A 56882-nucleotide genomic window follows, 5' to 3' on the forward strand; every position below is an offset into this window, starting at 1 on the left:
CGCATGCTGGTGGGCAGCGGCATCCATGTGATCAAGTTCTGGTTCAGCGTCAGCCGCAAGGAGCAGCGCCGCCGTTTCAAGGAACGCGAGGCCCACCCGCTCAAGCAGTGGAAGCTGTCGCCCATCGACACCGCGTCGCTGGACAAATGGGACGACTACACCCGCGCCAAGGAAGCCATGTTCTTTGAGACGGACACGGCCGATGCCCCGTGGACCGTGGTCAAGAGCGACTGCAAGAAGCGCGCACGCCTGAATGCATTGCGCTATGTGCTCACCCGCCTGCCCTACACCCAGCGCGATGTCGCCCGCATCGGCCGTGTGGACCCGCTGATTGTGGGCCGTGCGCACGCCATCTACGAACGCGGCGAGCCGCACAGCCGCAACGACAACGAAAACGACTCCTGACGGCCGGTGAGGGACAGGCCGCGGCCACCGGCGGTGGCTGGGGCCTGTCCCCTGTACATGCCGGCGTTGCTGGCGGCCCGGGCCTGCTCTTTGGCGGACGGGTCACCGCAGCGCCTCAGACGGTGCGGACCACCCCTTCCAGCTGGCCAAAGTAGGCGCGCAGCACTTCCACGGCCTGGCGCACCTTGGCGGGCAGGGCGTCACGCTGCGGGGTGACGGCCCACAGGTCCAGCAGGCCCATCTCCCAGTCGGGCAGCAGGCGCAGCAGCCGGCCTTCGCGCAGCGGCCGCACCACGTCCAGCAGCGTGAGCTGGGCCACGCCCAGGCCGGCTTCGCACAGGTACTGCACCGTGCCGCGGTGGTTGCTGGTCATGCGTGGCTGGGCCTGCAGTGCGGCCACATCACCGGTGGCGCTGTGGCGCCATTCCTGGGCTAGCTGCGGGGGCTCGGTGCGGGACTGCTCCAGCCAGGTGGCGGTGGCCAGATCGGCCGGATGGGCGGGCAGGGCGCCGCGTGCGCGGCCGGCCTGCAGGTTCCAGGTTTTCAGCCACTGTGGCGCGGCGCACAGCACCGTGGGCGAGGCTCCCAGATGGCGGGCCACCCAGCTGGAGTCCTGCTGGGGGCCAAAGCGCAGCGCCAGGTCCACCCGGGCCTGGATCAGGTCAATCGGGGCATCGTCCACCAGCAGGCGCAGGCGCAGCTGTGGATGCTGGCCGAGCCAGGCACCCAGTGCGGGCGCGGCATGGCGGGCAAAGCCCACGGGGGCGGACAGACGCAGCTCGCCACTGGGCTGCTGGCGCTCGGCCGCCAGCTCGGCCCGGGCGCGGGTGGCGGCCTCGCTCAGGGCCGCGCACTGGGTGTAGAAGCGCTGACCGGCATCGGTCAGACCCAGCTGGCGCGTGGAGCGGTGCAGCAGGCTGACGCCGGCTTCGCGCTCCAGCTGGCGGATGTGCTGGCTGACAGCCGAGGGACTCATGTCCAACAGGCGTGCAGCCGCGCTCATGCTGCCTTGCTGCACCACGGTGGCAAAGATGGCCATGCGTTTGAGGTCTTCCATGGCGCTTGATTATGAAGCTGTGCTTCAAAGTAATGGTGGTCCAGGGGGCTGTTTCAGGCGCAGGCCGCGGCGTAATCTTGCATCCTGTTGAAACAAACCACTCTCAAGGAGTTCTCTCATGCAAGTCGCTCTGATCGGTGCCACGGGTTTTGTCGGCGCCGCCGTGTTGAAGGAATTGCTGCAGCGCGGCCACGAGGTCGTGGCCTTGGTGCGCGACCCGGCCAAGCTGGCTGCCCAGCCCCGGCTGAAGGTGGTGCAGGCCGATGTGTTGGACGCCCAGCAGGTGCAGCAGGGCGTGGCCGGCAGCGATGCGGTGCTCAGCGCCTACAACGCCGGCTGGACCAACCCGAACATCTATGAGGACTTCCTGCGCGGCTCGCGCGCCATCGTGGAAGGGGTGAAGGCCGCTGGCGTGGCCCGTTACCTGGTGGTGGGCGGTGCTGGCAGCCTGTACGTGGCCCCCGGCGTGCAATTGGTGGACACCCCGGAATTCCCGGCTTTCATCAAGCCTGGCGCCAGTGCCGCCCGCGATATGTACACCGAGCTGCAGAAGGAAGACCTGTTGGACTGGACGCTGCTGAGCCCGGCTGTGGGTTTTCACGGCGGTTCCGCCGCGCAATCCCGGGGCCGCACCGGCCAGTACCGTACCGGCCAGGATGCCCCGCTGATGCAGGCCGATGGCCAGCCCGGCGATATCTCGGCACAGGACCTGGCCGTGGCACTGGTCGATGCGCTGGAGCAGCACCTGCACAGCAAGCAGCGCTTCACGGTGGCGTACTGAGGCATGGACATGGGGCGGTGAGCGGCGTGGCCGGCCACCGCCTGCCCCTGGCCCTGTGCCGGGATGCAAGGGCATGGGGAGCACACCAATCCCCTGCAACCGGCCACAGCGTTGGCCCGGGAGCATAGCCCGCATCGATGGCCAGAATGACTAGGTCTTGGCCGCGTGCGCAATGGCGCCGGTGTTGGGGCGCGGGCGCGTGAATTGCTGCTCGGTCACGGCATGGCCCCACTGGCTGCCGGGTGCCTCGTGCACCAGGGCAAAGCCATGGGCTTCATACAGGGCGCGGGCGGCGTCCAGCCCTTGGAATGTCCACAGCTGCGTAGCCGCAAAGTCCTGCTGGTCGCAAAAGGCCAGTGCCTGCTGCAGCAAGCGGCGACCCACGCCGCTGCCCCGGCAGCCGTCATCCAGGATGAACCAGCGCAGATGGGCCTGGCCCTGGCCCAGATCCTGCCCGTCAATGGCAATGGCACCCACGATCCGGTCCTGCTGGATGGCACACCAGATCTGGTTGCCGGGCTGCTCCAGTCGGCCGACGAATTCCGCCAGACCGCCGGCCACCTTGCTTTCAAAGAACGCCCCGAAGCCGGCATGCCGGGTATAGAAGCGGGCGTGCATTTCGGCCACGCGGCCAATCACCCCCGGCCGGTAGCCGGCGTGGAGGGTGATGGCCGGCGGCATTGCCTGCCCCTGGCGGCAGCTTTGCAGCGCTCCGGCGTAGGCGTTCAGGCCCTGGGCCACGGTTTGCTGCACGGCGGGGCTGAGCTGCTGCAGCGCCGCCTCCACCCGCTGCCGGCCGTAGCGGTGGATGGCGGCCGCCGTGCGCCGGCCTTGCGCGGTCAGCTGCAAAGGCTTGGTACGGGCATCCGCCACCATGCCAGCCGGTGGCGGGCACTCGGCCACTTCGCCCGCCGCGGCCAGTTTGGCCAGCATGCGGCTGACGCTGGACTTCTCCAGCCCCAGCAGCTGTACCAGCTGTGCGGCGGTGAGTGCGCCTTGCATGTCCAGTTCCAGCAAGGTGTGCACGGCCGAAGGGGAGTAGTCCGTGGCGGCCAGGGTGGTCTGCATGAAGCCCAGCTCGCGCACCATGGTGCGCGAGGCAGAACGGACGAGGGCAACCAGGGCGGTGTCGGTGGACATAGGGGGAGTCGAAAGATTTTATGGTTGTACTGTACAACCATTTGCGTGTGCTGTGTAACTGGATGGCCAGGGCCTGGCCCAGCATGGAGATGGCACAGGCAGGGCCATGGGACCTAGACGTCCGGCAGACGTCCGGCAGGCGCCATGGCATATTGGAGCCTGTCCGTCACCTGCCTTGCCTGCGCCGCAGCGGGTGGGCCATGCACCAGCCTGTCACCGTGGAGGATCTCCCATGTCAGCCCGTATCGGCCAGATCGATTTCATCGAATTCCCCGGCTCCGATGCCGCCACCTTGCAGCGGGTGAAAACCTTTTACGGCAAGGCCTTTGACTGGGATTTCCAGGACTGGGGTGGCAACTATGTGGACACCGCCTCCAGCGGCCTGGGCGCTGGCTTCAACGCCGATGCGGCCCAGGCGCCCCGCCAGCCGCTGGCGGTGATTTTTGCGGTGGATCTGGAAAAAGCCCTGGCGGCGGTGCAGGCCGCTGGCGGCACCATCAGCAAAGCGATTTTTCCCTTCCCCGGCGGGCGGCGTTTTCACTTTCACGATCCGGCAGGCAATGAACTGGCGGTGTGGTCGCCGGAGTGAGGGAGGCCGCCGCGCCAGCGGTGCATCGACAAGGCCCGTGAAGCGCGGCTCCGCAGGAGCGCCTGCCCTGGGCCACGCGGCGGACTGGCACAGCACGGCGTCCGCTGTGAATGCGTCCATTCCGGTCAATCCGGCCCGTAATGCCACGCAGCGCAGGGCATTGCTGCGGCCTGCGCTGCGCGTGCGGACCGAACGCCGTACCATCCCAAGTTGCGCGGCATGTGCTGCAGCGGTGGGCAACAGGCTGCAAAGGCCTGTCTGAGGGGGCTCCATCGCATGTGTGCCGATTGCCGCAAGGCGCAGCAGGGACGCGGGGTCTGCCTGCCGTCCTTCTTCTGTGGGCTGTGCGCCGGCCTGTGTAAATCTCTATGTCCGAATCTCTCTCTTCCGCTGCCACCGCATCTGCGCCGGCACCCGTGTCCGACGTCCGTGCCTGGGTGGGCGTGATCGCGCTGGCGCTGGCCGCTTTTGTCTTCAACACCACCGAATTCGTCCCTGTCGGCCTGCTCAGCGACATGGGCGCCAGCTTTGGCATGCGCACCGAACAGATCGGTCTGATGCTGACCATCTACGCCTGGGTGGTGGCGCTGGCTTCATTGCCCGGCATGCTGCTGACCCGCCACTGGGAGCGCCGCCGCCTGCTGATGGGCGTGTTCGCGCTGTTCATTGCCAGCCATGCGCTGTCGGCAGTGGCCTGGAGCTATCCGGTGCTGCTGGTCAGCCGCATCGGCATTGCGCTGGCGCATGCGGTGTTCTGGTCCATCACTGCGGCCCTGGCGGTGCGCGTGGCACCGGCCGGACGCAAAGCCCAGGCACTGGGTCTGCTGGCCACCGGCACCACGCTGGCCATGGTGCTGGGCATTCCCTTGGGGCGTGTGGTGGGCGAGGCCCTGGGCTGGCGCACCACCTTCGGCGCCATCGGGGTGGCGGCGCTGGCCGTGATGCTGGTGCTGTGGCGCCTGCTGCCGCTGCTGCCCAGCGAGAACGCAGGGTCCGCCCGCTCCATCCCGGTGCTGCTGCGCCGCCCGGCGCTGGTGGCCACCTATGCGTTGTTGATTCTGATGGTGACGGCGCAGTTCACCGTCTACAGCTACATCGAGCCGCTGGTGCAACAGGTGGGCGGGCTGAGCAACCATGTGACGACCATCGTGCTGCTGCTGTTTGGCGGCATGGGCATCGTGGGCAGCATGTGCTTCAGCGCCTTTGGTCTGCGCTTTCCGCGCAGCTTTCTGCTGCTGGCGCTGGCGGTACTGACCGCCAGCCTGTGGCTGCTGCTGCCCAGCACGGCCTGGCTGCCGGGTCTGTACCTGGTGTGCGCTGTCTGGGGTGTGGCCATGCTGTGCATGGCGCTGGCATTGCAGGCCAAGGTGCTGCGGCTGGCATCGGATGCCACGGATGTGGGCATGTCGCTGTTTTCGGGTCTGTTCAACGTGGGGATCGGTGCCGGTGCGCTGCTGGGCAGCCAGGTGGGCACGCATGCCGGCTTGCAGCATCTGGGTGCCGTGGGCGGTAGCCTGGCCGTGGTGGGCCTGCTGTGGTGCGCATTCGCCACGTGGAAATGGGCGGGCAGCTTTCACCCCGCACCACAGCGCTGAACGCCCCTCCAGTTTGTTGCCTGGTTGTAATCAAGGTGATGGACGGTAAACACGACGCACCCGTGATGTAACAGCCCGCCTGCCCGCACCCCGGGAAGGCGGGCTGCTCTTTTTGAGGGAGTGCGTGCTTGCAACACCGGCCTGCGCAATGACCGCTGGTGCGCTGCAACACCCTGTGGAGCGCGTCACCGGGTCAGACACCACCGCACCCGGGCGGGCGGTGCTGGCCGGGCGGAGGCCATGGTGTCAAGATGAAATCCAGTCCATCCGGAGCGGCGGTTGAAGTTGTTTTCCCGGACCGGAGACTGGTTTTCAGGCGTGAACTTCGTCACCACGTGGAGGCGCACCATGGACCGCGAAACCAAATGGACAAGTTTCTTTCTGCTGACTCTGGGGCTGCTGGGCATTCTGGTGGGCGGCATGTCGCTGCTGGCGCTGCAGCAGGTGGCCGAGGGCAGCAACTGCCTGGCGCTGTGTGCGGTGGAACAGGTGTTTGCCGACATGGTGGGACCGCGCGTGAGCCAGTTGCTGGTGGGGGTGCTGTGGCTGCTGGTGGGACTGACGTTCAGCAGTGCGGGGGTGAGCGTGTGGCGCAACCGTTGAAAGTGGCGGCCAGTGGACGGGGTGGCACGGGCAGAAAAACTGTGGGCCAGGGTCTGCCAACCTGCTGCCTCCGGACAGGTCCGTATGCAAAGGACTGCTTCGGCAGTCTTTTTTTATAGGAGCCATGGCCGGTGTACCGCAATCGCCATGCACGCACGGATCCCGCATATTGCAGGAGATACATGGCGGCCGATGCGATTATCTATTTTCTATATAAGGCAAGCCTGAATGGGTATTTTGATAACCATACTTGCCATGGACTTGGAAAATAAAAAACCCCGCACTGCGGGGTTTTTTGATGCCGATCAGGAAATATTTATTCCATTGTCAGCTTTTGCTTGTCGACCACGGCCTTGTACGCGGTGTATTCGGCCTTGATTTCCTGGGCAAACTTCTCGGGCGTGCCAGCCACGATCAGCGAGCCGGTGTCTTCAATGCGCTTGCGCACGGCCGGGTCTTGCAGCACCTTGTGCACGGCGGCATTCACCTTGTTGACGATGTCCTTGGGCAGGTTCTTGGGGCCGACGATGCCGTAGTAGGCCATGCGGTTCACGCCAGGCGCGCCAACTTCGGCCAGCGTGGGCACATCGGGCAGCACCGCCAGACGCTGGGGCGCAGCCACCACCAGGGCGGTCAGGCGCTTTTCCTTCACGAAGGGTAGCGTGGAGGGGAAGTTGTCAAACAGCAGCGGAATCTGGCCTGCCACCGCGTCGTTGATGGCGGGGCCCGAACCACGGTAGGGCACGTGCAGCATCTTGGTGTCGGTGGCCAGCATGAACATTTCCATCATCAGGTGACCGATGGAGCCGGTGCCGGGCGTGCCGTAGGAGTACTTGTCGGGGTTCTTCTTGATTTCTTCCAGGAAGCTCTTGTAGTCCTTGCCCACGAACTTGGGGTTGGCCGCAATCACGTTGGGCGTGGCGGCGATGTTCACGATGGGTGTGAAATCCGTGAACACGTTGTACGGGATCTTGGGATTGATGGCCGGGTTGGTGGCCGTGGTGGACACGGTGGCAATACCCAGGTTGTAGCCATCGGCCGGGGCGCGGGCGGTTTCGGCGGCACCGATGGCGCCACCGCCACCACCGCGGTTTTCCACGATCACGGGCTGGCCCAGTTCACGGCTCAGGGGGTCTGCCACGACGCGGGCCACCAGGTCGGTGGTGCCTCCAGCGGCAAAGGGCACCAGCAGCTTGATGGGCTTGGTGGGGTAGCTCTGGGCGTGGGCGGCGGTGCCGAACGCGGCCAGGATGCCCAGGGCGAGCAGGCTGCGACGAATCATGTTGTCATCTCCGAATTGTTTTGTTGAAACTGCCGTTTGGGTAAAACGTGGGAAGAATCCTACGGCCCGGCTTCTGAAAGCGCTATATGCGAAATGCATTTTTGATTCGGTAGTTACCCTGGGGTGAAGGGATTATGTAGATAATCCGGAAATACGATTATCCCTCGCGCATATATATGCTGCGAAGGATATAAAAGGCAGAGGAGAAAATCCTGCAGCGCCGGGCGCGTGTGGCGCCGGTGGCGCTGCAGGGAAGGTGCCTCTGAAAGCAGCTGCGCCAGGGCAGCGGGGGACTGCGTGTCAGATCACCTGCTGGGCTTGGAGCTGGGCCAACTGGGCGGCGTCCAGGCCCATTGCGGTCAGGACCTCGGTGGTGTGCTGGCCCAGGGACGGGGGCGCACTGCGGTAGACCACCGGGGTGCCCGACAGGCGCATCGGGCTGGCCACCGTGCCCACCGTGCCCAGACCTCCTGCGGCCGGCAGCTCCTTGCGGATGCCGCGCGCCCGGACCTGCGGGTCGTCGAAGGCCTGGGCCACGGTGTTGATGGGGCCGCAGGGCACGGCCTTGTCTTCCAGCAGCGTGATCCAGTCCTGGGTACCGCGCGTCTGCATCAGCGGGGTCATCAGCATCAGCAGATCGGAGCGGTTCTGCACCCGGGCGGTGTTGGTGGCAAAGCGTGCGTCCTGGGCCCAGCCCGGGTGGCCGACAGCGTTGCAGAAACGGGCGAACTGGCCGTCGTTGCCAATGGCCAGCAGCACATTGCCGTCGCGGGTCTTGAAGTCCTGGTAGGGCGCCAGACTGGGGTGGATGTTGCCAGCCCTGCCCGGGGCCTTGTCTGTGGCCAGGTAGCCTGCGGCCTGGTTGGCCAGAACGGCCATGCCCACGTCCAGCAGCGCCATGTCGATGTACTGGCCTTCCCCGGTGCCATGGCCCGCGTTGTCGCGGGCATGGAGTGCGGCCAGGATGGCATTGCTGGCGTACAGGCCGGTGAACACGTCGATCACAGCCACCCCCACCTTCAGCGGGCCACCGCCGGGTTCGTGGTCGGCATGGCCGGTGATGCTCATCAGCCCGCACATGGCCTGCACCATCAGGTCGTAGCCTGCGCGCTCGGCATATGGGCCGTCCTGGCCGAAACCGGTGATGGAGCAATAGACCAGCCTGGGGTTCAGCGCCTTCAGGCTGTCGTAGTCCAGTCCGTATTGCTGCAGGCCGCCCACCTTGAAGTTTTCCACCACCACGTCCGCCTCGGCCGCCATGCGGCGCAGCAGGGCCTGGCCTTCGGGGTGGGCCATGTCCACGGTGATGGAGCGCTTGTTGCGGTTGCAGGCCGTGAAGTAGCTGGCCTCGCGCGTGTCGTTGCCGGCCGCGTCCTTCAGGAACGGAGGGCCCCAGTGGCGGGTATCGTCGCCGGCCACCGGGCGCTCCACCTTGACCACATCGGCGCCCAGATCGGCCAGCAGCTGCGTGGCCCAGGGGCCGGCCAGCACACGGGACAGGTCCAGCACCTTGATGCCGGCCAGCGCGGAAGGACGGGAGGCTGCGGGTGTGGAAGCAGGGGAGGAGGCGGTCATGAAGGATCCGATCCGGCGGGATGTGAGGGGGGGAGAAAGCCAGAGAGCCCGGGGGCTCTCCCAACCAAGGCGGCTGGTGCACTATGTGATTGGGCTCTGGAGGCAAAACACAGCCAGAACCCAATCAGCTAGCGCTGGGGCGGCGATGCTCGGTGCAGTGCACGGCGCCCCAGCGGTGCCGACAGACGCTGAGATGAGGGCGGGGAGCCGCAGGCCGTCGCAGCGCTGCGACCCGGCTCCACCACCCCGCATCCGAGCGTGCGGGCGCAGCGACCTCAGTTCGCGAAGGCGGCGATGCCGGTCTGTGCGCGGCCCAGAATCAGGGCGTGCACATCGTGCGTGCCTTCGTAGGTGTTCACCACTTCCAGGTTCACCAGGTGGCGGGCCACGCCGAACTCGTCGGAAATGCCGTTGCCGCCCATCATGTCGCGTGCCAGACGGGCAATGTCCAGGGCCTTGCCGCAGTTGTTGCGCTTGATCAGGGAGGTGATTTCCACCACGTTCTGGTGCTCGTCCTTCATGCGGCCCACGCGCAGGGCGGCTTGCAGGCCCAGCGTGATTTCGGTCTGCATGTCGGCCAGCTTCTTCTGGATCAGCTGGTTGGCAGCCAGGGGGCGGCCGAACTGCTTGCGGTCCAGCGTGTACTGGCGGGAGGTGTGCCAGCAGAACTCGGCGGCACCCATGGCACCCCAGGCGATGCCGAAGCGTGCGCTGTTCAGGCAGGTGAAGGGGCCCTTGAGGCCACGGACTTCGGGGAAGGCGTTTTCTTCGGGCACGAACACATCGTCCATCACGATTTCACCGGTGATGGAGGCGCGCAGGCCCACCTTGCCGTGGATGGCGGGGGCGGACAGGCCCTTCATGCCCTTTTCCAGCACAAAGCCGCGGATCTGGCCGACGTTGCCACCTTCGGACACTTCCTTGGCCCAGACCACGAACACATCGGCCACGGGCGAGTTGGTGATCCACATCTTGCTGCCCTTGAGCTTGTAGCCTCCGTCCACCTTGTAGGCGCGGGTGGCCATGGAGCCGGGGTCGGAGCCGTGGTCGGGTTCGGTCAGACCAAAGCAGCCGATGAATTCACCGGAAGCCAGCTTGGGCAGGTACTTCTGCTTCTGGGCTTCGGTGCCGAATTCGTTGATGGGCACCATCACCAGGGAGGACTGCACCGACGCCATGGAGCGGTAGCCGCTGTCCACGCGTTCGATCTCGCGGGCCACCAGGCCGTAGCTCACATAGTTCAGGCCGGCGCCGCCGTATTCGGTCGGGATGGTGGGGCCCAGCAGGCCCAGTTCGCCCATCTCGCGGAAGATGGAGGTGTCCACGGATTCATTGCGGAACATGGACTGCACGCGGGGCATCAGCTTGTCCTGGCAGTAGCTGCGCGACGCGTCGCGGATCATGCGCTCGTCTTCGGTCAGTTGCTCGTCCAGGTGGAAGGGATCGTCCCATTGGAAGTTGGCCATGTTGTGTCTCCTTGAATCCGAGAAGGTGGGGGAAAGTTGCTGTGGTCGGTGCTTGTCGCCGGCAGACATTGCCGACGACAACGGGATGGGAACGCATGGTAGGTGGCACCGACTGGTGCCGCAAACGATTTGATTGCATCCATGTATGCGTAAATTGCATCTATGGAATCAATTTCTACCGGTTTTCGGTATGCTGGGGGCTGTAATCCACTTTTTACATGAAGGTTTTGCATGCGTCGTGCCATTCCCTCCACCCAGGCCCTGGCCTGTTTCGAATCCGCCGCCCGCCACGAAAGCTATACCAAGGCGGCGCAGGAGCTGGCGCTGACGCAAAGCGCGGTCTCGCGCCAGATCATTGCGCTGGAAGAGTTTGTCGGTCTGCCCCTGTTCAAGCGCACCCGCCACGGTGTGCTGCTGACCGAAGCCGGTCGCCAGTACGCCCAGCAGGTGGCCCGCTGGCTGCAGGGGCTGGAGCGTGACACGCTCGATCTGATGGCTCACCAGGGCGAGGGCGGCACCATCAACCTGGCGGCGGTGCCCACGTTTGCCACGCGCTGGCTGCTGCCGCGCCTGCCGCAGCTGATGAAGGCCCACCCTGACATCCGTGTGCACATCGATGTGCAGACCCGCCCCTTTCTGTTTGCCGACACCGGCTTCGACGCCGCCTTGTACGCTGGTACTCCGGAGCAGGTGGCCCACTGGCCGGGCGTGCAGGCCCAGTGGCTGATGGACGAGGAAACCCTGCCGGTGTGCAGCCCCCAGTTGCTGGCCACCGCCCAGGAGCGCGACCTGGGCCGCGCCTGGCAGCCCGTCAGCCCTGCCGTGATCGCCGGCATGCCGCTGCTGCAGCAAAGCACGCGGCCCTACGGCTGGCAACAATGGTTCGATGCCATGGACGTCAGCGCCCCACGCGCGCTGGATGGCGCGCGGCTGGAACTGTTCTCCATGCTGGCCGTGGCCGCTAGCCAGGGCCTGGGCGTGGCGCTGATTCCGCCCATGCTGATCGAGCAGGAACTGGCACGGGGCGACCTGGTTATCGCCTGCGATCGCCCGCTGCGCGGCAACCGTGCCTACTACCTGGTCACCCCCGCACTGGCCGAAGGCGCACCCCAGGGGCCTGCGCTGCGCGTGTTCAGCCAGTGGCTGCTGCAGCGGGCCGAAGCCGTACGCCCGCCCGCAGTGGTGGTGCTTAAAAAATAAGCGTAAACCATATTATTCAATGCTGACAAATGGTTAGTTGGCTTATCCCATGTGGAAAATGAACTTGTCCACAAGCTTGGTCAGGTCGGATGGGGACAACCGGTGTGGATGCTGGGGCACGGGGCCAGACCTGTCCCTGAACATGCCGGTGGCAGGCCGTGGGCTGCTTCCAAGCCATGGTTTCTGCCCCCGATCGCTATGAAAAGGTAGGTTTGCATAAAAAATAAGCAGCAACCGGGAATCCCTGTGCTGGCAGGCACTTAAGCCACTTATCCCGCAGGCGGGGGGCATTTGTCCACAAGCTTGGGCAGCCCAACTGGGGAAAACAGCCTGGTGCACGGGGTGAGCGGGGTGGAGAAGGCTGTTTCTGTCCCTGATTGTCTCTGTAGGATAGGTTCTGCTTAAAAATTAAGCTTTTGCAAGAAACTCATTGTGAATCAAGTGTTTAACTCACTTATCCATGTGCCGGAGCAGACTTTTCCACAAGTTTGATGGGGTGTGGCGGGGACAAGTGGCGGTAGGTATGGAGGCCTGCCTTTTATCGGGGACATATCATGTGCGGCGACATGCTGCCAGTGCACGCATGGAGACCGCTGCTTTCTCTTTCGATGTAACTTCGAGATGCGTCCTTCCACAAGCCCGGAAGGCGCCGCTCTGACCGGTGCAGTTACATTGCCTATCGATCCGTTCGGCGGCACAGCGAGCAGCTGGAGGCCGCAGACAGTCGCCTATTTCGGGCCCAGAGGGCCGAACCATTCCTCCCAAGCTCCTGGGCGCCCAGGGCTGTGGGGCTGGGGTTGTTACCGTGGGTCTGACATCCATCGAAGCCATGAAATTCAAGCGGGTGCTGCGTGAAACGCTGCGGTTCTGGCCGCCGCAGATACCGATTGGCGACGGGAAGCCCGTGGCCGGCGGTGGCGGCGTATTTCCGCAGTTGTCGGAGCAGTGGGATCTGACAGAAGCCCATGCACAGGTATGGAGCGAGGCGCACCAGCTGATGGTGTGGGCGGTCTTCTGTGCCTGGCATCAGGCCGCGGTCCTGCGTCGGCAGGCGGGTCTGGATTGGGTGACCAAAGCGGACCTGGACGGCAAGTACCTCCGCCGGAAGTACGAAGAGAGCCTGTTTGCGCCCGGCAGCGCTTACCCACGCCAGATGCTGCGGGCATACCGCTGCGAGGTGAAGGCCAGTCAAGGCCAGCGCCGTCGCAGCAGTTCCCGTTGAGCCGTGCCGGCAGGCCAGCGCCTGAGGTTCCGCATCTGCAGGAAGATCTGCTTGTGGGGATAGCACGCTGTGGTCCATGGCCGGGAGCTGCGGGCGCCATTGGCGCGGCGGCCCTTACGCCGCGGCCTGTACCAGATGGTCGATCAGCGCCCGCACTTTCAGCGGCAGATGGCGTGTGGGTGGATACAGGGCGTAGGCCGTGCGTTCCGTATAGCTGCCGCCCAGTTGCCAGTCGGGAAGCAGCTGCACCAGACGGCCTTCTGCAAGAGCCTGTTCTGCCGCAAAGTCGGCAGCAATGCCCACTCCCTGGTGCTGCAGCGCCAGGGTGACGATGCCGGTGCTGCTGGCTACGGTGATGGGGGTGTGCACGGCCAGCTCCAGCAGTGTGCGGTCGGTGGCAGGGGCTGCGGTCGGTGAGGTGCCCGCAGCCGATGGCGGGGCAGGTGCTGTGGACGGGGCTTCGGCCTGCGACAGTGGCTCCCAGCGCAATTGGTTCTGAAAATCCCCGTAACCCAGGGTGATGCAGGGCAGGCCGGCCAGCGCACGCGGGTGGGTGATGGGCGCGGGCAACTGCCGCAGCCAGGCCGGTGACGCCACGGGGATATAGCGCACCGTGCGCAGCGCGCGTGCCACCAGGCCTGCAGGCAGCTGGGCGGGCGTGGTGATGCGGATGGCCAGGTCCAGCCCTTCTTCGGTCAGGTCCACCATGCGGTCGCTCAGTTGCATGGCGATTTCCACGGCCGGCCAGCGCTGGCGCAGGGCCGGCAGCCGCGGGGCCAGCCAGATGTCGCCAAACACCACCGGCGCGCTGATGCGCACCGTGCCGCGCGGGATGTCACCGTAATGGCCGGCGGTGGCGTGCACTTCGCGCGCCAGGCGGGCCATCTGCGCGCAGCCGGCATAGACCTCGGCCCCCAGCTCGGTCAGCGAGACCGAACGCGTGGTCCGGTGCAGCAGCCTGGCGCCCCAGTGCGCTTCCAGCCGGCCCACGCTGCGGCTGATGGCCGAGGTGGTCAGCCCCAGCTGGCGTGCGGCGGCGGCAAAGCCGCGCAGCTCCACCACTTTGGCAAAGACCAGCATTTCAGGCACGAGCGTGTGTTCGGTCAGCATGGGGGGAGGGTAAGGGATTGGTTGTTGAATCAAGCGCAACAGTGCTTTGCATGATGGCTTATTGATGCTTTGCAGGCAATGCGTCACGCTGCAGCCATGCACATCTCCTCTCACTTTTCTGCGGTCTCCGGGGCAGATCGGCCTGCTGCAACGACCCAGGCATCACCGGCTGCCGCAGCAACGGCTGCCGCAGCAATGGCTGCCGCAGCTCCGACGGTGCTTCAGCCTGTTTCGCTCCGGGGTGGCTCCTGGCGCATGGTGCTGGCCATGGCTCTGTCCGGCACCATCGGTCTGCTGGTGGTGGAAAGCGGGCTGCCCGCGCTGTGGGTGGTGTGGCTGCGCTGCCTGTTCGGCGGCCTGGGTCTGGCGGCCTGGGTGGCGTGCACGCGCCAATGGCAGTCTCCCACGCGCCGGGAATGGGGCTGGCTGGGTGTGGGCGGCGTCGCGCTGGTGTGCAACTGGGTGGGGCTGTTCAGTGCCTACCGCTACAGCAGCATTGCGGTGGCCACCGTGGTCTACCACGTGCAGCCGTTTGTGCTGCTGGTACTGGCGGCGATATTCCAGGGCGAAGCCTTGCCAGTCAAGAAGCTGCCCTGGCTGGCGCTGGCACTGGTGGGGGTGGTGCTGAGCAGCGGGCTGGATGGAACGCAGGCCAGCAGCGCGGCCTGGCCCGGTGTGGCGCTGGCCCTGGGGGCTGCCACCTTGTACGCCGTGGCCACCTTGGCCACACAGCGCCTGCGCCGTCTGGCGCCGGCCCAGATTGCCATGCTGCAAATGGGCCTGGGCGTGCTGGTGCTGGCGGGGCCGGTGGTGGTGTGGGGCGGGGCGGCCGCGTTCAGCGCCAGGGCCTGGGTGGCCGTGCTGGTGCTGGGCCTGGTGCACACGGCCTGCATGTACACGCTGATGTATGCCGCCTTTCAGCGGCTGTCGGCCCTGGCGGTGGCCGGCCTGTCCTTCATCTATCCGGTGGTGGCGATGGGGGCGGACCTGCTGTGGTTTGGCACCCGGCCCACCTTGGCGCAGTGGGCCGGCATGGCATTGATTCTGGGCGCGGTGGCAGCGTACCGGCGCAAGGTGTAAATGAAAATCGAGCTAATTGAAATGGAGGAAATTTTCAATAGGAAATGGGATTTTTAGTATGTAGTTTCTTTATTAAGGCATTCGTAATTCGATAGTTTTTAGTAATTGTTCGTAAGCGTGCGAGCCAATATTTAAATTGGAAGACCAACGGTATCGACCAGACCATCCGCCCTACCAAGTCCGCTGGTTCCTTGCGGGCAGCACGCAGCACCGCTGTAGGAGGTCGATATGCGTACGAAACAATTGACAGTGCGGTTAGCCGCTGTTCACGGCTTGTCCGGTGAAGCACGCGTTGCCGTTGCACCCACACGCTGGCGCGCTGCCATGGCGATCATGCTGGCGCTGGGGCTGGCGGCCTGCTCTTCCAGTGGATCGCTGCGCTCGGATGCCGGGCCTGGCGGATCGGGAGGCGGGACAGAAGTCGCCGGAGGAGGAAGCGGCGGCACGGGCGGCACAGGTGGTGGCAGCACGGGTGGCGGTACCGATGGCGGTGACGGCGGCGGCACGGGAACGGTTTCGGCCCCTGTTGCAGCCATCAACGACCTGACAGGTGGCACCAGCAACATCGTCACATCCACCGGCAATCTGCTGGACAGCGTGGCGTCCGGTGTCGGGGGCGTCGGGTCCAATACGGCCCTGGCGCCCACCACGGCGGCGCTGGGAGACACACTCTCCCACCCGGCTGCAGCCGTCCAGGCGGTGGGGACCGCCTTGAGCGATGGTCTGGGCTCCATCGGCACGAATTCGGACGTGATTGGCACCACCGCCAAGGTGATCGAGCCGGTGGTGAATGAGCTGGGGCAGACCGTCTCCGGCGTGGGCACGACCTTGTCCACACTCAACACCCCGGCACTGGGTCCGGTGGGTGATGTGGTGGGCCTGGCCGGCAGCGCCGTGGACGGCGTCGGTCAAGGCGTCTCGCAGCTGTCAGAGCGGGTCGGTACGGTCCTGGACAGCACGGCAGTCACACAGTTGACGACCACGGGAAGCCAGTTGGTCACCCCCTTGCTGGTCACGGCCATCGGTGCCACGCAGTCCATCGGTGGAGCGACCCAGTTGGGCGCCCCGGTCAACAACCTGCTGCAGACCGCCGGCGGCGCGGTCGACCAGCTGGGCCAGTCCATTGGCCAGTCGCAGGCCCCGCTGGCTTCGCCACTGGGTCAGGTGGTCTCGAGTGCCGGGCAGACCGTGGCGGCCGTCGGCGGGGTGCTGAATGGCGGCACCAGCAGCGGTGCGGTGGGTGGTCTGGGCAATCTGCTGGGCGGCAGCAGCGGCCTTCCCGTGGTCAGCGGTACTGCGACGGCAGGGGTCACGGCAACGCCTGTCGTCACGCTCGTCAGCAGCGTCACAGGTGCGGTCGGTGGCACGGTAGGATCCACGACAGGAACCGGAACCCAGGCTGCCATCACGGGAACGGCTTCCGCAGGAACCACCTCCACACCGGCTGTGCAGACCGGCAATGTGCTGAGCAATGTGCTGGGTGGATTGTTGGGCAAGCGTTGAACCGCATGGTCCTGCAGCCGGCCTGAAACGGTCGGCTGCCAGGGCTGAGGAGGAGAACTGGCCTGTATGAAGCTGTACCTGCGTGTGTTGGTGGTCGGGTGGGTGGTGTGCCCCTGGGGGGCATATGCCCAGGCTGTAGCTCCGGCGGGCAATCCGCTGGATTCGCTGCCGCAGACGCCGGCGGTGGCTCCTCCGCCCAAGCCCCAGGTGCAGATCACGCCGCCACAGCAGAGTGCAGACTTTCTGGCACAGACCGTGGTGCCGCGCCAGTTCGATATCGTGGGGGTGCGCTCGGTCCCGTTTGACAGTGTGGCCAAGGTCTTCACCCCTTTGGCCGGCCAGCCGGTCACCCTGGCGCGGATTGTGGAGACGGGAACCGAGATCACCCGCATCTACCAACAGGCCGGTTATGCGCTGTCCTTCGCTTTCGTGCCCCCGCAGGATTTTCGCAATGGGGTGGTGAAAGTCACCGTGGTGGAAGGCCACATCGCCCAGCTGCGGATAGAGGGCCATGCCGGCAAGTCCGAGGCCCTGCTGCGTGAACTGGCAGAGCCGCTGTTGGCGGAAAAGCCATTGCGCAGCGAGACCTTCCACCGCCAGACGCAGCTGATGGCGCGCATTCCCGGTGTCCGCGTGACGGCGTCCGCGCAGCTGCCCACCACCACCGATGGCGCCACCACCTTGGTGCTGGCGTCCACCCACCAGCCTGTCAGCGTGTCCCTGGGCGCAGACCTGCGCCAGGGCCATTCCAAGGCCATGGCCACCGTGCTGGCCAATGATGTGCTGGGAGCCGGCAGCCAGCTGACGGCCACCAGCTTGCTGCGTCCCTGGGATGAAGAACGGTTTCTGGCGGTGGGCTACCGCCAGTGGCTCAACCGGCAGGGAAGCATGCTCAGGGTCAACGCCTCGGAATACCGCCAGACCGTGCAGGATGGGCCGGGTCTGGTCGGCATCGATGACCTGACCCAGCAGCGGCGGATCGATGTGTCGGTGCAGCATCCGCTGCGGCTGGACCCGCGCACTGCGCTGATGGTGGCCGCCGGCATCTATGGGCTCAATTACCAGCGCGGTTTCACCGAAAGGGCCTCTGGCGCGCAGCTGGTGACGCAGGAGCATGTGCGGGCGCTGTATGCGCAGCTGGACTGGAGCTCCGCGCAGGAGCGCACCGTACGCAATGCCTCGCTCATGCTGGTACATGGATTGAATGCGCTGGGCGCGGGCACCGAGCGCAGCACCAACTTCGGGGTGGAGCCGGCGCCCAATCCGGCCAAGCTCGCCTTCTGGCGGCTGGCTTGGGATGCCGGTCTGCGCAGCAACAAAGCCAGCGGGGTGGGCGCAGCGGTGTCTTTCGGCGGCCAGTACAGCCCCGATATCCTGCCCATCGCCGAACGCATCTCCTTTGGCGGCAGCCGTTTTGGCCGCGGCTACCAGGCCGGGGAAGTCTCCGGGGACTCGGGCATTGGCGCAGCCGCGGAGCTGAACTACAGCTGGCCCGTCCAGCAGAAGTGGCTCAAGCAGGTGCAGCCCTATGTGCTGTACGAAGCCGCTAGGACCCGGCAGGAGCAGCGGGGTGTGCCGTCGGCCAGCCTGCGCTCGGCCAGCGTGGGGGTCCGGCTGAACAACCAGCGCTACTACAGCGCCGACTTTGCGCTGGCCAAGCCACTGGGCGATCCCGCCTTCAACAATCCCGACCGCAAACTGCGGGTTAGCGTGCTGCTCAGCTACCAGCTGGATTGAAGGCGCCGGGTCCGCAGGTCCGGGGCGCCGGTATGCAGACGCCGGTGCGTTCCCAGTCAGGCTGTGTAAGAGGGTAAGAGGGTAAGAGGGTAAGAGGGTAAGAGGGTAAGAGGGTAAGAGGGTAAGAGGGTAAGAGGGGCGGCACCCTGCCCCTTTCGCCGTTCACCCGTACGTGCGCAGCGCCGTGGTGCTGCGCGGGGGGCTTACAGCAGGGCCATCAGCAGCGGCATGGCCACCGCCGTGCCAACGCCGTTCAGGCCCATGGCCAGGGCTGCAAAGGCGCCGGCCGTGGGGTGCTGCTGGATGGAGCGGGCGGTGCCGATGGCGTGCGCCGTCAGGCCCAGGGCAAAGCCTTCGACAGCCGGGTCTGTGCAGTGCAACACGCGCAGCAACCAGGGGGCGACGATGGTGCCCGCAATGCCGGTGATGGCCACGGCCACGGCCGCCAGCGAAGGCAGGCCGCCAAAGCGCTCGGCCAGCGGCAGGGCGATGGGGATGGTGGCCGACTTGGGTGCCAGGGAGACCATGCTTTCCATGGAAGCGCCAAACAGCCAGGCAATGCCCATGGCCGACAGCAGGGCCACCACGCAGCCCACCACCAGCGACACGGCAATCGGGCGCCACAGGCGGCGGATGCGATCGCGCTGGGCATACAGCGGCAGCGCCAGGGCCACGGTGGCCGGGCCCACCAGCAGGCTGAGCCAGGCCGTGCCCTGCTGGTAGGTGGCGTAGGGCGTGTCGGTGAGCAAGAGCACGCACACGATGACCGGCACGGCGGTGAACACCGGAATCAGCCAGGGTTGCTGGCCGCTGCGCTTGTACAGCCAGACAGCGCCCAGGTAGCAGGCAATGGTCAGCACCAGCCAGGGCAGGGGGCCGGCGGTCATGCTGGCCAGGGTGCGGGTGAGAAGTTCGCTCATGCCTCGTCCTCCACGGCGCAGCCATGGCGGGCACGCTCACGGCCCATCATCCATTTGAAAGTGAGGGCCGTGGCCACCAGCGTCAGCGCCGCCCCCACCACGCAGGACAGCACAAACGGCAGCCATTCGCGCGAGAGGCGGTCAAAGTGCAGCATCACGCCCGCAATGGTGGGGATGAACAGCAGCATCATGTTCTGCAGCAGGAAATGGCCCGACTGCTCCAGCCACGTGGGCAGCGTGCGCTTGTAGAGCAGTGCGATCAGCAGCAGCAAAGTGCCCGCCAGCGCACCGGGAAAGGGGATGCCCAGGGCGGTGACCAGCACCTGGCCCAGCCATTGAAATACCAAAAGAACCAGCAAGGCCTGCAACATGCCAATAACGTCAATTCAAGGTGGAAAAGAGGGAGCCCGCCCCTGCCCGCCGGGGCACAGGGAGGGGGACGCAGCCGTGGCTAGCACTGCCGCAGGCTGGCAGTCTAGGCCGGCTGGGCATTGGCTGCTGTGCGCGCGCGACAGTCAGCGCCTCCTGCCTGCTTTCTGGGCAGGCTAAGCCGTTGGTAATGAAATCAAACACTTGGCGGTGGTTTGCACCCGCGGGAAACGACTTGTCCACAGGGTTGTGCAGGGAAGCTGTGGGGAAGGCATAGGGTAAATACCTAGAATAGCCCCTTTGGCCGTTCGCCTGCACCGCGGGTGCTGCGGCCCTGCAGGGTGGGCAGTGCGTACCCTGGCGGCTTTCCGTACTGGAGGGCGTTTGCCGGGGGCGCCTGTTCCAAGCGCTGCCGCCTGCTGCGTGCGTAGACAGGTTCGGCATCGCAATGCACGCTTGGCGAGCAAGGGCATGCCAGTGTACGGACACTTCCGCCTCCGCCGCAGCAGTCCCCGTCGACGGCTCGCGGGTGGCGGGACGCTGCTGCGCGCTGTCGCCCGGCTTTACCCCTTTTCGACCGACTGGAATCTATGACAGCCAATACGCCCACCGTGGTGATGTTTGCCATTTACCTGCTGGGCATGCTTGCCATCGGCTGGGCTGGCTACAAAGCCACGGACAACCTTTCCGACTACATCCTGGGCGGGCGCAGCCTGGGCCCGGTGGTCACGGCCCTGTCGGCCGGCGCCTCGGACATGAGCGGCTGGTTGCTGATGGGCCTACCAGGGGCCGTGTTTCTGCAGGGGCTGTCGGCCTCGTGGATTGCGATCGGCCTGTGCCTGGGGGCCTGGTTGAACTGGCGCTTTGTGGCCGCGCGCCTGCGCATCTACACCGAGAAGGTTGGCAATGCGCTGACGCTGCCGGACTACTTCACCAACCGCTTCGAAGACCAAAGCAATCTGCTGCGCATTGTCACGGCGCTGGTGATTCTGGTGTTCTTCACCATCTACTGCGCCTCGGGCGTGGTGGCCGGCGCGCGCCTGTTTGAATCCATGTTCGGCATGGACTACCAGACCGCGCTGTGGGTGGGGGCCGTGGCCACCATGGCCTATGTGTTCATCGGCGGCTTTCTGGCCGTGAGCTGGACCGACACCATCCAGGCGTCGCTGATGATCACCGCGCTGATCCTGGCGCCGCTGATGGTGATCTACGCCGACGGCGGCGTGGGCGCCAGCGCCGCCATCATCGACACCGCCCGCAGCGGTGCGTTCGACATGTTCCAGGGCCAGACCGTGATCGCCGTCATCTCGCTGCTGGCCTGGGGGCTGGGTTACTTCGGCCAGCCGCACATTCTGGTGCGCTTCATGGCCGCGGAATCGGTCCAGACCATTCCCAGCGCCCGCCGCATCGGCATGACCTGGATGGTGCTGTGCCTGGGGGGCGCCGTGGCTGTGGGCTTCTTCGGCATTGCCTTTTTCAATGGCCGCCCGGATGTGGCGGGCGGCGTGAACGCCAATGCCGAAACCGTGTTCCTGGAAGTGACCCGGCTGCTGTTCAACCCCTGGGTCAGCGGCGTGCTGCTGGCCGCCGTGCTGGCGGCCGTGATGAGCACCTTGTCCTGCCAGTTGCTGGTGTGCTCCAGCGCGCTGACACAGGACATCTACAAAACCTTTTTGCGCAAGCAGGCCAGCGAGCGGGAGCTGGTCTGGTTTGGCCGGGCCATGGTGTTTGTGATTGCGGTGATCGCCATCGCAATCGCCCAGGACCCCGACAGCAAGGTGCTGGACATGGTCAGCAATGCCTGGGCCGGCTTTGGCGCGGCCTTCGGCCCGTTGGTGCTGCTGTCGCTGCTGTGGAAGCGCATGACGCGCAATGGCGCGCTGGCCGGCATGGTGGTGGGCGCCGTCACGGTGCTGGTGTGGCAGCACTACCAGTGGTTCAAGCTGTATGAGATCGTGCCAGGCTTTGTGCTGTCCACCGTCGCCATCGTCGTGGTCAGCCTGCTGGGCAAGATGCCTTCGGCTGCGGTGCAAAAGACCCATGCTGAGGTGGAAGCCGAGATCGCCGCACACGGCGAGTGAACGGCTGCGCTCTCCGAAAAAAAGCCCGCCGGCTTAGCCGGGCGGGCTTTTTTGTGGGCGGCCTGCGTGGCCGGCGTCAGCCTTTGACCAGGCCGCAGTCCACGATCAGGTTCTGTCCGGTCACGGCGCGCGACCAGGGCGAGAGCAGCATCAGCACGGCATCGGCAAACTCGGCTGGCGTGGTCACGCGGCGCAGCGGGGTCATGCTGGCGATCAGGTCGAACACCGCTTCCGGGGTGGCGCTGCTGGCGTCGGTGGTGCGCAGCAGGCCGCCGGAGAGCATGTTCACCGTGATGCCGTCCGGGCCCAGATCGTTGGCCGCCGTGCGCGTCAGCGACAGCAGTGCCGCTTTGGCCGCGGTGTAGTCGTGGTAGGGCACCACCGGGTTCTGGAACAGGTTGGTGCCCACATTCACCACGCGCCCAAAGCCGGCCGCGCGCATGGCCGGCAAGGTGGCCTGCATGGTGTTGAGCGCGCCTTTGACGGCACCGTCAAACTGCTGGCTGAAGCGCTCCCAGACGATGGCGTCCAGCTTCGGACGTGCATCGCCATCGAAGGCAAAGCTGGTCAGCGCGTTGTTGACCACGCTGGTGATGGCGTGGCCGCTGCGCTCCTGGGCCGTGCGGACCAGGTGCTGCACCGCCGCGGCATCGGTCACATCGGCCTGCAGCGCCATGGCGCGCGGACCCAGCTCTTCGGCCAGCGCTGCGGCCGCCTTGTCGCTGCGGAGGTAGTTGATCACCACGCCCGCGCCTTCGCGCGCGACGGCGCGGCTGATATGTGCACCCAGACCGCGGGCACCGCCGGTCACCAACACCCATTGCTCAGAAATCTGCATCACTTGCCTCATCCACTTGAAAGCAGGGATTGTGCAGTGCGCTCAGCCCCGTGCGGGCCGCCAGGGCTTGCTCGGGGAGGGAGGTCAGCGGGTGTGGCTGACGTTGGCGTCGATATCGCCGAACACGGTGATGCCGCTGCCGGAGCTGCTGGAGGTACTGGGCATGGTGCCGCCGCAGGCACTCAGGCCCAGGCACAGCAGGGTGGCGGTGGTGAAAAGCAGACGTCGCAACATGGGAAGCTCCTGAAAGGGGATAGGTGGGCAGCGGCGTGCAGGGCCCGTCGCGCTGGCGGAGGGGCAGATGCGGGCATGCACTGCCGTGCGGTGGCGCGGGTGCCGCAAGGGCCGTCACCACCGAGTTTCTAAGTCCATGGTAGCGGCCCCTGCATCCCGCACGGGAATGGACGGGAGCGCAGCACTGCCGCCCCTCCCCGTGCCGGAAGGCCTTGGTGACGACCGTTGGGCGGACGGTTCCCGAAGGGGAAGGGGGAAAAGCTGTGGGGTTTGCGCTGGATCAGAGGTTGATTCGTAACTTCGTGTATCAATCGCGCACCCACGCAGGGTGGTCTGCGGATTTCTTGTTTTTCCTCCTCACGCTTTTCATGTCACTTCCTCATTTTTTGTCGACAGGCCGTGGCCTGCGCATCGGTGCCAAGCTGGGTTTGGCTTTTTTCACGATCAATGTGCTGATGTTCATCATCATCGTGGTGTCGGTGGTGCGCCTGACCGGCGTGACCCACACCACGCGCGACATCATCGAAGTGGAATGGGTCAAGACCGAAGCGGCCAACACCCTCAGCAGCATCGCCCTGGCCAATGGTCGTCGCACCGTGCAGCAACTGGTCAGTGCACCGGCCGAACGCCAGGCGCTGCGCAACGAGATCACCGAAGGCCGTGAGCGCTTCATCGCCGCCTTCAAGCTGCTCAGCGAACAGGTCCAGCGTCCCGAAGCGCGCGAGTTGCTGAAGAAGGCCGAAGCCGCACGCGGTCTGTATGTGGAATCGCAAAAGCGCTTCTACGAACTATTGGACGCTGGCCAGGAAGACGCCGCCCGCCAGGAGATGCTGGGCACCACCCTGGTCCAGCTGGGGCTGGTGCAGCAAAACGCCGATGCCCTGGCCGTGATTGAAAAGCAGCTGGTGGTGGACGCCGGCCACAAGGCCACCGAAGACACCGAATCCGCCCGCCTGTGGGTGTCGGTGATCGGCTTTGGCGCCATGTGCCTGGGCCTGTTTCTGGCGTGGCGCATCACCCGTGCCATCGTCCGGCCGCTGAGCGAGGCCGTGCAGGTGGCCCAGGCCGTGGCCTCCGGCGACCTGAACAGCCGCATCACCGTGCGCACCACCGACGAAACCGGCCAGCTGCTGCAGGCGCTGCAGACCATGAACCACAGCCTGTCGGGCATCGTGACCGAAGTGCGCAATGGCAGCGACGCGATCGCCACCGCCACCTCGCAGATCGCCACCGGCAACCTGGACCTGTCCGGCCGCACCGAGGAGCAGGCCAGTGCGCTGGAGCAGACCACGGCCGCCATGCAGGAGCTGGCGGGCACCGTGGGCCAGAACTACGCCAACGGCCGCCAGGCAGCCCAGCTGGCCGAGACGGCCTCGCAGGTGGCCGTGCGCGGCGGCCAGGTGGTGGGGGATGTGGTGCACACCATGGAAGCCATCAACACCTCGTCACGCAAGATCGCCGACATCATCGGCATCATCGACGGCATTGCCTTCCAGACCAATATCCTGGCGCTGAACGCCGCTGTGGAAGCCGCACGTGCCGGTGAGCAGGGCCGCGGCTTTGCCGTGGTGGCATCCGAAGTGCGCTCCCTGGCCGGCCGCAGCGCCGAAGCTGCCAAGGAGATCAAGGGCCTGATCGACGAGTCGGTCAACAACGTCAGCAACGGCTGCACCCTGGTGGAGAAAGCCGGCAGCACCATGGACGAGATCGTGGTCAGCGTGCGCCGCGTGGCGGACATCATGAACGAGATCAGCGAGGCCAGCGAAGACCAGACCCATGGCATCGAGCAGATCAACCAGGCCATGATGCAGATGGATCAGGTCACCCAGTCCAATGCGGCCCTGGTGGAGGAATCCGCTGCCGCCGCCCAGTCGCTGGAAGGCCAGGCCCAGGCGCTGGTGCAGGCCATCAGCGTGTTCAAGGCCGATGCCGTGCTGGTGCAACGCAGTGCGCCTGCATTGGGCATGCGCCCGGCGATGCCGGCATTGGAGGCCTGAGCGATGGCGTACTTCGAGTGGGCCGATGACATGGTGATCGATGGCGGCCCCATCGATGCAGACCACCGCATGCTGGTGGATCTGGTCAACGAACTGCACACCGCCACCCGCGAAGGCCAGGGCCGGGCGGTGGTGGCGTCCATCCTGCACCGCGTCATCACCAGCACCCAGGACCATTTGCGCAACGAAGAGCACCTGATGGCGCAGATGGGCTTCCCCGATCTGGACAACCACAAGATCGGGCACAACCACTTCATGGACCAGCTGTGGGACCTGGAAAAGAAGCTGCAGGCCGGCAGCATCACCGTGGCGGCGCAGCTGTCCGCCGTGCTGCGTGACTGGCTGTCGCTGCACATCCGCCGCAACGACAAGGAACTGCTGCGTTTCCAGCGCCGCAAGGCACGCGAGCAGGCGCGTGCGTCGGCGGGCACCAAGGCCCCGTTGCTGGCACCAGCCAAGCCGTCGCAGTCGGCGGCCGTCCCCGGCGCGGCGTTGGCGAAGCCGCTGACCAAGGCCTAGGGCGCACCCAGTCCCCAAGGCCTGGCGGCGGCCTGCCGCCACCCACTCCCGGCGCCTGCGCAGCCATGCCAGGCGCCTTGTGCATGCCGCTGTGTCACCAGGCGAGCAAAGGCTTGCCTAGGTGGCGCCGCAGCCCGCCTGTTCCTGCGCCACCATCACCATCCAGTGCACGCCGAAACGGTCTTTCAGCATGCCGAAAGACGGCGAGAAAAACGTCGGCCCCAGCGGCATGGTGACTTCGCCCTGTGCGGACAGTGCATCAAAGTGCTTGCGGGCCTCGGCGGCATCAGCGCAGCTCAAGGTCAGGCTGAAGCCGCTGAAGGGGCGGGTCCCCGGGCTCGGGTCATCGCTGGCCATGATCTGACTGTCACCCACCTGCAGGCTGGCATGCATCACCATGTCGGGCCGTGCGGGTGTGCATTCGGGCGGCGGCGGCTCCGGGCTTTCGCTGTAGCGCATCAGCGCCTGGATGGTCGCCCCAATCGCATCGCGGTAAAAGTTCAGCGCCTCTTCACAGCGGCCCTGGAACAGGAGATAGGTCTGGACTTGCATGCATGCCTCCGGTGGTTAGACAGCGGTTGTACGGCAGCGGCGCCAGCGCAGGTATGACAGAACGTAGCAGGCGGATAGACGGCCCACGGTGGGTGCCGCCGGTTCACGGCACCTCTCCCACGCCCGGGCTACCACCACCAGACGGTACCGCTGCCCGTCGCTGGCGTGGCGGTGGATGCCATGACGGGCAAGGCAGGAGGCAAGCTGTTTCCGGTTGCACCCGCAGCCTGCACCAAGCCGGCGCTACCAGTCTTCCTTCACCGCCAGCACCGCGTCTTCCCCGGTGGCCTGGCGGCCGGCCCACCAGGCCGTCAGCGTACCGGCCAGCACCACGGCGCAGGCCAGGGCCAGCAGGCGCCCGGCAGGCAGGCGCAGCTCCATGGTCCAGTGGAAGCTTTGCGGGTTGACCACATGCACCAGGATGGCCGCCACGCCCAGGCCCAGCAAGGTGCCGGCCAACGCACCCATGGCCGTCCAGGCGGCACCCTCGCCAGCCACCACCGTGAGGATCTGCCGGCGCGTCAGCCCCAGGTGGGTCAGCAGCCCGAACTCCTTGCGCCGTGCCAGCACCTGGGCACTGAAGCTGGCGGCAATGCCGAACAGCCCGATGCCGATCGCCACCGCCTGCAGCCAGTAGGTGACGGCAAAGCTGCGGTCAAAAATCTCCAGCGAGCGCTGGCGCAGCGCGGCGCTGCTGGTGAACTCCAGCGGCGGCGCCTGCCCGCCGGACAGCCGGGCCAGCGCGGCTTCGATGCGCGGTTGCAGCGTGGCCTGGTCTTCGTTCGCAGTGGGCCACAGCGACAACTCGGACATGCGGGCATCGCCCGTCAGGCGCTGGTAGTCGTCCCAGTCCATGGCCACCGCGCCGAACTGGCGGATGTAGTCGCGCCAGATGCCGGCCACGAAAAAGCGCGTTTCCGCTGCGCCAGCCGTGGGGGCGGCGGCCGGGTTGTCTGCCGCTGCGGTATTGCCGCCGGCCAGCCCGGTGCTGAACACACGGTCCAGCAGCGGCCAGGGCTGGCCGGCGTGCACGCCATACAGCGTGGCCACGGCCTCGCTCACATAGACGGCAACCATGCCGGCCGGAACCGGCTGCGCAGGTGCCGCACCCACCCACGGCAGTTGCTGGGCCTGCGGGCCGTGCAGTGGACGCAGCAGCAGGCTGATGGCCGGGCGCTGCGGGTCCAGCCACAGGCTGGTGGCCCGCATCGGCTGGGCGCGTTCCACCCCGGGTAGGTTGCGCACGGCCTGCAGCAGCGCGGGCGGCAGCAGCGCCGCATCGGACTTGGACGAGCCGCCGGCCGCACGCAGGTACAGCGGCGAGGGCAGCACGGCGTCCAGCCAATCCAGCATGCTGCCGCGAAAGCTGGTCACCATCACCGTCAGCGCCACGGCCAGGCTCAGGCTGGCCACTACGCCGCCCACGGCCACACTGGCGCTGGCCCGCATGCGGCGGGCACGTTCCAGCGCCAGCATGGACAGCGGCTGGCGCAGCGTGGCCGGCCACAGCCGCTGCAGGCCGCCCAGCACGCGCTCCAGCAACCAGGGCAGCAGTGCCATGCCGCCCAGCAGCATCAGTCCCACGGCCACATAGGCGGCCAGGGGAATGCCCCCAATGGGCGGCACGCTGGCCAGCAGTGCACTGGCGGCCACCAGGGCCAGGCCGGTCCAGGCGCGTGCAGGAGTCTGGCCCACGGCCCCCAGCCCTTTGAGGGTGGCGGCAGGCGGCAGCGCCCGCGCGGTGCGTGCCGGCCACCAGGCGCCGGCCACGGTGGCGGCCAGGCCCAGGGCAAAGAAGGTGGCGGCGGCCGGCGCGCTCCAGAGCAGCGGGGGCTGGCCGCCGGCAAAATAGCCGCCGCCCAGGTCCCCGCCCAGCATGCGCAGGGCCAGCCAGGCCAGTCCGGTGCCCAGCGCAATGCCGGCCGCGCTGCCGGCAACGCCCAGCAGGGCAGCTTCCCACAGCACCAGGCGCATGCGCTGTGCGGGCGTGAGCCCCAGCACGGCCAGCAGCGCCAGCTGCGGTGCGCGCCGCGCCACGCTCAGCGCCAGCACCGAAAACACCAGAAACGCCCCGGTGAACAGCGCCACCAGGGCCAGCACGGTCAGGTTGACGCGGTAGGCGCGCGACATCTCGGCCGCACGCTGCTGTTCACCGCCCGGCTGCTGCACCAGCACCTGGGCCGGCCAGCCGGGCAGGGCACGCAGCGCAGCGGTGAAGGCGCTGCGGTCGGAGCCGCTGCGCAGCAGCACATCCACGCGCTGGATCTGGCCGTCCTGGCCCAGCAGGTCCTGGGCGGCGCCAATGTCCATCACCGCCAGCGGGGCGCCGCCGGCTGCCACCGTGCCGGCCACGCGCAGCGTCACGGCAAGGGTGTGCACGCGCACCGGCAGCCGGGCACCGGGGGCGCTGGCTTCGTCCAGGCCCAGGGCCTGCAGTGCCGCCGGGTTCAGAAACACCGCGTCGGGCGCGAACAGCTGCAACCGGTCCTGGCCGGCAAACAGCCGGGGCTGCAGCGCAGGGGCCAGCGGGGCCGACTGCAAGGCATCGCCGCCCAGCAGGCGCAGCGACAGCGGTTCCGGGGGGGCGTGGGGCGCGTGATCGCCAGCCACGGCCGTGGAGGGCGGGCTGTCGACCTGCACCGTGCCCTCGATCCACGGCGCGGCATGCTGCACCTCGGGCCGCAGCGCAATCAGTGGGTAAATGGCCTGGGGCAGGCTGGCGCGCATGCCACGGAATTCCAGATCCGGCTGGCCGTTGACGCTGCGCACCGCGCGGGAAAACTCATCCAGCGCCGACTGGTTGATCACATGCACCGCAAAACCCAGGGCCACGCCCAGCGCAATGGCCAGCAGGGCGGTCAGGCTGCGCCAGGGCTGGCGCCGGTACTCCTGCAGCGAAAAACTGGCCAGCAGGCGCGGCAGCGGAGAAGCGGTGAGAGAGGGTGAGGCAGGCACGGAGGTTCCAGGGCAAAACAGCGGTGTGCACCGCCCCCAGGGCGGGTGGGCACGCCTGCGCGGCCCAGGGTTGCATGGGCAGGGCATTCGCCATCCTACAAGCCCCGTGTCAGCCTGCTGCCTACAATGCGGGGTTTTGGTGCTTGCAGCGCTGTTCTGGCGCTGCGGTTAAACGGGAAACATGGACGCCGGCGCCCGCGCTGGCACAGCATGTACTGCCCCCGCAACAGTGAGCGCACAGGTCCCGCAGGACCCGCTTGCCATCTCTTGCCACTGGAGCCATGCGCTCTGGGAAGGCTTGGTAAGCCGTGCGCCAGTCTGGATACCGGCCAAAACAGGTCCAGCATCCGCTGGCGTGCCGCTGTGCATGCAGACCCGGGTTGCTGGTTGTGTGAAGCACGGGCGGGGACGCCAGTGCCAACCATGTGTGCATCCATGCGAAATTTCCAACCATTCCCTGCGGAAGGCCAGCGCGCTTCCGTGCGCTTTCCTCTGGCGGCCGTGGCCCTGGCAGCGGCCTGCCTGGCCCAGCATGCTGCGGCGCAGAGCGTGCCCCTGTCCACCACGGTGGTGACCGCGACCCGCTCTGAAACGCCGCTGGACGAAACCCTGGCCGATGTGCGCGTGATCACCGAAGCGCAGATCAGCAACTCGGCAGGTCGCTCGCTGGCGGAAGTGCTGCAACGCTTTGCCGGCGTGCAGATGTCCAGCAACGGTGGCCGCGGCAACACGCAAAGCGTCTACATCCGTGGCAGCAAGCAGGTGGTCCTGCTGGTGGACGGGGTGCGCTTCGGTTCGGCCACCCTGGGCACGCCCACGCTAGAGTCGCTGCCGCTGGAAGCCATCGAGCGCATCGAGGTGGTGCACGGCCCGGCATCGGCCCTGTATGGCAGCGATGCCATTGGCGGGGTGATCCAGATCTTCACCAAGCAGGGCAAGGGCGTGAAGCAGGCATTTGTGCCCCATGCCGCGCTCACCTGGGGCCGCGCAGGCTACAAGAAGGCCGATGGCGGTTTTGCGGGCGAGCAGTCCGGCTGGAACTACAGCCTGAACATGGCGCGCGTCATCGATCCCGGCTTCTCGGCCACCAACCGCAAGAGCGCCGAGTTCCGCTCCGATGCCGACAAGTTCAACCAGACCTCGGTCACGGCGGCGCTGGGTTATGCCTTCAATGCCGACTGGCGCCTGGATGCCAATCTGATGCGGGCGGACAGCTATTCCGAATTTGACCAGGACTACATCTTCATGCCCGACTGGAGCATGCCGCTGGTGAACGGTTCGTACAACGAATTCCGTGCAGCCACCAGCCAGCTCAAGCTGTCGGGCAGGCTCTCTGCCAACTGGAACAGCACCCTGAGCGTGTCACGTTCCAATGACAAGCAGCGTTCCCACCACCGCCTGGAGGGTCGCACCGACCGTTACCAGGACCTGTTCCAGACCGAGCAGACCGAATACAAATGGGGCAACGAGATCAAGACCCCGGTGGGCATGGTGGTGGCCGGCCTGGAGCGTCTGGAGCAGCAGATTGCCTCGTCCGAGCGCTACGACCACAAGGACCGCTCAACCAATGCCGCCTATGCCGGCCTGAACGGCAGCCACGCTGCGCATTCCTGGCAGCTCAACTTGCGCCGTGACGACAACTCCCAGTTCGGCGGCTACAACACCTGGGGCATTGGCTACGGCTACGAAGTCCTGTCCGGTCTGCGCGCGCGCGTGGCACGGGCCAGCAGCATGAAGGCGCCCACCTTCAACGACCTGTACTACCCCATGTCCGGCAACCCCAACCTGCAGCCCGAAAGCTCCAAGGGCAACGAAATCGGGTTGGATTGGAGCGTGGGCGGCCACGAGTTCAAGCTGACGGGCTTCGACAATAAGGTCAAGAACCTGATCTCCTGGGCCGACGACGGCTCCGGCATGTGGTTCCCTTTCAATATCGACAGCGCACGCCTGAAGGGCTGGTCGCTGGGCTACCGCACCCAGTGGCAGGGCTGGGACCTGTCTGCCCGCTACGAGCACCTGGATGCGGTCGATGGCAAGGGCCAGCGCCTGACGGACCGTTTGCCCGAGCACCAGGCCACGCTGTCGGTGGACAAGCACATCGGTGCCTGGAAGTTCGGCACCAGCGCGCTGTATGCCGGCAAGCGCACCGACAAGCAGGGCACCGTGGATCTGGGTGGCTACACCACCGTGGACCTGCACGCCGAATACCAGTTTGCCAAGGATTGGGCGGTGCAGGCCCGTGTGGCCAATCTGACCGACAAGGTCTATGAAACCGCCTACGGCTACAACCAGCGCGGCCGCGCCGGTTTTGTGACCTTGAAGTGGACGCCGCGCTGAGGCCACGCCGCTAGCACGGCCCCGCGGTCCGGCCCTGTTCAGGCCGCCGCAATGCCCCGGGCCGTCAGCCGCAGCACCCGGTCGGCGCGGGCCGCAGCGTCCGGGGAATGGGTGACCAGCACCAGGCTAGCGCCGGCTTCGCGGGTCTGGGCCACCAGCAGGTCCATGGTGCGGGCGGCTGTGTCCGGGTCCAGATTGCCGGTGGGCTCGTCGGCCAGCAGCAGGGCCGGGCGGTGCACCAGGGCGCGGGCAATGGCCACCCGCTGCAGCTGGCCGCCGCTGAGCTGCTGCGGCAGGCGCTGTCCCATTTCGCCCAGGCCCACGGCCGCCAGCATGGCCTGCACGCGGGTGTCCTGCTCGGCCGGGGTGCCGCGCGCCAGCAGCATCAGCGGCAGGGCCACGTTCTGCGCCACGCTCAGATGCGGCAGCACGTGAAAGGCCTGAAAAACAAAGCCCACATGAGCGCGGCGCCAGACGGCCAGGCCGGCCTCGTCCAGCCGGCCGATGTCCTGCCCCTGGTGCAGCACCTGGCCCTGGTCCCAGCGGTCCAGCCCGGCCAGGCAGTTGAGCAGCGTGGACTTGCCTACGCCCGAATCGCCGACGATGGCGACAAACTCGCCCGCCGCCACTTCCAGGTTGACGTGCTCGAACACCGTGGCCGCATCGGCCCCTGTGCCATAGCGTTTGGCCAGGTCCACGACCTGAACGTTGGCGGGCGGTGTGCTGGCAGTTGGCAAGGACATGGTGGAGATGGTCAACGGCAGGAAAGGGCGGGTTGGGAGGGGGCTTATTTGGGCAAGCCGGACTGCACCACACCCCAGGCGGCCTGCACCAGCTGCACGATGGCGTCGGGGGCCTGGCAGTCGATGGGGTGGCGCTGGGGCATGCTGCGCAGCCAGGTGATCTGGCGCTTGGCCAGCTGGCGCGTGGCGGCAATCCCTTTTTCGCGGACCAGGTGCATGTTCAGCGCGGGCTTGTCGCGGCGCTCCTGCCAGTCCAGTTCCTCCCACACCTGACGGTAGCCCACACAGCGCATGCTGGGCAGGTCCAGGTGCAGATCGGGACGCGCGCGCAGGGCGCGCACTTCGTCCACCAGGCCGTGCTCCAGCATCTGCTCGAAGCGCTGGGCAATGCGCTGGTGCAGCCAGGCCCGGTCGGTCGGTTCCAGCGAAAACAGCGTGGCATCAAAGCGCGGCGCCGATGCGTCCTTCGCGGTGTGGAAGCTGGACAGCGGCTGGCCGGAGATCTTCCACACCTCCAGTGCGCGCTGGATGCGCTGGCTGTCGCCGGGTGCCAGGCGTGCGGCGGTGACCGGGTCCACCTGGGCCAGTTGGGCGTGCATGGCGGGCCAGCCGATCTCGGCGGCCTGGGCGTCCAGCGCGGCGCGCACTTCCGGGTCGGCGGGGGGCATCTCGTCCAGCCCTTCAAACAGGGCCTTGAAGTACAGCATGGTGCCGCCCACCAGCAGCGGCACGGCGCCGCGGGCGCGGATCTCGGCCACCAGGCGTTCGGTGTCGCGCACGAACTCCGCAGCGGAATAGCTTTGCGTGGGCTCCAGGATGTCGATCAGGTGGTGGGGCACGGCGGCCAGCTCGGCCGGTGTGGGCTTGGCCGTGCCAATGTCCATGCCCCGGTAGACCAGCGCGGAATCGACGCTGACGATTTCAGCGGTCAGGCCACGCTGCTGCAGCACGGCGGACAGCGCCAGCGCGGCAGCGGTTTTGCCGGAAGCGGTGGGCCCTGCAATCGCGATGCAGGGCAGGGAAGAGGCGGAAGCGGTCTCGGTCACAGAAAACAGATCAAAAGCGGGGCAGGAAAAAGGGCAGACGGCTAGGCGGCCGGGGCCACGCCCCAGCGGCGCACCAGCACCCAGGAGGCCAGAGCCGTCCAGGCCGCCCAGAAGGCCGTGCCGAAGACCAGAGGGTACACCGTACCGTCCAGGTGCTGGCCCAGCCAGGCCCCCATGGCAAAGGCCGTCAGGGTCATGGCGCAGCCGTTGAGCGCCGCGGCGGTGCCGGCGGCCTGCGGAAAGGCGCTGACAGCGCCGCTTTGCCCGCAGGGCTGCTGGATGCCGTGGGCCACCATGTACAGGCTGAACGGCAGGGCATAGGCCCAGGCATTGCTCACATCCAGCAGGGCGGCGGCCAGCAGGCTGCCTGTGCCCAGCACGGCCAGCAGCCCGGCCACGGCCACGGTGCGGCGTACGCCCAGGCGCTGCAGCAGGCGGCGGCAGAGAATGGTGCCGGCGATATAGCAGGCACCGTTCACGCCCAGCAGCAGGCCCACATCGGCGGCGGTCCAGCCCAGCACGCCGATGAAGGTGAAGGACGAGGCCGCCAGGAAGGTGAACAGTCCGGCGTACGAGCCGCTGGTGGTGGCCGTATAGGCCAGAAAAGTGGGGTGGCGCACGATCGCCGCCCAGGTGCGGGCCAGCTGGCGCGGCTGGGTGGCATCCGGGTGAGGGGTGGCCAGGCTTTCGCGAAAGCGCAGTGCCACCAGCACCAGCGTGGCCGCGCCAAATACCGCCAGCGCGGCCATGGTGGCACGCCAGCCGAAGTGCTGGGCCAGCTGGCTGCCGGCGATGGGGCTGGCGCAGGCGATCACGCCCAGGCCGGTCAGCGCCCTGGACATGGCCTGGGCGCCGGCCGTGGGGGTGTACAGATCGCGCACGATGGCGCGCGCCGCCATCACGCCTGCGCCGGTGGCCACGCCCTGCAAGGTGCGCCAGGCCACCAGCCAGTCCATGCTGGGCGCCAGCGCGCAGCCCAGGGCCGCCACCACATACAGGGCCAGACCGGCCAGCAAGACCGGGCGACGGCCCCAGCGGTCGGACACCGGGCCCCACACCAGCTGCGAGCCGCCAAAGGCCAGCAGCAGGGCGGTGAGCGTGAGCTGGGTCTGCGCCACCGGGGCCTGCAGCTGCGCCGTCAGCAGCGGCAGTGTGGGCAGGTAGAGGTCGGTGGTGATGGGCTGCAGCCCCAGCAGCAGCGCCAGCAGGCCGATCACCAGCAGCGGCGACATGCCGCGCAGCGGGGTGTCGAGGTGGTGTGTGGGGCCGGTGTCCGCAGGGGCGGACGCAGAGGAAGAAGAAGCGGGCGCGGCAGGCATACAGGGCCGCGAGCCTATCAGATTGCGCAAGGCCTGCGTGGCGGGTCGGAGGTGCTGTGGGTGGGGGAGGAACCGGTGATCTGTGCGTGCAGGAGTAGGGCCGGGGCTGGCGCGAACGTGCCGGGCCGGCAGTCGCATGCATGCACCGGCACCGGGCTCAGTCCCTGTCCCGGCCCTTGTCTGCGGTGGTGCTGCGCCCCTGGCCCAGCTCTGCCGGCCACAGCTGCTGCAGTGCCACGCGGTACTGGGCCAGTCCCAGGGCCCCCGCGTTGTGGTGGGTGGCGCCGTCCACCAGCACCCAGCGCTTGGGCGTGGGTGCGGCCTCGTAGAGGCGCTGCCCCAGGCTGGAGGGAATCAACTGGTCCGCGCTGCCGTGCACCACCAGCATCGGTGCCTTGAGCTGCGGCACCTTGTCCACCGAATCGAAAGGCTGGGTGATGAACGGCTGGAACGGCAGCCAGCCCCATTTGAAGGTGCGCGCCACATCGGCAATGCGGGTGAACGTGCCTTCCACGATCAGGCCGCGCACATCGGGCACGCGCGTGGCCAGGTCTACCGCAATCGCGCCGCCCAGCGAATGGCCGAAGATGAAGCGCGGCCGGTTGGGGTACTGGTCGGCCAGCCAGTCCCAGGCGGCCTGGGCATCGGCACGGGCCGAGGCTTCGGAAGGTAGGCCCTTGCTGCTCTGGCCAAACCCCTGGTAGTCCACGGCCAGCACGGCAAAGCCCAGAGACTGCATGCGGCGCATGCGGGCCGTGGAGCCGCTGACGTTCCAGCGCGCACCGTGCAGGTACAGCAGCACCGGGGCATCGGCGCGCTGCCCGTCCAGCCACAGGGCATGCAGCCGCGCTTCATGGGACGTGCCCTCCTGGTCCGCTTCCACCCGGTGGGGGTGGGTGATCCAGACCTCCCGCATGCCCTGCTGGTCGCTGCGCGGCCAGAGGCGGTCGCTGGGCTGGAAGATCATTTCTCGCTGCTTGGCGTCGATGGCGGCGCAGCCCCCGCCCGCCAGCAGGGCGGCCGTGGCCAGGGCGAGGAACAGACGTTGCAGGCGCATAAAGAGGTGACGGCCCAGGAAAAGGGGGTGAAAGATGCGGCAAAACTGCCAGGGATCTGTCGTATTTTGGGTCTATGCTCGGTAATCCAACCAGTTTTATGGGAATGCTCCGACATGCTCTTGGGTCTTGCCGCCAACCGACTGCACCACCAAACCGAAGATGGCGCTTTGTTCGCCCTGCTGCGCGCCTGCGAGCCGGGCATCCGCGAGCTGCAGCTGGGCCTGCATGTGGTGGGCCGCACCTGCGACGCCATTGCGGCGGCCGAAATGCTCAAGGGCTACAAAGGCCTGGTGCGCTATCCCTATGGGCGCGACGGCGGGCTGATGAAGCTGGTGGCCGAGGTGGTGGGCATGCCCGGAGAAGGGCGCACGCTGGACGGCGCCATCTATCTGACCGATCCGGTCGATCCCTCGTCCATCTTTCCCGAGGCGCTGGCGCTCAAGCGCCAGTGCGTGATCCACGGCAAGCCGTTTCTGTCGACCGTGGCCAGTGCGCGCGACTGGGTGGAGATGGAGCGCATCCATGCCGGTCTGGCGCCCGACCGCAGCGCCGACCGGTTTCACGACTTTGCGCACCAGACCGTGGCCCTGATCGCCCACGATGCCATGAAGCCTGCGATGCTGGATTTTGTGGGCCGCAACTTCGAGCTGCTCTCGCGCTTTCAGCGCCGGGTGGGCACCGGCACCACGGGCCAGAAGCTCAATGAACTGGCCTGGAGCAAGGGCTGGCCGGCCGATCGCCCCTGGGTGGATCGCTTCAACAGCGGCCCGCTGGGCGGTGACGCACAGATTGCCGACCTGGTGCTGGAGCGCCGCTGCCAGCGCGCCATCTTCTTTGAAGACCCGCATGTGGCCCGCCAGCACGAGGCCGACATCCAGTTGCTGGAGCGCGCCGTGACCACCATCACCCACGAGGCGGTCTGCGCCACCTCGCCCGCCGTGGCGCAGCGCTGGTGTGATGCGGCGGTGCTGCGCGCCCGGATGTGACACAGGCACACCTTGGCTGTCTTTTCAGCCCGGTCGGCATCCGGCAAATTTTCCGGATGCCCTGAATGCACACAGCCGCCCCAGGGCGGCTGTGTGCATTCAGGGGGGCGGTGCTCAGGGTGCGGGCGTGGCCAGCGGCTTGCCTTTCTCCACCACATAGACGCCGATCAGCTTGACAGCCGCATTGCTGGCGTTGTGCGCGTCATGCACCACGCCGGCGGGCACCACAAACGATTCGCCAGCCTTGAGGGTGCGGGGCGGCTGGCCGTCCACCAGCAGATCGACCTGGCCCTCGCTGACATAGCTGATCTCGTCACCGGGGTGGGTGTGCCGTCCGGCCCGTGCGCCGGGGGCCACTTCGACCCGGGCCACCACGGCTTCACGCCCCGGTGTGGAGACATCGGCCTTGCCCACCAGGGTGCGCGACAGGCCACTGGCGGGTACGGCCTGTGCGCCCTGCGTGGCAGGCGGGCTGGACTGGGGGGCGGCGCAGCCGCCCAGCAGGAACAAGGCACTGGTGCACAGCACGCTGGCCACGGCCGCGCGGGAAGAAAAATGCATGGAACGCTCCTAGGCTGGGGTGAAAGGGGAAACAAGCTGTCTTTTGTACCGGGGTGTGGGGCTGGGTGGCCAGGGGGGCGGCCCTAGGTAGGGCCTGAGCGCAGGGCGGTGTGGCTGGACGGTGGCGGGCCGGTACGGCGGCCGATATGCGGTGTCCCATTCCCATGCACACCACGCCTGTGGCGCGCCGGTCGATGCGGCACAGGCTTGCACCACGGGCATGGGCGCATGCTGCAGTCCGGTAGCCCATGCCATATCCTGTGCACTGCAACATTTTTCCGTCTGCGCGACCATGGACGCCATGCCCTCTGAAAGGCCCTTGCCGATGTTGTTCACCCCCTACCGCCTGGGCGCACTGACGCTGCCCAACCGATTGGTCATGCCGCCCATGACCCGTTCCCGCGCCGCCGCCGGTGACGTCCCCACCGCGCTGATGGCGCAGTACTACGCACAGCGGGCATCGGCCGGGCTGATCGTCAGCGAAGGCACGCAGATCAGCCCCCAGGGCCAAGGCTATGCCTGGACCCCGGGCATCTACAGCCCCGCGCAGGTGGCCGGCTGGAAGCAGGTGACCGATGCGGTGCACCAGGCCGGCGGCCGCATCTTTGCCCAGCTGTGGCATGTGGGCCGCATCTCGCATGTGGACCTGCAGCCCGGGGGCGTTCCGCCCCTGTCGTCTTCGGCCTTGCTGGCCGAGGGCGTGAAAGTATTTGTGGACCCCGGTCAGCAGGGGCCGGAGGCCGGCGTGGGCGGCATGGTGCAGCACAGCATGCCCCGCGCGCTGACGCTGGAAGAGATTCCGGCCATCGTGCGGCAGTTCGCCCACGCGGCCCGGAACGCGCTGGATGCCGGGTTTGACGGCGTCGAGCTGCATGGCGCCAATGGTTATCTGATCAACCAGTTCATCGATTCCCAGGCCAACGACCGCACCGACGCCTACGGCGGCAGCTTGGGCAACCGCCTGCGCTTTCTGAAGGAAGTGGTGGAAGCGGTGATGGCTGTGGTGGGCAAGGACCGCATCGGCGTGCGCCTGGCGCCGCTGACCACGCTCAATGGCGCGGTGGACGACACGCCCCAGGCCACCTACCTGGCGGCGGCCAGGTTGCTCGACGATCTGGGCGTAGCCTATATCCACATTGCCGAAGTCGATTGGGAAGACGCGCCCGAGATGCCGGTGGCGTTCAAGGAAGCGCTGCGTCTGGTCTACCGCGGCACGCTGATCTACGCGGGGAAATACACCGCCGCCACGGCCGAAGCCGCCTTGCAGGCCGGCTGGGCCGATCTGATCGGCTTTGGCCGGCCCTTCATCGCCAACCCGGACCTGCCGTACCGCCTGCAGCACGGGCTGGCGCTGAATCCGCCCGACGGCAGCACCTTCTTCGGCGGTGCGGCCAAGGGGCTGACCGACTACCCCCTGGCATCCGCCCTCCCGGCCTGAATGCCGCAGGGCTGGCGGCGGCTCAGAAATGCTGGCGCAGCCCCACGCCGAAGGAGCGCAGATCCCCACCGGGGGGGGCCGTGCCGTAGCTGGCATGGGCGCGGTTGTCCAGCCGGGTGAACAGGGCGTACAGCTTGGTGCGCGGGCTCAGGTGGTGGTTGCAGGCCAGCGTCCATTGCAGGGCCTGGGTGTCGGCCGCGTTGCCGGCCTTGCCGGCGTAGCCCACATTGACGTGGTATTCGCTGGCGCCGCGGGTGTGGATGGCGGCGATGCGCGTGGTGTGGCGGCCGCCCTGGGCGGCGTCCACCGCATAGCCGGCATGGTCCCAGCCGCGGCTGTACTGGTGGTAGGCCGAGAAGGTCCAGCTTTCGCTGAGTGTATAGGTGGCACGCAGCGTGGCCTGGCGGGCCGGTCCCCAGTCGCCATAGCCCAGACCGAAGGACCAGTCGCCACGCACGTAGGTGGCGGCCAGGTCCCAGGCGTTCTTGGCGGGCTCTGCGGCTTGTTCGTGCAGGCTGGTGCCGATCTCCACCGTCAGATCGTTCCAGGTGGGCGTGCGGTAGGACACATGGTTGCTGCCCTGCGACACAAAAGCGTACAGCGCATCCGCCGAGGTGTCGGTGTCGAAGTTGTGTGCATTCACCACATCGGCGGTGGCGTAGTAGGCCTCGCTGATGAGGCGGCCCATGCGCAGCATGCCGAAGTGGCCGGACAGATGGACTTCGCTCTTGCGGTTGAAGAAGGCGGTGTCGGTGTTTGCGCCGGTGTCGGATTCAAAGCCGCTTTCCAGCTGGAAACCTGCTTTCAGTCCACCGCCCAGATCTTCCTGCCCGCGCAGGCCGAAAAAGGATTCGTTGTTCAGCATGCCGGTGGTGCTGACATGGTCCTGGGTGCTGCGTTCCACCGAGGTGTTGATACGGCCATAGATCTGCAGGCCGGCGGTTTCGGCCTGGGCGGTCAAAGCCAGGGCTGCCAGGCTGGCGGCAACGGCCAGCACGGAAGGGGTGCGTAGGTTCACGGCAATGGGAAAAGAAAGGCAAAAAACACATGCCCGGGCCGCTGCTGGGCAGCGATGGCACAGCGGGCGCGCATGGGGGCGTGGCGGAGGCAGCTCCGCGGTCCGGCCATGCGGCAAGGGGCGACATGCTAGGCCAAGCAGGGCCGGGGTGCAGGCGGCGCCGGCCAAAGCGCAGCAGAGGCTATGGGGTTGGGGTGGTGCGGTCGGCCTGGTCCGGTAGGTCGGCGCAGACCTGCTGCAAGGCCTGCACCAGCAGTTGCTGCTCGGCGTAGCGGGCGCCTGCCTTGCGCTGGAACAGCGTGATCGGCGGCAACTGCCAGCTGAACTGGTGGGGCACGGTGGCCACACCGGCAATACGCACCAGCTCCTGGGCGATATCGGCCGGCACGATGGAGACGGCGCGTTCATTGGCGGCCACCAGCTCGCCAATCACCTTGGCGGACAGGCTTTCCACATAAGGAGGTGGGGGCTCCACACCGGCGCGCAGAAAAAAGTCGGTGATCTGCTCGCGCATGGGGGTGTTGCGCGGCCCCAGCACCCAGTCCAGTTCTGCCAGCCCGGCCCAGTCCAGCGGCCGCCGGGCCAGGCGTGCGGCCAGCTTGCGGTGGGCCACCAGCTGCGGTGCCTGGGCATAGAGCACGGTGTGCTGCAGACCGTCCATGTTCAGGATGGCCGAGGTGCGGCCGACCACGCAGTCCAGCTCGTGCGCACGCAGCCTCTCCAGCAACTGGTCGCTGGTGGATTCGTGCAGCGTGACGGTGATGCGCCGGCCCTGCAGGCGTGTGCGGTCGATCGCCTGGGCCAGCATGCGCCCGGGCAGAAAGGGGATCACCCCCACCTGCAGGTGGGCGGCACGTTCCTGGGCCATGGCGGCCATGTCCAGTGCCCAGTGGTCCAGATCCGCCAGCAGGGTGCGGGCACGCGCCAGCACCAGCGCGCCCAGGTCCGTGGGGGCCATGCCCCGGGACGAGCGGGTGAAGAGCGGTGCGCCGAACAGGGCTTCCAGCTCCGCCAGGGCCTGGGTGACGGCGGGCTGGCTGGTGGCCAACTGCTCGGCCACACGAGTCAGCGAGCGCTGCTCGGCAATGGCTACCAGCAGCAGCAGGTGCTTCATCTTCAGCCGCTGGGCCAGGCGGCGTGCCAGTGCCAGCTGGGGCAGCGGTGTGACGGGGGCGGCAGGAGGCTGCATGGCAAGCGTTATTCCATAAGTAAAAAGATATGAAGTAATAAAAATACGCGATTTTCTGCTTATGGCAAGTGCTCAGAATCCCGGCCATGGACCGCGCCGTTGCGGGCGGTGCAGACACAAGGGAGTGGCAGGACGTGGAATCGCTGTGGATGGTGGTGGCGCTGGGCGCCGGGGTGGCGGGGTTTGTGCAGGGGCTGTCGGGCTTTGCCTTCGGCATGGTCGCCATGTCGCTCTGGGCCTGGGTGCTGCCGCCGCAGCTGGCGGCGGTGCTGGTGGTGTGGGGGGCGCTGCTGGGCCAGTTGCTGGCGGTGTTCACGGTGCGCCGGGGCTGGAGCTGGGCGCTGCTGCTGCCGTTCGTGCTGGGGGGGCTGGCAGGCATTCCGCTGGGAGTGTGGTTGCTGCCGCAACTGGACATGCGCTGGTTCAAGGCGCTGCTGGGCGGCCTGCTGGTGCTATGGTGCCCGGTGATGCTGCTGGCGCCGCGCTGGCCGGCACTGGTGGCGGGCGGGCGCTGGGGCGACGGGCTGGCTGGCATGGCCGGCGGGGTGCTGGGCGGCGTGGGCGGCTTCACCGGCGTGGTGCCCACGCTGTGGTGCACCTTGCGGCGCTACCCCAAGGAGCTGCAGCGGGCGGTGATCCAGAATTTCAACCTGTCCATGCTGCTGGTGACCATGGCGCTGTACCTGGGCACGGGCATGGTCACCCGCGAGATGCTGCCGCTGTGTGCCGTGGTGGCGCCGGCCATGCTGTTGCCGACCTGGCTGGGCACCCGGCTGTATATCGGCATCAGCGAGGCGCGCTTCCGGCAACTGGTGCTGGGCTTGCTGACCTTGTCGGGCGTGGCCATGCTGGCGGCGGCAGTGCCGCAACTGCTGGCAGCGTCCTGAACCAGCAGGGCGGGGCGATCAGGGGGCGTGGGGTTGGGATCTATGCGTGCCGCACTATGCAAAACAGGGACCCGAAGGTCCCTGTTGGAGTGCGTGCACTGCGCGCTGCGGCAGCGCAGCGCCGGGCTTAGATCACGCCCTGGGCTTGCATGGCTTCGGCCACCTTCACAAAGCCGGCGATGTTGGCGCCGTCGATGTAGCTGGTGGAGCCGTCGGCACGCTGGCCGTACTTCACGCAGGCCGCGTGGATGCCTTGCATGATCTGCAGCAGACGGGCGTCCACCTCTTCAGCAGGCCAGCTCAGGCGGGCTGCGTTCTGCGACATTTCCAGGCCCGAGGTGGCCACGCCACCGGCGTTGGATGCCTTGCCCGGGGCGTACAGCACGCCAGCGGCTTCGAAGGCCTTGGCAGCTTCGATGGTGGAAGGCATGTTGGCGCCTTCGGCCACGCAGATCACGCCGTTGGCGATCAGGGTCTTGGCATCGGCCTGGTCCAGCTCGTTCTGGGTGGCGCAAGGCAGGGCCACGTCCACCTTGATGGACCAGGGGCGCTGACCGGCCAGGAATTCCACGCCCTGCACCTGTGCGGCGTAGTCGCTGACGCGGCCGTATTTGTTGTTCTTGATGTCCATCAGGATGGCCAGCTTCTCGGTGGTGAAGCCGTTCTTGTCGTACACGGTGCCGGACGAGTCGGACACGGTGACGACCTTGGCGCCCAGGGCCATGGCCTTTTCCACGGCGTACTGGGCCACGTTGCCGGAGCCGGACACGGAGACGGTCATGCCTTCGAACGACTTGCCGCGGGTCTTGAGCATTTCGTCGGCGAAGTACACGGTGCCGTAGCCGGTGGCTTCAGGACGGATCAGCGAACCGCCGAAGGTCAGGCCCTTGCCGGTGAACACGCAGGCAGCGCTGTTCGACAGTTTCTTGTACATGCCGGCCATGTAGCCCACTTCGCGGCCACCCACGCCGATGTCACCGGCAGGCACGTCGGTGTCCGGGCCCACATGGCGGAACAGCTCCTGCACGAAAGCCTGGCAGAAACGCATGACTTCGGCCGGGCTCTTGCCCTTGGGGTCGAAGTCAGAACCGCCCTTGCCGCCGCCCATCGGCAGCGTGGTCAGTGCGTTCTTGAAGGTCTGCTCGAAGGCCAGGAACTTCAGCACCGACTGGTTGACCGAGGGGTGGAAGCGCAGACCGCCCTTGTAGGGGCCGATGGCCATGCTGTGCTGGATGCGGAAGCCGCGGTTGACCTGGACCTGGCCCTTGTCGTCGGTCCAGCTGACGCGGAACTGGATGATGCGCTCGGGTTCGACCAGGCGTTCCAGCAGGGCGTTGTCAGCGTACTTGGGGTTCTTTTCGATGAAGGGCCACAGGGATTCCATCACTTCGGTGACGGCTTGCAGGAATTCGGGCTGGCCAGGGTTGCGGGCAGCAACTTCTTGCAGGAACTGGTCGAGAGAGGCGTACTTCATCAGGAACTTTCAGCAGACAAAAGGTCGATCGCGGAAATGCGAAGAGGAAAATTATGCCAAAAATGTATGGCGGCATGCACCAAAAAAGACATAACCTCTACAAGACTGGTGCATGACTGATTGTTTTTGGTGCGTATTTGTGGGTTTGCGCACAAATTTGGAGCATTTGAGGCGCGGACAGCGAAGCGGCCCATGCAAACGCCGAGATGGCGCCCAGCAACGGCCAGCGGCCGGTGGGCCGCACGGCGGGCTGCCAGGCTGGCGTGGTGGCAGCGCCTCCAATCCATGTGCTGGGGCGATGCAAGGCATCGCGAATGGCGATGATTAACGCCTGAAGGGGAATAGCGTGCCGCACCGGTACAGGCCGGTCGCGCAGACTGGCAAAAAGCGGCAGCAAGCGGCAAGGGGGCGGTGGCAGGCGAAGCCGGTGCCGCAGGGAGCGCTGTCCCGGAGGGCTGTGGGCCTGGTCAGGCGGTCTTGCGGCGGCCCAGGCCGGGTGGCTGGTCACGCTGTTCTGCCGCCTGCGCGATTCTGGTGGTCCGCGCTGTGGGCGTGCATGGCGGCGGGCGGGGCCGCTCCATGTCCGGTGCGTCGGTGTCTGTGGCTGGCTGCGCACCGATGCAGCCCAGGGTCGGCAGGCACTGCGGCCAATCCGTGCCACGCGCCCCCCGGGCCAGGCGGTTCAGACTCTGCGCTACAGCGGCGGCAGGCCGCTCAGATCAGCTCGAACGGCTGGTTGCTCCACTGCACGGCGTGGGCCGTCAGGCTGTAGATCAGGGCCGATGCGGCCGTGGTGTCGAAGACGGGCGGCACATGGCGTTCGGCACCGCCCTGGTTGCGGCTGTAGGCGCTGGTGTGGCAGCGCAGCAGCCAGTCGGATGCCGGGGCGGTGCTGGCCAGATCGGTGATGCACAGCACCTTGGCGCCGGCCGTGCGCGCGGCCTGGGCCACTTCGCCCAGCAACGGATCGGTGCTGTGCAGCGCAAACAGCACCACCAGATCATGGGTGTCCAGGCGCGGCAGCACGTCCTGCACGGTTTCGCCCAGGTCGGGCACCAGGAAGGCGCGTTTGCCCAGGCCATGGCGCAGCTGCCAGCGCAGGTGCGTGGCCAGGCTGTGGTTCTGCTGCAGGCCCATGCAGAACACCTGGGGGGCCTGGTTCAGCGCGGAGGCCATGGCGTCCATCACCGGGGCGGGAATCTGCGCCACGGTGGCCGCCACGTTCTCTTGCACCTGCTGCCACAGCTGCATCGGGGTGGGCGCATGTTCGGCCACATGCACCGACAGCGGCACGCCACTGGGCGTGCTGTCCAGCCGGGCCTGGCGGCGCGCTTCGTCATAGCTTTCAAAGCCCAGACGGCGCACAAAGCGGGTGACGGTGGCGTTGGACACCCCGGTCAGCTGGGCCAGTTCGCTGGCGCTGTAACCGGCCGGGTTCAGCGGCTGGTCCAGCACCATCTGGGCGAGCTTGCGCTCGGTGGGCGAGAAATCGGGCAGCGCCTGGCGCACGCGGGCAAAGAAGGGGGCGGCGGGAGCAGGGCTGCGGGGGGTGGTGGCCATGAAAGCAGACGGTTCGGCGGAAACTGGGGCGAAAGTGTAGAGACAAATGGCGGCGCGCGCTGCAGGCAGGCTGCAGCACGGGCCGCCCGGGATCAACGGCCGCGCAGGAACAGCGCGTCCAGCTCCTTCATGCTCAGCTGGCGCCAGGTCGGGCGGCCGTGGTTGCACTGGTCCGAGCGCTCGGTGGTCTCCATCTGGCGCAGCAGGGCGTTCATCTCATCCAGGGTGAGGCGGCGGTTGGCCCGCACGGCACCGTGGCAGGCCATGGTGGCCAGAATCTCGTTGCGTGCGCGCTGCACCACGCCGCTGGCGTCCTGCTGCTCCAGCTCGGCCAGCACGCTGCGCGCCAGCTCCACCGCATCGCCCTGGGCCAGCGTGGACGGCACGGCCCGCACGGCCAGGGTTTTGGGCGAAAAGGGCGCCACTTCCAGCCCCAGCTCGCGCAGGGTGTCGGCATGGGCTTCGGTCGTGGCCACTTCCTGCGGTGTGGCAGCAAAGGTGGCGGGAATCAGCAGCGGCTGGCTGGCAATGGGCTGGTCGTTGCCCAGCTGGGCCTTGAGGCGTTCGTAGACGATGCGCTCGTGCGCCGCATGCATGTCCACAATCACCATGCCCTGGGCGTTTTCGGCCAGGATGTAGACGCCATGCACCTGGGCCACGGCGCGGCCCAGCGGCCAGGCGGCCGCATCCGAGGCGGTGGAGGGCGTGCTTTCTGCGGCTTGCGCGCCGGGCGTGGCCGCGGGCGACAGTGACGGTGCGGTGCTTGGGGGGGCCAGTTGCGGACCCGTCGAGGCAGGTGCTGCGGCCAGGGGCATCGCTGCGGCGAATGCCGTCGCAGGGGTTTCGGCAGGTGCTTCGGTGGATGCTGCGGCGGGAGCTGCCGTGCCGGCCGGACTGGCTTCGCGCATCGGGGCCCACAGCGCCGTCATGTCGTTGACCACATGGCCGGCGCGCTCGGTCAGCGGCATGGCGTACTGCACCTGGGGCGTGCGGGCGGGCGTTGGGGTCTGGGGCTGCCAGGCGGCTGGCGTCGCCGAGGTGCCCGCAGGCGTGCCGCCTTCCGGGCTCTGTGGCTGCGCTTCGGCTTGGGCGGCCAGCAGCGCGGCGCGCGGGGCGGCCAGGGCGTCCTCGATGGCGTGGCGCACGGCCTGGTGCACTTCGCGGCTGTCCCGGAAGCGCACTTCGATCTTGGTGGGGTGCACATTCACGTCCACCCGGGCCGGATCGATGTCGATGTACAGCGCATACAGCGGCTGCTTGTGGCCGTGCAGCACATCTTCGTAGGCGCTCTTGGCGGCATGCGTCAGCACCTTGTCGCGCACAAAGCGGCCGTTGACATAGCAGTACTGCTGGTCCGGACGGGAGCGGGCGGCATCCGGCAGACCGGCACGACCGATCACCGTGATGCCGCTGCTGCTGGTGCGCTGCACCGGCAGGGTGTTGTCCACAAACTCCTGGCCCAGCACATCGGCCAGGCGCAGGGCCAGGGCCGCATCCGTCAGGGTGCCGGCGGGCACGGCGCGCCACTGCTCCATCAGCTTGCCTTCGTGCCAGATGGCAAAGCCCACGTCCGGGCGGGCCAGGGCGTGGCGGCGCACGGCTTCGATGCAGTGCGCCAGCTCGGTGGCATCGCTTTTCAGGAACTTGCGGCGGGCCGGGGTGCTGAAGAACAGTTCCTTGACTTCCAGTGTCGTGCCCTGGCCGCGGGCGGCAGGGCGCAGCTCGCCGCTGCGGGCGTCGAGCAGGAAGGCGTTGTCCTGCCCCTGGGGGCGGGAGAGGATGGAGGCTTCCGACACCGAGGCGATGGCCGCCAGTGCCTCGCCCCGAAAGCCCATGGTGACCACGGTTTCCAGGTCGTGCAGATCGCGGATCTTGCTGGTGGCATGGCGGCGCAGGGCCACGGGCAGTTCGTCGCGGGGAATGCCGATGCCGTCGTCTTCGACCGAGATCAGGCGCACCCCTCCGGCCAGCAGGCGCAGCGTGATCTGCGTGGCACCTGCATCCAGGGCGTTGTCCACCAGCTCGCGCACCACGGAGGCGGGGCGCTCCACCACCTCGCCGGCGGCGATTTGGCTGATGAGTTCGTCAGGAAGGTCCTGGATGCGCCGGCGAGCGGGCGTGCTGTCAGAAGAAGTCATTGCCGGTGATTCTATGCAGTGCCGGCCCGGGTGCCCGCCGCCGCGGCCATACCGCAGGCCGGGATAGGGGCGGGCCGGAGGGGGAGAGGAGCGGGCATAAAAAAACCCGCAGCCCTGGGGCGGCGGGTGAAGTGAGCGCGCTGGCTGCAGGCAGCCGGCGCGGATCAGTACCAGGTCGACCGGGAAGGGGCTCAGCGGCGGTAGCGGCGGCCACCTTCGCTGTTCTTGCCCACTTCATTGCCCAGCAGGGCACCGGCAGCGGCGCCGCCGATGGTGCCCACCGGGCCGCCGAAGAGGGCATTGCCCAGCACGCCGCCGGCGACGGCACCCACACCGGTCCCGATCTGGCTGTTCGATGGGTGGTGGGCGCATCCGGCCATGCCGAAAGCAGCCAGGGTCAGGGTGGTCAGGGCTAGGGTTCGCTTCATCACAACAATTCCTCCTTATGGAATCACCAACTCTCACCAACGGAGTTGTTGGCGCATGGGCGCACTGTGCCGTCTTGCAGGCCGGGTTTTGCGAAGAACGTGTCGCCCGCACATAAAGATGTGTAACAAAGCGCATGCGTTGACAGGGCAAATCGAATTGCTTGAAAGCAAAAGTTTCTATTGCATGGAAAGGTGTGCAGATTCCGCGCAACGCCGCAACGGCACCACCGACAGCGCTACAGTACGCGCAGCAAGCGCGCACCGGTGGGTGGGCGTTCTGGGCGTATGCCGAAAAATCCACAGGAATAACGGCCACACGCCTTACCGATTACTGAGAGAGCGCATTTTGGAAATCATCCAGTTTCTGATCGACTTCATCCTCCACGTGGACAAGCACCTGGAGGCGTTTGTGGTGGCCTATGGTCCGTGGGTGTACGGGCTGTTGTTCCTCATCGTATTTGTGGAAACCGGCGTGGTGGTCATGCCGTTTCTGCCGGGCGATTCGCTGCTGTTCATCGTCGGCGCGCTGGCTGGCGCCGGCATGATGGACTATTCGCTGGCCTGCGGGGTGTTGCTGGCCGCGGCGATCCTGGGCGACCAGAGCAACTACAGCATCGGGCGCTTTCTGGGGCCCAAGGTGTTCCAGTGGGAGGATTCGCGCTGGTTCAACCGCCGGGCGTTTGACCAGGCGCACAACTTCTATGAGCGCTATGGCGGCATCACCATCATCCTGGCGCGGTTCATGCCATTCATTCGCACGTTTGCGCCTTTCGTGGCGGGTGTGGCGCACATGGGGCGTGGCAAATTCACGCTGTTCAACGTGGTGGGGGCACTGATCTGGGTGCTGGGCATCACGGCCGCGGGCTATTTCTTCGGCAATCTGGCGTTTGTGAAGCAGCACCTGGAAAAGATCATCTGGGCGCTGATCCTGGTGCCGGGGCTGATTGCCATCTACGGCGCCTGGCGCGCCGGCCGCAAGGAGCAGCAGGTCGCCATCCGCTGACCGGAGGGCGTATCCCGCACGCACTGTGCGGGCCGGGAGAAAAAAAGCCACTGCAGCGCTGCAGTGGCTTTTTTCATGGCGGGACCAGCCGCGCCCGGCACGGTGGCCAGGGGGCTGGGAATTCCCCGCTCAGGCGGTCAGCGGCGATCCTGGTTCTTGCCGATCTGGTTGCCGATCACGGCGCCTGCGGCCGCACCACCGATGGTGCCGACAGGGCCGCCGAAAACGGCATCCCCCACCACCCCACCGGCGACGGCGCCTACGCCCGTCCCCAGTTGTTGGTTGTTGGCACAGCCACCGAGGCCTGCTGCCAATGCCAGCACGGCGACACAGCTTCCAAGGCGTTGCAATGTGTGCATTTCAGCTCCTTTCATCCATCTGTGAACTGCAGTGCGCAGCCCCATTGCAGACAGTCTTGCCTGCCGGGCTGCACCAGCGTGTCGGACACCCATCGGGTATCCATGTAGGACGCAAGGAGGGCTACGCTTTGTCTCGGTTGTTTCATGCCTGGCGCAGGCTGGGCGGCTCCGTGCGCGAGCGGGGTGCTGCACGCTCCTGGGCGATGGCCGTGATCGAGCCGTCAGGCGCATGGTGGATCACCGATACCGGTTGGGAACGCAGGCTGTCGAGGGCCGCCTGGTCGATGCCGTAGCTGCGGGTCAGACGTGCATCGTCCAGGGCGCTGGCGGAACTGCGGCGGCTCTTGCCGTGGAAGCGGCTCCAGTTGTACAGCGCCCAGACCAGCAGGAACAGACCCTGCAGCACCATGGCCAGGGCGTAGATGATCAAGGTGTCCACGGACGGCATGACGCGGGAGAAGAACGGCATGTCCACGCCCTGCACCTGGTTGCTGCCCACGGCCATGATGCCGCGGACCAGCAGGTACAGAAAGGCGCACCAGGCCAGCAGGGTCACGATCCAGTCCACGGCATGCCGGAACGCGGAGCGCTGGCTGCGGATCACCATGGTGGAGGCATCGATTTCAAGCGGCAGGTGGTTGGCTGCCGGTGTGGTGGTGGGGGCCATCATGGTGTCTCCAGTTGTTGGATACCCCGGTCCGGGCTGACCCAGCGGGCGCGCTGGGGCTGGCGGCGGAGCATGACCTTGGGAAAGCTCACCAGGCTGGTGAACAGATTGGTCATCCAGAACACCAGCGGGTACCAGATCACCCAGAACAGGGTGCCGACCAGGCCTTTTTCGTAGCGCCGGTCGATGTAGATGCTGACCGCGAACTGCAGCAAGCAGGTCGCACCCAGCACCAGGCCGGTGAACGCCGGCGGGAACAGGGTTTCCACATGGATATGGGCCGGCAGCGGCATGACCTTACCCAGCAGGAACAGCAGGATCGACAGCACAAAGGCGTAGGCCCACAGGGTGGAGACCAGAAACTCCGCCAGCAGCGGCCACATGCGGCGGTTGCGCCAGTGCAGCAGGCTGCCGAAGTTCTTCAGGAAGATCTCGGCGCCGCCCTGGGCCCAGCGCAGGCGCTGCTTCCACAGGCCGCGCAGGGTTTCGGGCATCAGAATCCAGCCCAGTGCGCGCGGTTCGTAGAAGATGGACCAGTGGTCGCGCTGCAGCTTCCAGCTGATGTCGATGTCCTCGGTCACCATGTCCAGGCTCCAGTAGCCCACGCGGTCCAGCGCCTGGCGGCGGAACGCCGCAATCACGCCCGATACGGTGAACACCTGGCCGTACACCCGCTGGGTGCGCTTGATCAGACCGATGATGGACGAGAACTCGCCCACCTGGACAATGCCCACCAGCGTGGAGCGCGTGCGCACCCGGGGGTTGCCGGTCACGGCGCCGACACGGGGGTTGTCCAGCATGGGCCGCACCAGGAAGGACACGGCATCGGGGTCCAGAATGGCATCGCCATCGATGCAGACCAGGTACTCGCTGTTGGACGCCAGCGCGCCCATGCGCAGCGCCATGGCCTTGCCCTGGTTCTCGGCCAGGTGCACCACGCGCAGGCGGGGGTGGGCGGCGGCCATGCGTTCCAGCAGAACGGCCGTGCCGTCGGAGGAACCATCGTTGACGGCGATCACCTCCACATTCGCGTAGCGCTGCTGCAGCGCTGCCAGCAAGGTCTCCTCGGCGTTTTTTTCTTCGTTGAAGCAGGGAATGATGATGGCCACCTGGGGTGAGCCGGGCAGGGAGGGCACCTCGCGGTCTTCCAGGCGGTCGCCCCATTTCCATGCGCGCTCCAGGTGCAGATAGAAATACAGGCCCCCCGCCATCCACAGCGCCGACATCAGCAGCGGGTAGAAGAAGACAAAGTCCAGGACCAGGTCGCCCGTGACAGCCACGGCGACCACGAATGGCATGGCGATGACACACACCATGAGCACAAAGGCAAAGATTCGGTGTTTCATGGGTAGGGATACCAGGTAATGGACATGTGGGGACGGATGTCCTTCAGCACGGGATGGTCCTGGGTGAAGTCATCCGGGTAATAGCCGTAGTGCTGCACGCCACGCAGTTGCAGCCGGCGCATCCAGGTGGCAATCACCTGGGAGTCGATCAGCTGGTCGGTGGAAGACGCGTGCGCGCCGGGTTGGCGCCAGTCGCGCGTCTGCAGCTCGAAAATGGTTTTCTGCAGCGCGCCCGGGCGTTGGGCCATATGGTCCACCAGCTGGTCCAGCCAGCGGTTGGCGTCCTGCCGGGGCACTGATTCCATGTAGGGCATGGCCATCGGTGCGGTCCAGTCATAGGCGTTCAGGAAGTCGTCGGGGTTCTGCGCGAACCACTGTTCGGCCTTGGGGTCCAGGATCGGGGCCGCAAAAATGTTGCGGGCGGTCTTGATTTCCGGGCCGCGGATCTTGCGCACCTTGTCCGTCAGCTCCTGCGTGAACTGCACCAGGGCCTGGGATTTGAAGCGCGTCCAGCGCTGCATCAGCGCCGGATCCGCGCGGATGGCGCCGATGTCCCGGGGCAGCCCGGCACGCTCGTAGGCCGCCAGGGCGTCGGGGCTGGCATCCTCAAAATCGGACAGCAGAGCGTCATCGTGGTAGAGCACGCCGGCAAACGATGCGTGGCGGGCCAGGTCTTCGTACAGCCGGCCTATGGCTTCGCGGTTGCGGGCGTTGAAAGGGCTCAGGCGCTGGTACTGGCCGGGATCGACCGCCACCTGGCCATCGGCGGGGTTCCAGCGGGTGACACGCGGGAAACTGTCGTCCAGCGCCAGACTCAGCACCGGCATCCAGGCATAGACGCGGACTCCGCCGCGGCTGGCCAGCTGCCAGGCCACACGGTTGAAGAGGTCGGCACGCATGGGCAGCACCGCGTTGGGGAAGTAGACCTCCCGGACCAGACCGTCGCCATCGGGATCGGAAAACGCCTGCAGGAAGACGGTGTTGATCTTCATGTCTGCAATGCGCTGCACCAGCTGGTCCAGGTTCTTGGCCTGCTGCGCCGGATCGGCGTCGTAGACGTAATCCAGATCGATGTGCGTGACACGCAGATTGGGCGAGGGGGCCTCGTCCACCATCAGTGTCGCAATGGCCTCGATGTTGTCGCGCCCCGTCATCAGCAGGCGCGGCACGTTATCGGGTTTGTGCACATCGGCCAGGCCCACCTCCAGCGTCAGGAACAGCTCGTAGCCTTCTTCGCGGATGACCTGCAGCGCTTCCCCGCTGGCGCGGCCGTAGGGCCAGACCCAGACGCGGGGCTTGCGGCCCGTGGTTTCGATGATGGTGCGCGTGACGGCCCGCACATCGTCGCGCACGCGCTGCTGGAATTCCTGCGAGGTCTCGTAGCGCTGCTTCTCCGGCAGGTACTGGTGGTTGGCCATATGGGGCATCAGATTGCCCTGGGGGTTGCCCTGGCTGCCTTTGTGGGAGGCGAAGGTGTGGGCGCCGATTTCCACCAGCGGCGACTTGGCGACCCGGCCCAGCTCCTGTGCGTTCAGGAACAGTTCCCGGGGTGCGGGCTCATCGCCAAAGATCACCGGCTGGGAAGCCGGGGTCAGCATCCAACTGCCCACCGGCGCCAGCACCGCCGGCCAGTTAAAGCTGCGCAGCAACGGGATGACCCGGGTGTAGAAGTCCTTGTAGCCATCGTCGAACGTCAGCAGCACGGCCTTGGCGGGAAGCTCCGGGCCCCCTTTCTGGGCAGCCAGGATCTGGTCCACCGACACGGCCTGGTAGCCGTTCAGGCGCAGCCATTGCAGCTGCGCCACCAACTGGTCCGTGCGCACGGCAATGAAGGACTGGTCGGCCACGCCGTCCTGGATGGCGTGGTAGGCCAGGGTCAGGTAGTGGTTGCGGGGCCAGGCCTTGTCATGGCTGGCGACAGTGCGTTGGGCGGGTGGGGTGAACACCGGAATGTCTTTGGCACAGCCCGCACCGAGGAGTGCGGCGGCGGACAGCAGCAAGGCCAGCAGGCGGCGGGAGGAGCGGGTGGGTGTGTTCATGGCTTGCTTCAGAATCGGTAAGTCAGATCAAACACAAGACGCCATTCGCGCTCATGCACCCCGTCATAGGGGCGGCGCAGTGCGGACAGCGTGGCCCCCATCTCCAGCACATCGTTGTGCTTGTAGCGCTGGCCATAGCTGATGGACTGCGCGGCGCCCGTGCCATAGCCCTGCTGGTGCACGCCACCCAGTCCGATGCTGGCTTTCTGGGTCCACTGCGTTTCATAGCGCTGGTAGATCGTGTGGTTCCACTGCAGCGAAGGCATCAGCCCCATTTCGCGACGCGGGCTGTAGTACGGCACATCGGTACGGGAGTTGCGGGCCGCGTAGCCTTCGATCCCCAGGTCCAGGAACCAGGTGGTGCGGGTCAGCAGGCGTTCCTTGCCGGTGACCAGCAGCTCGGTGCGGTGGTTGCCATCGCTGAAGCGTGACGGGGTGATGCCGACGCTCCATTCCCGCAGCTCGCTTTGCCGCCAGCGCAGGCCCAGCTCCACGCTGTTGCTGGTGATGCCGTTGTGCAGGGCGCGCAGCGGTGTGGCACGGGAGCGCCAGTTGGCCGCAGCGCTCAACTGCCAGTGGTCATCGATGTCATAGGCCGCCGCCACACGTGCCCCGGTCTTGGAGCCCTGGCCGAAGCTGCTGCCGGAGACTTCGGCCTCGGCCGACCAGTCGCGGCTGCGCCACTCCAGGCCGACACGGCCGAAGTTCTGTTGCCCCTTGCCTTCGGGGAAGGTGCCGGTGCGGTGTCCGGCACCTGCAAACAGGCGCCAGTTGTAGTTCAGTGGCGGGGTGTAGACCGTGGTCTCCAGCCCGAAGTCGCGGCTGCCGAACACGGGGTTGCCGTCGCCGTTGTTGCCGCCCCTGCTCAGCCCCTTGTAGCCGGAGACCTGCAGCTCCGCCATGTTGTGGACTTCCCAGGCGCGGGCCAGGCGCTTGGCGGAGGGGGCTTCCGGAAAGCGGCCGATGGTGTCGGCGCTCAGCAGCTCGGCCTGGCGCCATTCCTGCAGCACCAGCGCCGTCTGGCCCTGGTGGGTTTCCACATTCAGGTCGCGCGGCTCGTAGCCTTCGGCAATCTTCAGCTCCTGCTCGGCCAGGCGCGGCCAGCCCCGCATGCGGTAGGCCCAGGCCAGGTCGGTGCGCAGGCTGTTGTTCCAGGGCGCAGCATCCACCAGATCCTTGAGCCGGGCCTGCCCGCCCGCCAGGTTGTTGGCATACAGGTCCACCATGATGGCGGTGTGCTGCACCTCCAGATAGGACTCGTTGGGCACATTGGATTTTTCGCCTTCCACATAGCGCCACTTGGCATAGTCCTGCTGCATGGCGCGCACATGCTGCTGTGCTTCGGCCAGGCGGTCCTGGTCGGTATAGGCGTACATCAGCCCCTGGTCCTGCGCCAGGCGTGCCTGGTCATCGTTGCGCATATAGCCGGACGCCGCCAGCGTACGGTAGATGGCTTGCGCTTTTTCGGGCTGGCGCAGGTAGAGATAGGCCGATGCCACATCGCCCAGTGCGAACATGGGGATGTCCACGCAGGCGGCCTGCAGGTCTTCGTATTCCCTTACCAGCTCGGACATGTAGGCGCGTGAATGCAGGGCCTGCAGCCGGTCTATGCGTGCCTGCTGGATCAGAGGGGCCGTTTCCGGGCCCTGTGCCGCCCACTGCGCCAGCAGCGCGTCGTAGCGCGCCAGGGCCTGGTCGGCCACCATGAAGCGCTCGGCTTCGCTGCGGGCGGTGACGCGGGAAAAGCGCACCCACTCTGCCGCTTCATCGGCCTGCAGGGCTCGGAACTGGGCGGGGGTGAGCAGGTCGGGTTGGCGCGCGGCCAGCTCCAGTGCCTGGTGGGCCATGCCTGCCCGCTGCAGCGCAAAAATGTATTCACGCAGCACATAGCCCTGGCCGGGGGCGATCTGCTGCGCCCGGTCGACATATTCCAGGGCGGCAAAGCTGCCGCTTTGCCGCAGCTGCGTATAGGCCTTGACCAGCAGGGCGTCGGCACTGTCTGGGGTCTGGCGCAGCACACCATCGGCCAAGGCACTGGCCTGCGCCTGCTGGCCGCTGTCGGCCAGCACATAGATCTCGCCGTACTGGAAGGCCGTGTCCCGGGGGTATTGCGCACGGCCCTGGCGGTAGTAGGCCAGCGCTTCGTCCCATTGCTGGGCGTCCCGCTTTTGCTGTGCCAGCTGCAGCAACTGGTCGCGGGAGGCTGGGGCAGAAGGCGTCTGGGCCAGTGCAGCGCTGCCCAGGCAGGTCACCAGCACGGCGACAGAAATGGCCCGGGGCACTCGCTGCAGGAAAGGGCTGGGTGCAGAGCGTGTGTGCATGGGGAATGGCCTCTCTCGTATGGGCAATGCTGTGCGCAAGAATTGAAAATTTCTATGTAAGTAAATGCTTGCATTTGATTCATGTATTCAAGCACTTTTCCTTTCAAAACCGATGCGACTTTGGAGGGGGAATGACGTTTATTTGAGGTTTCCTAGGGTTTGTATGGAGGAGTGTCGGTGGCGGCGAGACCGCTGTGCTGCAGTGGCTGCCTGCACACAAAAGTGTGCGCACGCACTGTTGCTATGTATTGCCGTCTCTGAAAGCTATGCCCCGGTGGTTCCTCCCTGGCGGTCCGCGGCCTTGACTGAATAGGGATGCCGAAATTCGTGAAAATGATTGAAATTTACGAATTGATAGCTGATTTTTATGCTTCGGTGCGCAGCCGTGTTTCGGAACATTCCTACCCGTGTGTAGGTGGTGAGCGTGGATTCAAGCCGCGGTGTTTCCCCGACCGGATGCGTCGCGCACCTATGCCCACAAGGGAGACTGCCCGGCAGATCCGTGTCCACGAAGGAGCACCGGGCCGTTGCATGGCACACGGTGTGCACCGTGAACACCCGTCAGACTGTGTAACCCGGGGTGTGGGGGATGGCCGTGGTGGCGGCCTCGGCACGGAGCAGCAAGGACCAGGGCAGCCCACAAAAAAAGGCCCATCCGTGGGGATGGGCCTGGTCGGGGCGCGGGGCCGTCGGTTTACACCGTGCGGCTGCGGGCCAGCGGCGGGTTCTTGGCGAAGTAGAGCTTGATGCCGCGCATCAGCGCGTCAGCCAGCTGGGTCTGGTAGGCCGCGCTGCGCAGCTTGGCTTCTTCTTCCGGGTTGCTGATGAAGGCGGTTTCCACCAGCACGCTGGGAATGTCCGGGGCCTTGAGCACCGCAAAGCCGGCCTGCTCCACACGGGGCTTGTGCAGCTTGGCCATGTCGCCAATCTGGCCCAGCAGGTGGGAGCCGAGCTTGAGGCTGTCGTTGATCTGGGCCGTGGTGCTCATGTCCAGCAGCATCTGCTGCACATTGCGGTCCTGGCTTTTGACATTCAGCCCGCCCACGAGGTCGGCCTGGTTTTCCTTGTTGGCCAGCCAACGCGCGGCCGTGCTGGAGGCGCCTTTCTGGCTCAGGGCGAACACACTGGCGCCTTTGGCTGCGGGCGTGGTGAAGGCATCGGCATGGATGCTGATGAACAGATCGGCCTGCACGCGCCGGGCTTTTTCCACCCGCGTGCCCAGGGGCACGAAGAAGTCGGCGTCGCGCGTCAGGAAGGCGCGCATGGGGCTGCCGCCCACGCTGCTGGCGTTGATGCGGTCCCGCAGCAGATGGGCAATGCGCAGCACCACATCCTTCTCCCGCGTGCCGCCAGGGCCAATGGCGCCGGGGTCTTCGCCCCCATGGCCGGGGTCCAGGGCCACGATGATGATGCGGTCCGTGCGCTGGGCCGTGGCCACGGTGGGGCCGACCGGGCGTTTGGCCGGGGCCGGTTCGGGCGGCGGCGTGACAGGGGGCGTCGGTGCCGTGGCCACCACCGTAGGGGGCGTGGCAGGTGCCGGGGCCGGCGCAGGTTTGGCCGGCACGCTAGGGGCCGGCCTGTTGCCATGCTGGGCAATCAGGTCGCCCAGGGGGTCGGCTTCGGGCGGCACGCCGCTGCCCATGGCGGGCTGGTGGGACTGGGCGGTCTGCGGGCCTGCGTCGCGCAGGCGCTCGCTGATCAGCGCTTCCATCGGATCCACGGCCTTGGCCGGGTAGAGGTCGAACACCAGCCGGTGCTGGTAGGCCGCCACTGGCTGCAGGGTGAAGACCTGGGGCACGGCCTCCTGCTTGAGGTCGATGACCAGGCGCACCACATTGGGCGCGTTCTGGCCCACACGGATGGCCTTGATGTTCGGGTCGTCGGGGCGTACCTTGGCCACCAGGTCCTTGAGGGCCGGGTTCAGGTCGATGCCTTCGATGTCCACCGCCAGCCGGGGTGGAGAGGCCACAAAGAACTGCTTGGCCACCAGCGGCGTGTCGGATTCCAGCGTGACACGGGAATACTCCGGCGCAGGCCAGACGCGCACCGCCACGATGCTGGCGCCACGGGCGATCTGCTGGCTGCCGAGCAGCAGGACCAGAGAGCCGGCCTGCAGCAGATGGCGGCGGGTCAGCGGGGAAGAAGGGGCGGGACG

The 56882-nt window shown here is 66.8% G+C and carries 47 protein-coding genes and 1 riboswitch (2 of these 48 running past the window's edge); of the genes, 18 read left to right on the forward strand and 29 right to left on the reverse strand.

Annotation, left to right across the window (positions count from 1 at the left end; all coding sequences use genetic code 11):
• On the forward strand, positions 1-405 hold the 3' end of the coding sequence (gene ppk2, locus B3349_RS17895; RefSeq protein WP_291590902.1) for a polyphosphate kinase 2. The gene continues 705 nt to the left of window position 1, outside the view; only the last 405 of its 1110 coding nucleotides appear in the window; the start codon falls outside the window, past its left edge; its stop codon occupies positions 403-405.
• Between the two features lie 115 nt (positions 406-520).
• Here ppk2 and B3349_RS17900 read toward each other — a convergent pair whose 3' ends face one another.
• Complete coding sequence (locus B3349_RS17900) at positions 521-1462, reverse strand: LysR family transcriptional regulator (RefSeq protein ID WP_291590743.1); 942 nt, start codon at positions 1460-1462, stop codon at positions 521-523.
• 118 nt (positions 1463-1580) lie between these two features.
• Between B3349_RS17900 and B3349_RS17905 the strand changes: the two genes are divergently transcribed.
• Positions 1581-2243 carry an NAD(P)-dependent oxidoreductase gene (locus B3349_RS17905; protein WP_291590744.1) on the forward strand — a complete coding sequence of 221 codons (663 nt, stop codon included), beginning with the start codon at positions 1581-1583 and terminating at the stop codon, positions 2241-2243.
• A gap of 150 nt (positions 2244-2393) precedes the next feature.
• Here B3349_RS17905 and B3349_RS17910 read toward each other — a convergent pair whose 3' ends face one another.
• The gene (locus B3349_RS17910) at positions 2394-3383 is read right to left on the reverse strand and encodes a bifunctional helix-turn-helix transcriptional regulator/GNAT family N-acetyltransferase (RefSeq protein WP_291590745.1); all 990 of its coding nucleotides are present in this window, start codon (positions 3381-3383) and stop codon (positions 2394-2396) included.
• A gap of 232 nt (positions 3384-3615) precedes the next feature.
• Here B3349_RS17910 and B3349_RS17915 point away from each other — a divergent pair, with 232 nt between their 5' ends.
• The 3 genes from B3349_RS17915 to B3349_RS17925 all read left to right on the forward strand — a co-directional run bounded on the left by B3349_RS17915 (position 3616) and on the right by B3349_RS17925 (position 6170).
• Positions 3616-3972 carry a VOC family protein gene (locus B3349_RS17915; RefSeq protein WP_291590747.1) on the forward strand — a complete coding sequence of 119 codons (357 nt, stop codon included), beginning with the start codon at positions 3616-3618 and terminating at the stop codon, positions 3970-3972.
• A gap of 368 nt (positions 3973-4340) precedes the next feature.
• A complete protein-coding gene (locus tag B3349_RS17920; protein ID WP_291590748.1) occupies positions 4341-5567 on the forward strand; it encodes a sugar transporter in 1227 nt (408 codons plus the stop codon).
• Between the two features lie 348 nt (positions 5568-5915).
• The gene (locus B3349_RS17925; protein WP_291590749.1) at positions 5916-6170 is read left to right on the forward strand and encodes a hypothetical protein; all 255 of its coding nucleotides are present in this window, start codon (positions 5916-5918) and stop codon (positions 6168-6170) included.
• A gap of 316 nt (positions 6171-6486) precedes the next feature.
• Here the strand turns inward: B3349_RS17925 and B3349_RS17930 are convergent, their stop codons facing one another.
• The 3 genes from B3349_RS17930 to B3349_RS17940 form a co-directional block, all read right to left on the reverse strand.
• Complete coding sequence (locus tag B3349_RS17930) at positions 6487-7452, reverse strand: tripartite tricarboxylate transporter substrate binding protein BugE (protein WP_066536502.1); 966 nt, start codon at positions 7450-7452, stop codon at positions 6487-6489.
• A gap of 300 nt (positions 7453-7752) precedes the next feature.
• Positions 7753-9027, reverse strand: coding sequence for a CaiB/BaiF CoA transferase family protein (locus B3349_RS17935; protein ID WP_291590750.1), 1275 nt, complete (start codon positions 9025-9027; stop codon positions 7753-7755).
• A gap of 275 nt (positions 9028-9302) precedes the next feature.
• Complete coding sequence (locus tag B3349_RS17940; RefSeq protein ID WP_066536498.1) at positions 9303-10493, reverse strand: acyl-CoA dehydrogenase; 1191 nt, start codon at positions 10491-10493, stop codon at positions 9303-9305.
• Positions 10494-10724: 231 nt separating this feature from the next.
• Between B3349_RS17940 and B3349_RS17945 the strand changes: the two genes are divergently transcribed.
• Positions 10725-11693 (forward strand): LysR substrate-binding domain-containing protein, encoded by a 969-nt coding sequence (locus B3349_RS17945; RefSeq protein ID WP_291590751.1) that lies wholly within the window; start codon positions 10725-10727, stop codon positions 11691-11693.
• Positions 11694-12522: 829 nt separating this feature from the next.
• A complete protein-coding gene (locus tag B3349_RS17950; protein WP_291590754.1) occupies positions 12523-12915 on the forward strand; it encodes a hypothetical protein in 393 nt (130 codons plus the stop codon).
• 114 nt (positions 12916-13029) lie between these two features.
• Here B3349_RS17950 and B3349_RS17955 read toward each other — a convergent pair whose 3' ends face one another.
• Complete coding sequence (locus B3349_RS17955) at positions 13030-14025, reverse strand: LysR family transcriptional regulator (RefSeq protein ID WP_291590755.1); 996 nt, start codon at positions 14023-14025, stop codon at positions 13030-13032.
• Positions 14026-14220: 195 nt separating this feature from the next.
• Between B3349_RS17955 and B3349_RS17960 the strand changes: the two genes are divergently transcribed.
• The 3 genes from B3349_RS17960 to B3349_RS17970 all read left to right on the forward strand — a co-directional run bounded on the left by B3349_RS17960 (position 14221) and on the right by B3349_RS17970 (position 18345).
• Complete coding sequence (locus B3349_RS17960) at positions 14221-15105, forward strand: DMT family transporter (protein ID WP_414646933.1); 885 nt, start codon at positions 14221-14223, stop codon at positions 15103-15105.
• Between the two features lie 324 nt (positions 15106-15429).
• Positions 15430-16608: a collagen-like triple helix repeat-containing protein gene (locus B3349_RS17965; RefSeq protein WP_291590757.1), complete on the forward strand. Its 1179-nt coding sequence runs from the start codon at positions 15430-15432 to the stop codon at positions 16606-16608.
• Positions 16609-16674: 66 nt separating this feature from the next.
• Positions 16675-18345, forward strand: coding sequence for a ShlB/FhaC/HecB family hemolysin secretion/activation protein (locus tag B3349_RS17970; RefSeq protein WP_291590758.1), 1671 nt, complete (start codon positions 16675-16677; stop codon positions 18343-18345).
• Positions 18346-18548: 203 nt separating this feature from the next.
• On the opposite strand, the gene B3349_RS17975 is transcribed toward B3349_RS17970, so the two are convergent.
• Both B3349_RS17975 and B3349_RS17980 read right to left on the reverse strand, forming a co-directional pair.
• A complete protein-coding gene (locus tag B3349_RS17975) occupies positions 18549-19265 on the reverse strand; it encodes an LrgB family protein (RefSeq protein ID WP_291590760.1) in 717 nt (238 codons plus the stop codon).
• Complete coding sequence (locus B3349_RS17980; RefSeq protein WP_291590761.1) at positions 19262-19636, reverse strand: CidA/LrgA family protein; 375 nt, start codon at positions 19634-19636, stop codon at positions 19262-19264. The genes B3349_RS17975 and B3349_RS17980 overlap by 4 nt, the downstream gene beginning before the upstream one ends.
• Before the next feature lie 588 nt (positions 19637-20224).
• On the opposite strand from B3349_RS17980, the gene putP reads away from it, so the two are divergent.
• Positions 20225-21715, forward strand: a complete 1491-nt coding sequence (putP, locus tag B3349_RS17985) for a sodium/proline symporter PutP (RefSeq protein ID WP_291590763.1) — start codon at positions 20225-20227, stop codon at positions 21713-21715.
• A 76-nt stretch (positions 21716-21791) separates the two neighbouring features.
• On the opposite strand, the gene B3349_RS17990 is transcribed toward putP, so the two are convergent.
• Positions 21792-22553 (reverse strand): 3-oxoacyl-ACP reductase, encoded by a 762-nt coding sequence (locus tag B3349_RS17990; RefSeq protein ID WP_291590764.1) that lies wholly within the window; start codon positions 22551-22553, stop codon positions 21792-21794.
• Positions 22554-22637: 84 nt separating this feature from the next.
• A complete protein-coding gene (locus B3349_RS17995) occupies positions 22638-22787 on the reverse strand; it encodes a hypothetical protein (protein WP_291590766.1) in 150 nt (49 codons plus the stop codon).
• Between the two features lie 368 nt (positions 22788-23155).
• Here B3349_RS17995 and B3349_RS18000 point away from each other — a divergent pair, with 368 nt between their 5' ends.
• Positions 23156-24784 carry a methyl-accepting chemotaxis protein gene (locus B3349_RS18000; RefSeq protein WP_291590768.1) on the forward strand — a complete coding sequence of 543 codons (1629 nt, stop codon included), beginning with the start codon at positions 23156-23158 and terminating at the stop codon, positions 24782-24784.
• A 3-nt stretch (positions 24785-24787) separates the two neighbouring features.
• Positions 24788-25303, forward strand: coding sequence for a bacteriohemerythrin (locus B3349_RS18005; RefSeq protein ID WP_291590770.1), 516 nt, complete (start codon positions 24788-24790; stop codon positions 25301-25303).
• Positions 25304-25420: 117 nt separating this feature from the next.
• On the opposite strand, the gene B3349_RS18010 is transcribed toward B3349_RS18005, so the two are convergent.
• Positions 25421-25855: a VOC family protein gene (locus tag B3349_RS18010; protein ID WP_291590771.1), complete on the reverse strand. Its 435-nt coding sequence runs from the start codon at positions 25853-25855 to the stop codon at positions 25421-25423.
• A 243-nt stretch (positions 25856-26098) separates the two neighbouring features.
• Entirely contained in the window at positions 26099-28777 is a 2679-nt protein-coding gene (locus tag B3349_RS18015; RefSeq protein ID WP_291590904.1) for an FtsX-like permease family protein, read from the reverse strand.
• 153 nt (positions 28778-28930) lie between these two features.
• Positions 28931-29158: riboswitch (cobalamin riboswitch) on the forward strand.
• A gap of 87 nt (positions 29159-29245) precedes the next feature.
• Between B3349_RS18015 and B3349_RS18020 the strand changes: the two genes are divergently transcribed.
• On the forward strand, positions 29246-31147 hold the full coding sequence (locus B3349_RS18020; RefSeq protein WP_291590772.1) for a TonB-dependent receptor domain-containing protein: 1902 nt from the start codon (positions 29246-29248) through the stop codon (positions 31145-31147).
• Positions 31148-31185: 38 nt separating this feature from the next.
• Here the strand turns inward: B3349_RS18020 and B3349_RS18025 are convergent, their stop codons facing one another.
• From B3349_RS18025 to B3349_RS18040, 4 genes are all read right to left on the reverse strand, one after another.
• Positions 31186-31890 (reverse strand): ABC transporter ATP-binding protein, encoded by a 705-nt coding sequence (locus tag B3349_RS18025; RefSeq protein ID WP_291590773.1) that lies wholly within the window; start codon positions 31888-31890, stop codon positions 31186-31188.
• Between the two features lie 44 nt (positions 31891-31934).
• Positions 31935-32936 (reverse strand): tRNA (adenosine(37)-N6)-dimethylallyltransferase MiaA, encoded by a 1002-nt coding sequence (miaA, locus tag B3349_RS18030; protein WP_291590774.1) that lies wholly within the window; start codon positions 32934-32936, stop codon positions 31935-31937.
• 41 nt (positions 32937-32977) lie between these two features.
• On the reverse strand, positions 32978-34168 hold the full coding sequence (locus tag B3349_RS18035) for a multidrug effflux MFS transporter (RefSeq protein ID WP_291590906.1): 1191 nt from the start codon (positions 34166-34168) through the stop codon (positions 32978-32980).
• A gap of 244 nt (positions 34169-34412) precedes the next feature.
• Positions 34413-35312 (reverse strand): alpha/beta hydrolase, encoded by a 900-nt coding sequence (locus B3349_RS18040; protein ID WP_291590776.1) that lies wholly within the window; start codon positions 35310-35312, stop codon positions 34413-34415.
• A gap of 114 nt (positions 35313-35426) precedes the next feature.
• Here B3349_RS18040 and B3349_RS18045 point away from each other — a divergent pair, with 114 nt between their 5' ends.
• Positions 35427-36299, forward strand: a complete 873-nt coding sequence (locus tag B3349_RS18045) for a methylglyoxal synthase (RefSeq protein WP_291590777.1) — start codon at positions 35427-35429, stop codon at positions 36297-36299.
• A 114-nt stretch (positions 36300-36413) separates the two neighbouring features.
• On the opposite strand, the gene B3349_RS18050 is transcribed toward B3349_RS18045, so the two are convergent.
• Positions 36414-36860, reverse strand: a complete 447-nt coding sequence (locus tag B3349_RS18050; protein ID WP_291590778.1) for a cupin domain-containing protein — start codon at positions 36858-36860, stop codon at positions 36414-36416.
• Positions 36861-37185: 325 nt separating this feature from the next.
• Between B3349_RS18050 and B3349_RS18055 the strand changes: the two genes are divergently transcribed.
• Positions 37186-38298, forward strand: a complete 1113-nt coding sequence (locus B3349_RS18055) for an alkene reductase (RefSeq protein ID WP_291590779.1) — start codon at positions 37186-37188, stop codon at positions 38296-38298.
• A gap of 22 nt (positions 38299-38320) precedes the next feature.
• On the opposite strand, the gene B3349_RS18060 is transcribed toward B3349_RS18055, so the two are convergent.
• On the reverse strand, positions 38321-39316 hold the full coding sequence (locus B3349_RS18060) for a porin (protein WP_291590780.1): 996 nt from the start codon (positions 39314-39316) through the stop codon (positions 38321-38323).
• A gap of 181 nt (positions 39317-39497) precedes the next feature.
• Complete coding sequence (locus B3349_RS18065) at positions 39498-40505, reverse strand: LysR substrate-binding domain-containing protein (RefSeq protein ID WP_291590781.1); 1008 nt, start codon at positions 40503-40505, stop codon at positions 39498-39500.
• Positions 40506-40654: 149 nt separating this feature from the next.
• On the opposite strand from B3349_RS18065, the gene B3349_RS18070 reads away from it, so the two are divergent.
• Positions 40655-41392 (forward strand): sulfite exporter TauE/SafE family protein, encoded by a 738-nt coding sequence (locus B3349_RS18070; protein ID WP_414646936.1) that lies wholly within the window; start codon positions 40655-40657, stop codon positions 41390-41392.
• Between the two features lie 127 nt (positions 41393-41519).
• Here B3349_RS18070 and gdhA read toward each other — a convergent pair whose 3' ends face one another.
• The 4 genes from gdhA to B3349_RS18090 form a co-directional block, all read right to left on the reverse strand.
• Complete coding sequence (gdhA, locus tag B3349_RS18075; protein WP_291590783.1) at positions 41520-42866, reverse strand: NADP-specific glutamate dehydrogenase; 1347 nt, start codon at positions 42864-42866, stop codon at positions 41520-41522.
• Positions 42867-43580: 714 nt separating this feature from the next.
• Complete coding sequence (locus tag B3349_RS18080; RefSeq protein ID WP_066536420.1) at positions 43581-44426, reverse strand: MurR/RpiR family transcriptional regulator; 846 nt, start codon at positions 44424-44426, stop codon at positions 43581-43583.
• A 92-nt stretch (positions 44427-44518) separates the two neighbouring features.
• Positions 44519-46564, reverse strand: coding sequence for a DNA mismatch repair endonuclease MutL (gene mutL / locus B3349_RS18085; RefSeq protein ID WP_291590784.1), 2046 nt, complete (start codon positions 46562-46564; stop codon positions 44519-44521).
• 191 nt (positions 46565-46755) lie between these two features.
• Entirely contained in the window at positions 46756-46992 is a 237-nt protein-coding gene (locus tag B3349_RS18090; RefSeq protein WP_066536417.1) for a YMGG-like glycine zipper-containing protein, read from the reverse strand.
• A 346-nt stretch (positions 46993-47338) separates the two neighbouring features.
• Here B3349_RS18090 and B3349_RS18095 point away from each other — a divergent pair, with 346 nt between their 5' ends.
• A complete protein-coding gene (locus B3349_RS18095) occupies positions 47339-47995 on the forward strand; it encodes a DedA family protein (RefSeq protein ID WP_218333811.1) in 657 nt (218 codons plus the stop codon).
• A gap of 137 nt (positions 47996-48132) precedes the next feature.
• Here the strand turns inward: B3349_RS18095 and B3349_RS18100 are convergent, their stop codons facing one another.
• The 6 genes from B3349_RS18100 to B3349_RS18125 form a co-directional block, all read right to left on the reverse strand.
• The gene (locus tag B3349_RS18100) at positions 48133-48354 is read right to left on the reverse strand and encodes a glycine zipper domain-containing protein (RefSeq protein WP_066536412.1); all 222 of its coding nucleotides are present in this window, start codon (positions 48352-48354) and stop codon (positions 48133-48135) included.
• Between the two features lie 142 nt (positions 48355-48496).
• Positions 48497-49024: a poly-beta-1,6-N-acetyl-D-glucosamine biosynthesis protein PgaD gene (gene pgaD, locus B3349_RS18105; protein WP_291590789.1), complete on the reverse strand. Its 528-nt coding sequence runs from the start codon at positions 49022-49024 to the stop codon at positions 48497-48499.
• On the reverse strand, positions 49021-50367 hold the full coding sequence (pgaC, locus tag B3349_RS18110; RefSeq protein ID WP_291590791.1) for a poly-beta-1,6-N-acetyl-D-glucosamine synthase: 1347 nt from the start codon (positions 50365-50367) through the stop codon (positions 49021-49023). The genes pgaD and pgaC overlap by 4 nt, the downstream gene beginning before the upstream one ends.
• Positions 50364-52406: a poly-beta-1,6-N-acetyl-D-glucosamine N-deacetylase PgaB gene (gene pgaB, locus B3349_RS18115; protein WP_291590792.1), complete on the reverse strand. Its 2043-nt coding sequence runs from the start codon at positions 52404-52406 to the stop codon at positions 50364-50366. The genes pgaC and pgaB overlap by 4 nt, the downstream gene beginning before the upstream one ends.
• Before the next feature lie 8 nt (positions 52407-52414).
• On the reverse strand, positions 52415-54727 hold the full coding sequence (gene pgaA, locus B3349_RS18120; RefSeq protein WP_291590794.1) for a poly-beta-1,6 N-acetyl-D-glucosamine export porin PgaA: 2313 nt from the start codon (positions 54725-54727) through the stop codon (positions 52415-52417).
• Between the two features lie 694 nt (positions 54728-55421).
• Positions 55422-56882 carry the 3' portion of an N-acetylmuramoyl-L-alanine amidase gene (locus B3349_RS18125; protein ID WP_291590796.1) on the reverse strand. Its footprint extends 21 nt past the window's final position, so only the last 1461 of its 1482 coding nucleotides appear in the window; its start codon lies off the right edge, out of view; the stop codon is at positions 55422-55424.

Source organism: Comamonas sp. UBA7528 (assembly GCF_002479375.1).
In the GTDB taxonomy this organism is placed as follows: Bacteria; Pseudomonadota; Gammaproteobacteria; order Burkholderiales; family Burkholderiaceae_C; genus Comamonas.

Bases quoted from the DNA above. Each gene is read 5' to 3' on its own strand.
- B3349_RS17900 (WP_291590743.1), bottom strand. From the start codon at position 1,462: ATGGAAGACCTCAAACGCATGGCCATCTTTGCCACCGTGGTGCAGCAA.
- B3349_RS17905 (WP_291590744.1), top strand. From the start codon at position 1,581: ATGCAAGTCGCTCTGATCGGTGCCACGGGTTTTGTCGGCGCCGCCGTG.
- B3349_RS17910 (WP_291590745.1), bottom strand. From the start codon at position 3,383: ATGTCCACCGACACCGCCCTGGTTGCCCTCGTCCGTTCTGCCTCGCGC.
- B3349_RS17915 (WP_291590747.1), top strand. From the start codon at position 3,616: ATGTCAGCCCGTATCGGCCAGATCGATTTCATCGAATTCCCCGGCTCC.
- B3349_RS17920 (WP_291590748.1), top strand. From the start codon at position 4,341: ATGTCCGAATCTCTCTCTTCCGCTGCCACCGCATCTGCGCCGGCACCC.
- B3349_RS17925 (WP_291590749.1), top strand. From the start codon at position 5,916: ATGGACCGCGAAACCAAATGGACAAGTTTCTTTCTGCTGACTCTGGGG.
- B3349_RS17930 (WP_066536502.1), bottom strand. From the start codon at position 7,452: ATGATTCGTCGCAGCCTGCTCGCCCTGGGCATCCTGGCCGCGTTCGGC.
- B3349_RS17935 (WP_291590750.1), bottom strand. From the start codon at position 9,027: ATGACCGCCTCCTCCCCTGCTTCCACACCCGCAGCCTCCCGTCCTTCC.
- B3349_RS17940 (WP_066536498.1), bottom strand. From the start codon at position 10,493: ATGGCCAACTTCCAATGGGACGATCCCTTCCACCTGGACGAGCAACTG.
- B3349_RS17945 (WP_291590751.1), top strand. From the start codon at position 10,725: ATGCGTCGTGCCATTCCCTCCACCCAGGCCCTGGCCTGTTTCGAATCC.
- B3349_RS17950 (WP_291590754.1), top strand. From the start codon at position 12,523: ATGAAATTCAAGCGGGTGCTGCGTGAAACGCTGCGGTTCTGGCCGCCG.
- B3349_RS17955 (WP_291590755.1), bottom strand. From the start codon at position 14,025: ATGCTGACCGAACACACGCTCGTGCCTGAAATGCTGGTCTTTGCCAAA.
- B3349_RS17960 (WP_414646933.1), top strand. From the start codon at position 14,221: ATGGCTGCCGCAGCTCCGACGGTGCTTCAGCCTGTTTCGCTCCGGGGT.
- B3349_RS17965 (WP_291590757.1), top strand. From the start codon at position 15,430: ATGGCGATCATGCTGGCGCTGGGGCTGGCGGCCTGCTCTTCCAGTGGA.
- B3349_RS17970 (WP_291590758.1), top strand. From the start codon at position 16,675: ATGAAGCTGTACCTGCGTGTGTTGGTGGTCGGGTGGGTGGTGTGCCCC.
- B3349_RS17975 (WP_291590760.1), bottom strand. From the start codon at position 19,265: ATGAGCGAACTTCTCACCCGCACCCTGGCCAGCATGACCGCCGGCCCC.
- B3349_RS17980 (WP_291590761.1), bottom strand. From the start codon at position 19,636: ATGTTGCAGGCCTTGCTGGTTCTTTTGGTATTTCAATGGCTGGGCCAG.
- putP (WP_291590763.1), top strand. From the start codon at position 20,225: ATGACAGCCAATACGCCCACCGTGGTGATGTTTGCCATTTACCTGCTG.
- B3349_RS17990 (WP_291590764.1), bottom strand. From the start codon at position 22,553: ATGCAGATTTCTGAGCAATGGGTGTTGGTGACCGGCGGTGCCCGCGGT.
- B3349_RS17995 (WP_291590766.1), bottom strand. From the start codon at position 22,787: ATGTTGCGACGTCTGCTTTTCACCACCGCCACCCTGCTGTGCCTGGGC.
- B3349_RS18000 (WP_291590768.1), top strand. From the start codon at position 23,156: ATGTCACTTCCTCATTTTTTGTCGACAGGCCGTGGCCTGCGCATCGGT.
- B3349_RS18005 (WP_291590770.1), top strand. From the start codon at position 24,788: ATGGCGTACTTCGAGTGGGCCGATGACATGGTGATCGATGGCGGCCCC.
- B3349_RS18010 (WP_291590771.1), bottom strand. From the start codon at position 25,855: ATGCAAGTCCAGACCTATCTCCTGTTCCAGGGCCGCTGTGAAGAGGCG.
- B3349_RS18020 (WP_291590772.1), top strand. From the start codon at position 29,246: ATGCGAAATTTCCAACCATTCCCTGCGGAAGGCCAGCGCGCTTCCGTG.
- B3349_RS18025 (WP_291590773.1), bottom strand. From the start codon at position 31,890: ATGTCCTTGCCAACTGCCAGCACACCGCCCGCCAACGTTCAGGTCGTG.
- B3349_RS18035 (WP_291590906.1), bottom strand. From the start codon at position 34,168: ATGTCGCCGCTGCTGGTGATCGGCCTGCTGGCGCTGCTGCTGGGGCTG.
- B3349_RS18040 (WP_291590776.1), bottom strand. From the start codon at position 35,312: ATGCGCCTGCAACGTCTGTTCCTCGCCCTGGCCACGGCCGCCCTGCTG.
- B3349_RS18045 (WP_291590777.1), top strand. From the start codon at position 35,427: ATGCTCTTGGGTCTTGCCGCCAACCGACTGCACCACCAAACCGAAGAT.
- B3349_RS18050 (WP_291590778.1), bottom strand. From the start codon at position 36,860: ATGCATTTTTCTTCCCGCGCGGCCGTGGCCAGCGTGCTGTGCACCAGT.
- B3349_RS18055 (WP_291590779.1), top strand. From the start codon at position 37,186: ATGTTGTTCACCCCCTACCGCCTGGGCGCACTGACGCTGCCCAACCGA.
- B3349_RS18065 (WP_291590781.1), bottom strand. From the start codon at position 40,505: ATGCAGCCTCCTGCCGCCCCCGTCACACCGCTGCCCCAGCTGGCACTG.
- B3349_RS18070 (WP_414646936.1), top strand. From the start codon at position 40,655: ATGGTGGTGGCGCTGGGCGCCGGGGTGGCGGGGTTTGTGCAGGGGCTG.
- gdhA (WP_291590783.1), bottom strand. From the start codon at position 42,866: ATGAAGTACGCCTCTCTCGACCAGTTCCTGCAAGAAGTTGCTGCCCGC.
- B3349_RS18080 (WP_066536420.1), bottom strand. From the start codon at position 44,426: ATGGCCACCACCCCCCGCAGCCCTGCTCCCGCCGCCCCCTTCTTTGCC.
- mutL (WP_291590784.1), bottom strand. From the start codon at position 46,564: ATGACTTCTTCTGACAGCACGCCCGCTCGCCGGCGCATCCAGGACCTT.
- B3349_RS18090 (WP_066536417.1), bottom strand. From the start codon at position 46,992: ATGAAGCGAACCCTAGCCCTGACCACCCTGACCCTGGCTGCTTTCGGC.
- B3349_RS18100 (WP_066536412.1), bottom strand. From the start codon at position 48,354: ATGCACACATTGCAACGCCTTGGAAGCTGTGTCGCCGTGCTGGCATTG.
- pgaD (WP_291590789.1), bottom strand. From the start codon at position 49,024: ATGATGGCCCCCACCACCACACCGGCAGCCAACCACCTGCCGCTTGAA.
- pgaC (WP_291590791.1), bottom strand. From the start codon at position 50,367: ATGAAACACCGAATCTTTGCCTTTGTGCTCATGGTGTGTGTCATCGCC.
- pgaB (WP_291590792.1), bottom strand. From the start codon at position 52,406: ATGAACACACCCACCCGCTCCTCCCGCCGCCTGCTGGCCTTGCTGCTG.
- pgaA (WP_291590794.1), bottom strand. From the start codon at position 54,727: ATGCACACACGCTCTGCACCCAGCCCTTTCCTGCAGCGAGTGCCCCGG.